Annotated in this window: 49 protein-coding genes, 1 tRNA gene and 2 pseudogenes (1 of these 52 running past the window's edge); 41 read left to right on the top strand and 11 right to left on the bottom strand. The window is 37.8% G+C overall.

Translation table 11 applies throughout. From position 1 onward, the window contains the following. Both pbpC and LBD46_08690 read right to left on the bottom strand, forming a co-directional pair. Positions 1 to 1,831: the 5' portion of a penicillin-binding protein 1C gene (pbpC, locus tag LBD46_08695; GenBank protein ID MDR2427235.1), read on the bottom strand. 509 nt of this gene lie to the left of the window's left edge; the window shows 1,831 of its 2,340 coding nt (coding positions 1-1,831); it begins with the start codon at positions 1,829 to 1,831; its stop codon lies beyond the left edge, outside the window. Beyond that, the gene (locus tag LBD46_08690; protein MDR2427234.1) at positions 1,824 to 7,586 is read right to left on the bottom strand and encodes an alpha-2-macroglobulin; all 5,763 of its coding nucleotides are present in this window, start codon (positions 7,584 to 7,586) and stop codon (positions 1,824 to 1,826) included. Before LBD46_08690 ends, pbpC begins: the two co-directional genes overlap by 8 nt. Positions 7,587 to 7,731: 145 nt before the next feature. On the opposite strand from LBD46_08690, the gene LBD46_08685 reads away from it, so the two are divergent. From LBD46_08685 to LBD46_08660, 6 genes and pseudogenes are all read left to right on the top strand, one after another. After that, entirely contained in the window at positions 7,732 to 8,079 is a 348-nt protein-coding gene (locus LBD46_08685) for a histidine triad nucleotide-binding protein (protein MDR2427233.1), read from the top strand. Positions 8,080 to 8,120: 41 nt separating this feature from the next. After that, positions 8,121 to 8,330, top strand: a complete 210-nt coding sequence (rpsU, locus tag LBD46_08680) for a 30S ribosomal protein S21 (protein MDR2427232.1) — start codon at positions 8,121 to 8,123, stop codon at positions 8,328 to 8,330. Positions 8,331 to 8,432: 102 nt separating this feature from the next. Continuing rightward, positions 8,433 to 9,389 (top strand): hypothetical protein, encoded by a 957-nt coding sequence (locus LBD46_08675; protein ID MDR2427231.1) that lies wholly within the window; start codon positions 8,433 to 8,435, stop codon positions 9,387 to 9,389. A gap of 2 nt (positions 9,390 to 9,391) precedes the next feature. After that, positions 9,392 to 11,149: a DNA primase gene (dnaG, locus tag LBD46_08670; GenBank protein MDR2427230.1), complete on the top strand. Its 1,758-nt coding sequence runs from the start codon at positions 9,392 to 9,394 to the stop codon at positions 11,147 to 11,149. A gap of 2 nt (positions 11,150 to 11,151) precedes the next feature. Next, positions 11,152 to 11,502 (top strand): annotated as a pseudogene (locus LBD46_08665) (hypothetical protein). A 657-nt stretch (positions 11,503 to 12,159) separates the two neighbouring features. Continuing rightward, a pseudogene (locus tag LBD46_08660) lies at positions 12,160 to 12,876 on the top strand (sigma-70 family RNA polymerase sigma factor). Positions 12,877 to 12,956: 80 nt separating this feature from the next. On the opposite strand, the gene rsmG reads toward LBD46_08660, so the two are convergent. From rsmG to LBD46_08640, 4 genes are all read right to left on the bottom strand, one after another. After that, the gene (rsmG, locus tag LBD46_08655; protein MDR2427229.1) at positions 12,957 to 13,706 is read right to left on the bottom strand and encodes a 16S rRNA (guanine(527)-N(7))-methyltransferase RsmG; all 750 of its coding nucleotides are present in this window, start codon (positions 13,704 to 13,706) and stop codon (positions 12,957 to 12,959) included. 219 nt (positions 13,707 to 13,925) lie between these two features. After that, positions 13,926 to 14,438: a DJ-1/PfpI family protein gene (locus LBD46_08650; GenBank protein ID MDR2427228.1), complete on the bottom strand. Its 513-nt coding sequence runs from the start codon at positions 14,436 to 14,438 to the stop codon at positions 13,926 to 13,928. Positions 14,439 to 14,449: 11 nt separating this feature from the next. Continuing rightward, positions 14,450 to 14,953 carry a peptidylprolyl isomerase gene (locus LBD46_08645; GenBank protein ID MDR2427227.1) on the bottom strand — a complete coding sequence of 168 codons (504 nt, stop codon included), beginning with the start codon at positions 14,951 to 14,953 and terminating at the stop codon, positions 14,450 to 14,452. Between the two features lie 624 nt (positions 14,954 to 15,577). Beyond that, the gene (locus LBD46_08640; GenBank protein MDR2427226.1) at positions 15,578 to 17,035 is read right to left on the bottom strand and encodes a monomeric [FeFe] hydrogenase; all 1,458 of its coding nucleotides are present in this window, start codon (positions 17,033 to 17,035) and stop codon (positions 15,578 to 15,580) included. Positions 17,036 to 17,709: 674 nt separating this feature from the next. Between LBD46_08640 and LBD46_08635 the strand changes: the two genes are divergently transcribed. The 5 genes from LBD46_08635 (at position 17,710) to LBD46_08615 (ending at position 22,016) form a co-directional block, all read left to right on the top strand. After that, positions 17,710 to 20,361 carry a valine--tRNA ligase gene (locus LBD46_08635; GenBank protein ID MDR2427225.1) on the top strand — a complete coding sequence of 884 codons (2,652 nt, stop codon included), beginning with the start codon at positions 17,710 to 17,712 and terminating at the stop codon, positions 20,359 to 20,361. A gap of 44 nt (positions 20,362 to 20,405) precedes the next feature. Beyond that, positions 20,406 to 20,552: a hypothetical protein gene (locus LBD46_08630; GenBank protein MDR2427224.1), complete on the top strand. Its 147-nt coding sequence runs from the start codon at positions 20,406 to 20,408 to the stop codon at positions 20,550 to 20,552. Positions 20,553 to 20,603: 51 nt separating this feature from the next. Continuing rightward, the gene (rph, locus tag LBD46_08625) at positions 20,604 to 21,329 is read left to right on the top strand and encodes a ribonuclease PH (protein MDR2427223.1); all 726 of its coding nucleotides are present in this window, start codon (positions 20,604 to 20,606) and stop codon (positions 21,327 to 21,329) included. After that, positions 21,326 to 21,931, top strand: a complete 606-nt coding sequence (locus LBD46_08620) for an XTP/dITP diphosphatase (GenBank protein MDR2427222.1) — start codon at positions 21,326 to 21,328, stop codon at positions 21,929 to 21,931. The genes rph and LBD46_08620 overlap by 4 nt, the downstream gene beginning before the upstream one ends. A gap of 8 nt (positions 21,932 to 21,939) precedes the next feature. Beyond that, positions 21,940 to 22,016: transfer RNA gene (locus tag LBD46_08615), tRNA-Pro, on the top strand. Positions 22,017 to 22,144: 128 nt separating this feature from the next. Here the strand turns inward: LBD46_08615 and LBD46_08610 are convergent. From LBD46_08610 to LBD46_08600, 3 genes are all read right to left on the bottom strand, one after another. Continuing rightward, a complete protein-coding gene (locus LBD46_08610) occupies positions 22,145 to 23,158 on the bottom strand; it encodes a tyrosine-type recombinase/integrase (GenBank protein ID MDR2427221.1) in 1,014 nt (337 codons plus the stop codon). Between the two features lie 313 nt (positions 23,159 to 23,471). Then, complete coding sequence (locus LBD46_08605; GenBank protein MDR2427220.1) at positions 23,472 to 24,191, bottom strand: hypothetical protein; 720 nt, start codon at positions 24,189 to 24,191, stop codon at positions 23,472 to 23,474. 15 nt (positions 24,192 to 24,206) lie between these two features. Beyond that, positions 24,207 to 24,617 (bottom strand): helix-turn-helix domain-containing protein, encoded by a 411-nt coding sequence (locus LBD46_08600; GenBank protein ID MDR2427219.1) that lies wholly within the window; start codon positions 24,615 to 24,617, stop codon positions 24,207 to 24,209. A gap of 304 nt (positions 24,618 to 24,921) precedes the next feature. Between LBD46_08600 and LBD46_08595 the strand changes: the two genes are divergently transcribed. The 10 genes from LBD46_08595 to LBD46_08550 all read left to right on the top strand — a co-directional run bounded on the left by LBD46_08595 (position 24,922) and on the right by LBD46_08550 (position 31,228). Further along, complete coding sequence (locus tag LBD46_08595) at positions 24,922 to 25,128, top strand: helix-turn-helix domain-containing protein (protein MDR2427218.1); 207 nt, start codon at positions 24,922 to 24,924, stop codon at positions 25,126 to 25,128. After that, positions 25,125 to 25,283, top strand: coding sequence for a hypothetical protein (locus LBD46_08590; protein MDR2427217.1), 159 nt, complete (start codon positions 25,125 to 25,127; stop codon positions 25,281 to 25,283). Before LBD46_08595 ends, LBD46_08590 begins: the two co-directional genes overlap by 4 nt. A gap of 172 nt (positions 25,284 to 25,455) precedes the next feature. Continuing rightward, positions 25,456 to 25,695, top strand: a complete 240-nt coding sequence (locus tag LBD46_08585) for a hypothetical protein (GenBank protein ID MDR2427216.1) — start codon at positions 25,456 to 25,458, stop codon at positions 25,693 to 25,695. 11 nt (positions 25,696 to 25,706) lie between these two features. Beyond that, positions 25,707 to 26,351: a hypothetical protein gene (locus LBD46_08580; protein MDR2427215.1), complete on the top strand. Its 645-nt coding sequence runs from the start codon at positions 25,707 to 25,709 to the stop codon at positions 26,349 to 26,351. Positions 26,352 to 26,367: 16 nt separating this feature from the next. Next, a complete protein-coding gene (locus LBD46_08575; GenBank protein ID MDR2427214.1) occupies positions 26,368 to 26,970 on the top strand; it encodes a hypothetical protein in 603 nt (200 codons plus the stop codon). Further along, a complete protein-coding gene (locus LBD46_08570; GenBank protein ID MDR2427213.1) occupies positions 26,957 to 27,427 on the top strand; it encodes a hypothetical protein in 471 nt (156 codons plus the stop codon). Before LBD46_08575 ends, LBD46_08570 begins: the two co-directional genes overlap by 14 nt. A 193-nt stretch (positions 27,428 to 27,620) precedes the next feature. Beyond that, the gene (locus LBD46_08565) at positions 27,621 to 27,773 is read left to right on the top strand and encodes a hypothetical protein (GenBank protein MDR2427212.1); all 153 of its coding nucleotides are present in this window, start codon (positions 27,621 to 27,623) and stop codon (positions 27,771 to 27,773) included. Between the two features lie 278 nt (positions 27,774 to 28,051). Further along, a complete protein-coding gene (gene dnaG, locus LBD46_08560; GenBank protein ID MDR2427211.1) occupies positions 28,052 to 29,374 on the top strand; it encodes a DNA primase in 1,323 nt (440 codons plus the stop codon). Beyond that, entirely contained in the window at positions 29,358 to 29,696 is a 339-nt protein-coding gene (locus tag LBD46_08555; protein MDR2427210.1) for a hypothetical protein, read from the top strand. The genes dnaG (LBD46_08560) and LBD46_08555 overlap by 17 nt, the downstream gene beginning before the upstream one ends. A gap of 2 nt (positions 29,697 to 29,698) precedes the next feature. Next, positions 29,699 to 31,228, top strand: a complete 1,530-nt coding sequence (locus LBD46_08550) for a hypothetical protein (protein MDR2427209.1) — start codon at positions 29,699 to 29,701, stop codon at positions 31,226 to 31,228. A gap of 436 nt (positions 31,229 to 31,664) precedes the next feature. Here LBD46_08550 and LBD46_08545 read toward each other — a convergent pair whose 3' ends face one another. Together LBD46_08545 and LBD46_08540 are read right to left on the bottom strand one after the other, a co-directional pair. Continuing rightward, positions 31,665 to 31,817, bottom strand: coding sequence for a hypothetical protein (locus LBD46_08545; protein ID MDR2427208.1), 153 nt, complete (start codon positions 31,815 to 31,817; stop codon positions 31,665 to 31,667). Positions 31,818 to 31,933: 116 nt separating this feature from the next. Further along, positions 31,934 to 32,155: a hypothetical protein gene (locus LBD46_08540; protein MDR2427207.1), complete on the bottom strand. Its 222-nt coding sequence runs from the start codon at positions 32,153 to 32,155 to the stop codon at positions 31,934 to 31,936. An 848-nt stretch (positions 32,156 to 33,003) separates the two neighbouring features. On the opposite strand from LBD46_08540, the gene LBD46_08535 reads away from it, so the two are divergent. The 20 genes from LBD46_08535 to LBD46_08440 form a co-directional block, all read left to right on the top strand. Beyond that, on the top strand, positions 33,004 to 33,543 hold the full coding sequence (locus tag LBD46_08535; protein ID MDR2427206.1) for a hypothetical protein: 540 nt from the start codon (positions 33,004 to 33,006) through the stop codon (positions 33,541 to 33,543). A gap of 3 nt (positions 33,544 to 33,546) precedes the next feature. Continuing rightward, the gene (locus LBD46_08530; GenBank protein MDR2427205.1) at positions 33,547 to 34,863 is read left to right on the top strand and encodes a phage terminase large subunit; all 1,317 of its coding nucleotides are present in this window, start codon (positions 33,547 to 33,549) and stop codon (positions 34,861 to 34,863) included. An 11-nt stretch (positions 34,864 to 34,874) separates the two neighbouring features. Then, a complete protein-coding gene (locus LBD46_08525) occupies positions 34,875 to 35,336 on the top strand; it encodes a hypothetical protein (protein MDR2427204.1) in 462 nt (153 codons plus the stop codon). After that, entirely contained in the window at positions 35,337 to 37,007 is a 1,671-nt protein-coding gene (locus LBD46_08520) for a hypothetical protein (GenBank protein MDR2427203.1), read from the top strand. Beyond that, positions 37,004 to 37,339, top strand: coding sequence for a hypothetical protein (locus tag LBD46_08515; protein MDR2427202.1), 336 nt, complete (start codon positions 37,004 to 37,006; stop codon positions 37,337 to 37,339). Before LBD46_08520 ends, LBD46_08515 begins: the two co-directional genes overlap by 4 nt. A 57-nt stretch (positions 37,340 to 37,396) precedes the next feature. Next, positions 37,397 to 38,176, top strand: a complete 780-nt coding sequence (locus LBD46_08510) for a hypothetical protein (protein ID MDR2427201.1) — start codon at positions 37,397 to 37,399, stop codon at positions 38,174 to 38,176. A gap of 72 nt (positions 38,177 to 38,248) precedes the next feature. After that, complete coding sequence (locus tag LBD46_08505) at positions 38,249 to 39,211, top strand: hypothetical protein (protein ID MDR2427200.1); 963 nt, start codon at positions 38,249 to 38,251, stop codon at positions 39,209 to 39,211. Positions 39,212 to 39,312: 101 nt separating this feature from the next. After that, positions 39,313 to 39,699, top strand: coding sequence for a hypothetical protein (locus LBD46_08500; GenBank protein MDR2427199.1), 387 nt, complete (start codon positions 39,313 to 39,315; stop codon positions 39,697 to 39,699). Positions 39,700 to 39,762: 63 nt separating this feature from the next. Then, positions 39,763 to 39,948: a hypothetical protein gene (locus tag LBD46_08495; GenBank protein ID MDR2427198.1), complete on the top strand. Its 186-nt coding sequence runs from the start codon at positions 39,763 to 39,765 to the stop codon at positions 39,946 to 39,948. Between the two features lie 59 nt (positions 39,949 to 40,007). Beyond that, entirely contained in the window at positions 40,008 to 40,616 is a 609-nt protein-coding gene (locus LBD46_08490; protein ID MDR2427197.1) for a hypothetical protein, read from the top strand. Between the two features lie 16 nt (positions 40,617 to 40,632). Beyond that, a complete protein-coding gene (locus LBD46_08485; GenBank protein ID MDR2427196.1) occupies positions 40,633 to 42,933 on the top strand; it encodes a hypothetical protein in 2,301 nt (766 codons plus the stop codon). A 33-nt stretch (positions 42,934 to 42,966) separates the two neighbouring features. Continuing rightward, on the top strand, positions 42,967 to 43,434 hold the full coding sequence (locus LBD46_08480) for a hypothetical protein (protein ID MDR2427195.1): 468 nt from the start codon (positions 42,967 to 42,969) through the stop codon (positions 43,432 to 43,434). A gap of 1 nt (position 43,435) precedes the next feature. Beyond that, a complete protein-coding gene (locus LBD46_08475) occupies positions 43,436 to 43,954 on the top strand; it encodes a hypothetical protein (GenBank protein MDR2427194.1) in 519 nt (172 codons plus the stop codon). 51 nt (positions 43,955 to 44,005) lie between these two features. After that, positions 44,006 to 45,964 (top strand): hypothetical protein, encoded by a 1,959-nt coding sequence (locus LBD46_08470; protein MDR2427193.1) that lies wholly within the window; start codon positions 44,006 to 44,008, stop codon positions 45,962 to 45,964. Continuing rightward, positions 45,957 to 54,320 (top strand): hypothetical protein, encoded by an 8,364-nt coding sequence (locus tag LBD46_08465; GenBank protein MDR2427192.1) that lies wholly within the window; start codon positions 45,957 to 45,959, stop codon positions 54,318 to 54,320. The genes LBD46_08470 and LBD46_08465 overlap by 8 nt, the downstream gene beginning before the upstream one ends. A gap of 10 nt (positions 54,321 to 54,330) precedes the next feature. Then, a complete protein-coding gene (locus tag LBD46_08460) occupies positions 54,331 to 55,959 on the top strand; it encodes a hypothetical protein (protein ID MDR2427191.1) in 1,629 nt (542 codons plus the stop codon). Between the two features lie 33 nt (positions 55,960 to 55,992). Beyond that, positions 55,993 to 56,280: a hypothetical protein gene (locus LBD46_08455; protein ID MDR2427190.1), complete on the top strand. Its 288-nt coding sequence runs from the start codon at positions 55,993 to 55,995 to the stop codon at positions 56,278 to 56,280. Positions 56,281 to 56,290: 10 nt separating this feature from the next. After that, on the top strand, positions 56,291 to 57,205 hold the full coding sequence (locus LBD46_08450) for a hypothetical protein (protein ID MDR2427189.1): 915 nt from the start codon (positions 56,291 to 56,293) through the stop codon (positions 57,203 to 57,205). A gap of 17 nt (positions 57,206 to 57,222) precedes the next feature. Continuing rightward, positions 57,223 to 57,432, top strand: a complete 210-nt coding sequence (locus tag LBD46_08445) for a DUF1515 domain-containing protein (protein ID MDR2427188.1) — start codon at positions 57,223 to 57,225, stop codon at positions 57,430 to 57,432. Positions 57,433 to 57,448: 16 nt separating this feature from the next. Continuing rightward, positions 57,449 to 57,671 (top strand): hypothetical protein (locus LBD46_08440; GenBank protein MDR2427187.1); only part of this gene is annotated, 223 nt, incomplete at its 3' end.

The following is a 57,671-nucleotide window of genomic DNA, read 5'->3' as shown; positions in this document are numbered from 1 at the left end:
CGTTCGTGTTCCTGCAGTACTGTGAAGGAATATCTCCTGAAACTGAACAAACTTCGACTTTTGCAATATTGAGATTGTAATCGGATATTTTTGAATTTCCAACTTCTCTTTTTTCTCCGGAAATGGATTTGATTATTTCAAAAAACAAAGGCGCAGCAGAAGTTCTTGCCGTAAATGTTTGGTGTCCTTCATTGTCAAACTTTCCTATCCATACTACCAGCACATAATCTCCAAATACGCCCGCAGCCCATGCGTCCCTGAAAGCATATGATGTTCCCGTTTTCCAGTAAACCTCAAAATCGCGAAATTTTTCAGCAGCTCTAATTTCATTTTCAGGCCTCTTGTTATCCTTAAGCATAGCCAAAGTCAAAAAAGCAGCTTCGGCAGATAAAACGTTTTCCTCTTTAATTTTTTCATATTTATCAAATCTCAAATTTTTTAAAACTCCTCCGTTTGCAAGCATAGCGTACAATTGTGCAATTTTTTCCATGGAAATTTCAAAACCGCCGATTGCAAACGAAGAGCCATAATATTCTGAATTTTTCATATTTTTTACTTCGGCTTTTTGAAGCAATGATAAAAAGTTGTTCGGATCTATCTTCAACAAAAGATCTATGGCCGGAATATTTCTGCTTTGGGTAAGAGCTTCTTTGGCAAAAATCGGCCCGAGAAAATCTTTGTCAGAATTTTCTGGAGCATAAATACCGTAATGTTTTGGAGTATCTTTTAGCAAAGTTAACGGATGAATTATCCCTCTATCTATAGCAATAGCGTATATAAATGGTTTTAATACTGAGCCTGGAGAGCGGTATGCTGCACAGCCGTTAACCTGTCCATGTATATTGTCATCAAAGAAGTCAGCTGAACCCACATAAGCGCATATATCCATTTCTTTATAATTTACAAGCATAGCCGCGGCATTATTTATGCCTTTATTTTTATTGCGTTCTATATAACTTTTTATTCTTTCTTCAATTAAATGTTGCAGATTCAAATCTAAAGTCGAGGATATTGTGGACTCATTGTTAAACATGATAATTTTATTTGCAAAATGTGGAGCTTCAAAAGGCAGATTTGCATGCTTTTTAATCTGTAAAGGCATATCGAAATAATTTTTTTTATCAGCGTCCTGCGGATATTTTTTTCCCCATATTTCAAAAACTCTTTTTCTGGCATTTTCCATTTTTGCCGTATTTGGAAGTCTTCTGAAATTTGGATTCTGCGGAATGATGCATAGAGTAAAAGATTCAAGAATTGTGAGATTTTCAATTTTTTCGGAAAAATAAATCAAAGCCGCCGCAGCTGCTCCTTCTATATTGTAACCATAAGGAGCGATATTTAAATAAGCTTCAAGAATATCGTCTTTACTATAACATATCTCTAGCCGTAAAGCTGCAAAAATTTGTTTTATCTTCCCAGAAATTGACGAACTGTCAATACCATAAATCATTCTTGCAAGCTGCATGGTTATAGTTGATGCACCTACGGGTCGATGTTTTTTTATCATGCTTACCCAAAATCCTTTCAGCAGTGCGACCGGATTTACTCCCGGATGAAAATAAAAATATTTGTCTTCATAAAGAAGAGTTCCCTTTTTGAGAGATAGAGGCATTTTTGAAAGCGGAATAAAAAGGCGATACTTTTCATCGGCAGACAATGTGAGCCTGAGCAGTTTATCATTTCTGTCAAAAAGCGCTTGCGAAAAAGAATATTGCGACAAAATACTTTGTTTTGGAAAGAATCTGATTATAAGCAATAAAGATAAAACACACAACAGAACAAATGCTGTGTGTTTTAATGGTGAAATTGCTTGTTTATTTTTTTTAGTCATTAGGCTGTGTTATCTCTATCTTAGATTGTTTTGCCAAAGCTGAAACTTCAGGATCGTATAATCCTGCGGTAAAAACTCCAGGCACAGTAAAACTTCCTTTTGTGACAACTTTTATTCCGTATTGCAATTCCGTAACATTTTTATATGCGGTTATGTAGAAAATCATCCTATCTTCTCTAGCGTCAGAACTTGAATAAGAACCTCTCTGAGAACCGCTTATAATTTCAAAGCATGCTGGAAGCAAATCAACTACAGCCAGTGATACATAATCTTTCGATTTTGATCTTACTCTTATCCGCGCAGTCAATTCATCACCGATATTTGCTGTATCCACAACCGAACCTTTGGAATCAAGATATTCTCTTGTAATTTCCACACCTTCGGCATAATCTTTTTCAGTTCTGTCAAAACCCTGCTGAACTATTCCGTAATATATTTTACCTAAATCTTTGTCTGAAAGTATAGTAAAAGCGTTTACCGATGAATCGAATTTTGAGTACGGGAACGGATCGGGTTCAAGCAGCAAATCTCTTTCTTTACCGTCTTTGTTTTTAACGCTTACTTTTATGTTTACATCTTTTCCTAGTTCGCTCTTCGAATAAGAAAGAAGCGCAAGCAGCGTAGAAGCCGATGAAATAGTATTAAACTTTCCTTCAGATAAAACGGTAATCAACCCGTCCGCAATGCTTTGTGCGTCGGCATTGAGATTATCGGAAAAATGTTTATTGCAAAGATACAAATATGCAGCATTACGCTGTGAATTCGAATCGTAATCTGAATAGAAAATGAATTTCTCTTTTGCATCCGGCTTATAAGATTTTATAAGACTATCGGCTTTTTTGAAATCTTTAAGCATGGAATAACACGAAGCCATATAAGCCGAAACAATGTCTTCTTTCCATTTTTTATATTCGGCATTCAAATAATCTTCGATTCTTAAAAGATTATTTGTAGTGATGACATTGTTTCTGGTAAGTATGTAATTTGCGTAAGTTTTAAGTCTGGCGTTCTCAAGACTGTTCGGAACTTCTGAAGCAAAATATTCAAGCCAGTTCATTCCTCTTGAAAGAATTTCATGCGGCACGGGATATCCAAGTTCTTTAGCATCGGTAAAAAAGTGTAAAGCATAGATCGTGGCATATGCATGAGCCTGCGAAGATTCAGGCCATAATGAGAAACCGCCATTACTGAGCTGCCTGAGCCGTATTTTCGAAAGAGTGTTTGCAAAAAGTTCCTGCTGTTCTTTCGGTGTTATAAAACCTTTTCTGTCGGAAACAGTGCTGAAAAGGAACGGGAAAGCGCAGCTTATTATCTGCTCCGTGCATCCGTAAGGATATTTTTCGAAGTATTGCTTAAGCGTTTTAAAAACTATCTGCGGGCTGTGAGATACGGATATTTCTCTTGTGGCATATTCGTCATATAAATTTCTTTCAAAATTATCTATTTTGCTTTTATTGTTTTTGGATGTTCCTGATTTGATTGATGTCCTGTAGGCATATGCCGGCCTTACGCTGATACTTACTTTGGCTTTATATGTATCATTTTTATATTTTGCTTTAAAAATTAAATCTCCGGAGCCTAGCTTATCATTTGTCACGAGATTGAATTTGACGATCTTTTCACTTCCTTCTTTTATTTCAAGTGTCTGTTTATTGGTTCCGTTTATTTCAAATTTGTCATTGCTTTCAAGCCATACTTCAAGAGAAGCCGAACCTGAACCGTCAATATTGTTTGACACAGCAGCGCTGACTTCAAAGGAATCGCCGGATATGGCGGCAAGAGGAGCTATCGGGGAAATTATAACAGGAGATTTGACGATAACTTCTTTGTCAGCAGAACCGAGTTGTTCGGGGTTTGCGGCAACAGCCATGATTCTGAGTTGTCCATTAAAATAATCCGGAACTTTAAATTTCACAGTTTGATACTGCGTAGTTGCGTCAAGCATTTTAGACCAAAATACTACAGGTTTATGCTGCTTTCTTGCAAAAGGGTTTAGATTTTTTTCAAGTAATTCCTCATATCCTTCGCCTCCACCTATTGCAGATATTTCTCTTATGACTTTGTAATCGGGAAGAATTAAATCCACGGTTTGAAAAGTTTCTATTTCAAGAGCGCTTTTAGTAAAGAAATAATTTAGAGGTTTTGGCGTTTTATACTGAGCTACCTGAAGAATTCCCTCGTCAACAGCGTAAATCATAATTTTTGAATTTTGTGAAGTTTTATAAGAAATTTCTAGTTCTTCTGCAGGTTTTACCAACTGAGGGGACTCCAAGTCTATTTTTATTGTTCTTTTTGAAAGGTTGACTTTAAACGGAACAACCGCATAGCTATGCGGGCTTGAAAAAATTTCTTTAGAATCTATAGAACGTATGAAAGATACATTTACGTATCCATTTCCTTCAATATCCTCTGGGAGCATTATTGTCTGCACCGTGCTGTTTGAATCTGTCTTAAACCATTTATAAGCATAGATTTTATCTTTTTCTATTGTTATCAGACCTGCGCCGGCATAAGGTGCGATAATATTTAAAGTTATCTGACTTCCGGGTTCAACGTCGTCGTTTTTTAAATTTACTATAAGATTTGCATCTTTCTCAATACTATAACTTCTATTTGAAGCTCCCGCGACAAAAAATGGAACTGAAAGAATTTTGTTCCCATTTTCATCGACAACTTCCATAATAAAATTTCCCGGGTTTTTAGTATTAAGAGCTATTTTCGAACCGGATGAGGACAAAGTGAAATCTTTTTCTTCCTCAAGAGTTTCTTTTGTTACAGTCTGATATTTATAAACTCCGTTATTTTGTTTTACAAGCGACGAAACATATTGTATTTGCAACATTCTTGCTTTCAAGTTTTGAAGTTCGACTATTTTAAGGTTGTTGTCCACCGCTATAATGTCAAGCGCTGCGTAGGAGCCTTTATTTAAATAACCAAGTTTTGAATCCGATTTAAATCCGAGCAAATATTTGTAAGGGGAAATTTTTATACTGTCATACGCATATACACCTTTTCCGCTGCTGCCTTCAAAACCTTCTGCCGAAAATATTAGATTATATGTTCCTGCTGAATATTTTGATAAATCGAAATTATATAAAGCTTCTCCATTTTCATCGCTTTTAGTATCCGGAAATCTTTCGTTTACGCTTTGTATGGCATTTCTGTAATTTATTTTGTACGGGTCGGGAAATCTATAATCTTTAAATTTTGAAAATCTGAACTCTGTAGGATTTACTGAATATTCGGACTTAACCATTCTGTCTTGTGCCGGGGTGCCGAAAAAATTGTTAAGCGTGACCATAGCTTTCAGACGTTCGGGAAAAGCCCAGCCCTCTCCAGAAGAACCGATGATTTTAGTGTTTATTTTTAAAGCGTCTGTTCTAAACTCTTCTATTCTTACGGATTCGCTGCCTAGAAGAAATTCTCTGCTGTTGTCTTTAATCAAATAAGCGTATATTGTGTAGGTTCCGGTAGGGAAAACATTTTGCGTTTTTATATCGTCAACGGCAATAAAGCCTGAGCTGTTAAGGGTTACTGTTTTTTCAAAAACGGTTTTATTGTAAGGGTCTCTCATTAAGATTTTTATCGGAATGCCAAAAATATAGCTCCAATCAAAATTTCTGACAATAACTCCAAGATTTATATCATCTCCGGGTCTGTAAATTCCTCTGTCTGAAAAAATAAAAGCTTTCATTCCTTTTTCTCTGGCTGGAGAATACTCTCCGCTTATATTAAATTTCGAATAATCTACTGCTCTATCATATTTTGCGAAAGGCATAAAAGATACGTCACTGCCATTTGTGACGACATAAGCTACGGGTTGTTGCTCGTTTACGTATCCTTCTATTTTGTTAAATACCGCACAGCCGCGCTCGTTTGTATACTGCGTTAACAACGGAATTCCATTTTTTCCCAAAATTTCGACTTTTGCGTTTGGCACGGGAGTACCGCTTTTGATAGATATCACAAAAACATTGTGTTTATTGCTTCTATCTTTTTTGACCAAAATTCCAATATCAGTGGCAAGTATAAACCTTTTATCCGAAGGTCCGTCATTCGAATTTGTAGAAGGATCGTATCCTCTGATATTCACGAAAAATAAGCCTGACGAATAATTGCTTTTAAGAAATTCACTCATGTCAATGCTTGAATAATTCGCTTTTGTTACGGAAATTCTCAACGGTATGATTTTTGAAAATTTTTGCGAAATATTGTTTTCATTAAAATCGTATCTGTTGATAAAGTCCGGATTGGCAAATGAACCATATGTCTGCGATATAAGATGATTTATCTGATCAGGAATGACTTTAGATATATCGACTTTTATCCCGTTGACGCCACGCGTTGTGAAAGTAAGTCTTTTGGATCCATCAAGAGGCAGCACCGCTCCGTTTTGGAGAAATTTTACATCTTTCGGGAACGCGGCCGATGTCATTATGTTTGAATAAGATTTTTTTATTGTAAAATCTATTTTGGATTTTATTCCTTCTTTTATATTGACGTAAACGTATCTTCTCGCCAAATCCGGCGCAAAATATTTGTATAGAAAAACGCTGTCAGACATTTTTGAATTTTCCATAAGCTGCAAATCCAGTTTTTTAGATTTTGAAAGTATTTCTGGCGTCACTTCTGCAAACTTCCAATTATAACTTGACAGTCGTCTTGTACTTTGAGGTTCGATATAGTTTCCGTCATCGTCATAATAGCCTTCTTCTTCTTCTTCTTCATATTCGTAAGAACTGTTTTTATTATTCTCAGGATGTCTCAGCGGAAGAAGATATAACTCCACTTTTCCTTCCATTTCCGAAACATCGACATCTGTCGTAAAATCTATTTCGAGAAACTGTTCAGGTTCTTCTTTGTCATTTCTGAGAATGATCGTTTTGGTATCGGTTATTCTGAAAAATTTTTCTTCAGATGGAATATTGATTACTTCTCTGAGCTTGTTTTCCATAGCTTTTCCGCCCGTAGCTGCTTTTACGGAACTCAATTCTATTATTGCAGTTTGATCTTTTTTAAGAATTTTTATAGGCTCACTTACAACATAAGCCGTTCTTTTTAACGAATCATAAGTTATTGAAGTTTTTACTTCGATTCTATCTATGGTTAAACGGAGATTATTTTCAAAAAGTTTAGCCCCAACCGAATGTGAAAAGTTAAAAACGGCTTGTATCTGATGTATTTTCGGATTCTGTGGATTCTGATATATGCGGAAATCGTTTAAGTTTACATTGAATTTAGGAGTGGTTACTTCATAAGTGAAATTTGTAATGTTAAGCTTGTCATTAAAAATTTCTTTAGGGAGTTTAATTTTATATGTCTCATTTGCCGGCCAGTCGTTTTTTGGAGTAAATACCAGAGAGTATTCATTGGTCCATTTCCACGTTCCTTCGAATTTCGGAGAAATAGATATGGAATCCAATTCTTTGCCTATTAGTTCTATGTTTGCGGAAGAAGAATTAAAACGGAAAGTTATCGGATCGGGTTTTGCAAGGGTCGCTTCACCTGAAGAATTTGTATAAACTCTTGTAATTCCAGGAGGATAAATGTATATATTGCCGTCTCTATAGACGTCTCTTTCTTCATCATACAATTTCCTATTTCCTATTCCTAAATACCTTAAAATTTTTGCGGGTTTAGCAAATATTTTTGAAATGCCAGGCATGTAAACATAATCTTTTTTTACGGCAAAAATACTTACTGCAAATAAAACAAACAATATGACAAACACAATCTGTAAAATTCTTTTTTTCATAAACCCCTCTTTCTCAAATTATATTTATAAATGGAAAAAGATTATAGCAAATATGAAGAATAAAAAAAATTCTGATAAAAAAGGTTTGTTTTTTTTTTAATAATCTTGTATAATTTTCAATACAATTTGTGTAAAAGGACAGTAGATGACTGATAATTGTCTTTTTTGTAAAATAATTAAAGGCGAAATACCCTCTAAAAAAATTTATGAAGATGAAAAAGTTTTTGCTTTTGATGACATAAATCCTCAGGCGCCTGTGCATATTATTATAATACCGAAAAAACATATACAGGATTTAAATTCTTTGGCCGAAGGTGATGAGTCAATTTTAGGGCATATTCAATCTGTGGCGGCAAAAATAGCTTTGCAATTTCCGGATCTTAAAAATGGATACAGAGTAGTAAATAATTGCGGCATAGACGCAGGGCAGACCGTGTTTCACATTCATTATCATTTACTCGGCGGAAGAAGTTTCAAGTGGCCTCCGGGATAGTATAAATTTATCTTTTAAAAGAAAGGTGGTGTTTACTGAGTATGGTCAACGTTAAAGTTCGCGAAGGGGAATCTATCGAAGAAGCGATAAGACGCTTCAAAAGAGAATGTGAAAGAAATGGCATTATGCAGGAGATAAAAAAAAGAGAATTTTATAAAGCTCCCAGCGTAGTAAGAAAAGAAAAACTTGCAGAAGCTAAAAGAAAAATTCGCCGCAAAATGCTTAAAGATAACAGATGGTCGTCGCGCTAATAAAAGATTAATGTGAACGGTTTAAAATAGAAAGAGAGCTGTGTTTTATGTCAGATTACCCCGCTTTTAAAAACAGCTCTCTTCTATATTATTTGAGGTTTTATGAAACTAAAACAAATTTATGAGTTGTTTATTAAAGAAGGGATCGAAACCGATCCTAGAGGAACAGACATTGTCGGGCTTGATTTGCAAAAACGCAAACGGGATTACGAAGCCCTTTCAGAAGAAAAAAAGGAATTTTATGATGTTGAAAGCCTTACTAATCCTTATTATGATTCGAGAATTTTAAACGGTGATCCTGAAACAGAAATTAAAACTGTTATGGTCGGTATTGATATGGAAACGCAGGAAATAGTGCTTGCAAAACAACTGATAAATTTTGGAACAAAAATAGATTTGGTCATTACTCATCATCCAGAGGGATACGCTTATTCGACATTTCATAACGTTATAGCTATGCAGTCGGATATTCTGCATAAGTATGGTGTTCACATAAATATTGCAGAAAAAATTCTTGCTCCGCGCATTACCGAAGTACAAAGAAGTATAATGCCTCTTAACAATGAAAGAACGGTTGACGCGGCAAGGCTTTTAAACATTAATTTTATGTCTGCTCATACTGTTGCGGACAATCACGTTGCTTCTTATCTTCAAAAAGAAATAGAAGCACTCAACCCCATATATTTAAAAGATATAATAAAGTATTTAAAAAAACTTCCTGAATATCGACACTCTTCATCAATAGGACTTGCGCCTACTATTTTGCTCGGAAACGAAGATTCAAGATGCGGTAAGGTATTTGTGGACATGACAGGTGGAACAGAAGGACCTATTGAGGCTTTTGAAAAACTCAGCGCTGCAGGCATCGGAACGGTTATCAGCATGCATCTGGGAAGCAAAGCCGTTAAAAAAGCCGAAAAGCATCATATAAGTGTGATTCTTGCCGGACATATTTCGTCCGATAATTTAGGGTTAAATCTTCTTTTTGACAAACTTGAGAAAAAATACGGCAATCTTGATTTCATAGAAGCTTCTGGCTTCAGAAGATTTAGAAGATAAAAATGGCAATAGTTGATGACATAATTGAAAGGATAAGGCTTTCCAGCGATATCATTTCTATTATAAGGGAATATTTGCCCGATTTGAAAAGAGCCGGAAAAAACTGGAAAGCCTGTTGCCCTTTTCACAATGAAAAGACTCCTTCTTTCGTAGTAAGCCCTGAAAAAGGTATTTTCAGGTGTTTCGGATGTAATGTGTCGGGAGACATTTTTAAATTTGTTATGCTTATGGATAATATATCGTGGATTGAATCCGTAAGAAAGCTTGCGAAAAAAGCAGGGATAGAGATAAAAGAAACTCAGGCAGATATCGTAAAAGTGTCCGAGAAAACAAAGTTATTTGAAATTCTTGAAAATTCAGCTAAATTTTACCATAGATGCTTTTTGGAAAGTCAGCAGGCGGCAAAAGCAAGGCAGTACCTTGAAAAACGCGGAATCAATGCCGATACCATTAAAAGATTTATGATAGGTTATGCTCCTAAAGGACAGTTGATTGAGCAGGCTGCGAAAAAAGGCTATATGCCAGAAGTTCTTTTAAAAGCTGGAATTATAACAAAAACGGAAAGGGGAAATTTTTTTGAGTATATGTCCGAAAGAGTGGTTTTTCCGATTTTTGACATTCAGGGAAGAGTCATTGCTTTCGGAGGAAGAACCCTTAATGATGAACAGCAGCCGAAATATTTGAATACTCCGGAAACGGCCGTTTATTTGAAGTCTTCAAATCTTTACGGATTATTTCAAACGTTGCCTGAACTGAGAAAAGAGAGAAACATTATCGTCCTTGAGGGTTATATGGACGTGATTATTCCATATCAATTCGGAGTTTCCGGAGCCGTAGCTTCTTTAGGAACGGCTTTTACTCAAAGTCACGCAAAACTCATTTCAAGATACGCTGACAGTGTCACATTGCTTTTTGATGCCGATGACGCAGGAAGAAACGCGGCACAAAGGGCATTGGAAATTTTAATCGAAAACGACGGCATAGGCATACAGTGTTCGATTTCCTCTCTTCCTGAAGGTATTGACGCTGACGAATATTTGAATGAGAATGGAAAAGATAAATTTCTAGAACTTATCGAGAAAAGTTCTAAGACGGCAATAGAGTTTATGATAGACAGAGTTTCTTTAGAAATAAACAAAAATATTCCAGAAACTAAAGCAAAAGCTGTTTCGGTTCTTTTGAATTTTGTTTTAAAAAGTGGTAATTCAATAGTGCAGAGAGAATGGGTAAAAATTCTTTCGCAGAGAATAGGCGTAAATGAGGAATCCGTTTGGCGTGAATTTAAAAAAAAGCAGCGTGCGAAACTTATAAAATATACTCATGAAAACGACGCGGCTACAAGCATCGTTGTCAAAAATAAAAAAATAGATCTATCACTCGAAGAAAATCTTATTAACATTCTTTTGACGAACAGAAATTTTGTCGAAGATGTTTCACAAGACGATTTTATTGATGCAAGATGTGCTAGAGTGTTTGGTATGATTGCTTCGGGAAGCAGCGAGACCGAAATTTTAAACTTGTTGTCGGAAAGCGATGCGGAATGGTTCACGGAACTTACTATGTCGCCGATAGAATATAATGACGTCGAAGAAGCTTTCAGAACAGTTCTGAAAGATATAAATATCGGTAAGCTTAAAAAAAGGCGTCACAAACTTGAAAAAGAAATTCTTTTGATGACCGAAGGAAAACTTAAAACTGATGATAAGGTAATAAAAGAATATAAAGAATTAACGATCATTTTAAAGGGGTCGGGGAAATGAAAATGGCAAAGAAAGATTTATTTCAGGGGCTAATTGACATTGGTAAAGAACACGGATATCTTACTTATGAAGAAATAAACAAAAGTATTCCGCAAAAATCTATGATTGCAGAAAAAATTGATAGTTTTTTTGTTACTCTAGATGATTTGGGTATTAAAGTTATAGACAATAAAGAATATTTACCCGATAAAGTCCAAAAAAACCAAGGCGAAGCTGTGGAACAGACGGTAAAGGCCGCAAATGAAGATGAAGACATAAATCCCGTGAGAATGTATTTGAGTGAAATGGCAAAAGTCCCTCTTTTGGAAAGAGCTGTCGAAGTCGAGCTTGCCAAAAACATAAGGGAAAATGAGAAAAAGCTTAAATTTATAGTTCTCGAGTCACCTCTTATTATAAAAGAAATACGCAACTGGGAAACTTTGATAAGCCAGCAAGAAATGACGCCGAAAGAACTGATGCCGAGAGGAAGAAAATCGCAGGCACAGCTCAGGGGAATGGGCGTAAAAATAAAGAAAGCCGTGCAAAATATTAATAAGATTGAAAAAAACATTCAATCTTATGAGACAAAATTTAAACTGAAATCTCTGCCGCAAAAAGAGAAAGAGAAAATAGAAGCAAAAATCAAACAGCTGCATACAGAAATAATAAGTCTTATTATTGGGCTTAATCTCAATCAGGATAAAATCAAAAGGCTTATCAACAAAATTAAAACTACGGCGCAGAAACTTAATGAAATTAAAGATGAACTGAGAAGATTTGAAAGGAAGTATAAAAATTCTCCGGCTAAAGTGCAGAATTTGTTTAAACAATATAAAGCCGGAAAAATAAATGCCGCGGAATTTAAAAAACAAACGGGTTCTCCCATTTCGCCGGTTGAAGAGGCTTTGGAAAACATACAGGCTTCTTTAGCCAAACAGGCAAATCTCAAAGATGGTTTTGTGATTTCTCCCGAAGCCATGATTGATACCGACAAAAAAATAAGAGATTTGGAAGAAATTATACACAGAGATAAGATGAAACTTATAGAAGCAAATTTCAGACTTGTCGTTTCCATAGCAAAAAAGCATGTGGGTATAAGTAATTTGGAACTTTCGGATTTGATTCAAGAAGGAAATTTAGGACTTTCAAAGGCTGTAGAAAAATTTGAATGGAAACGGGGTTTTAAATTTTCAACTTACGCAACATGGTGGATAAGACAGTCCATTAATCGTGCGATTGCAGATCAGGCAAGGACGATAAGAATTCCTGTACATATGAAAGAATTGATTTCAAAACTCACAAAGGTGAAAAAGAAATATCAGCAGGATATAGGCAGAGAACCAACGATTGAAGAATATTCAAAAGCTTTGAGACTTTCTACCGATAGAATAAGAAGGATATTAAAAATGATGCAGGAGCCGGTTTCTCTGGCCACCCCCGTCGGGGAGGAAGAGGATTCGCGGCTTGAGGATTTTATAGAAGATCAGCATAGCCCAAGCCCAGTTGCAAAAACCCAGCAATACAGATTGCAGCTTGAACTTCAAAAAGTGCTTAATTCTTTAACCCCTAGAGAAGCGGAAATTATAAGTTTAAGATATGGCATAGGCGTTGGGTATCCGAGCACGTTGGAAGAGGTTGGTAAGAAATTTGGTGTAACAAGAGAAAGAGTAAGACAAATTGAATCCAAAGCCATAAGAAAACTGAGGCACCCAACCAGAAGCAAAACACTACGTGAATATCTAGATTAATTTAATATATTTTTTTAAAAGTCGCTAGGTTTTATAATTCAGGCGGCTTTTGTGCTTCGATATATTCAGCTTGAAAATTTTTACAAAGGTTTTTTTTCTGGAATTCCGGGCTTTCTCGGAAACTGCATAGGTGTATCTTTATATTTTTTAAATATTAAAATGCAATAATCCAAATTTTGTTCCGGTAGATTATACGGCATTACGTGTTCAAGTTTGGCTCCGAGATGCCGTAATGCGTTTTCGATTGAAGGTATCCCTTCTTCCTTGCTTTGTGCTGAATTCTTTGTTTTATAGACTATAAAATATCCGCCTATCTTCAGTAAAGGTATTGAAATTTCGAGATTAGGAGAAAATTTACTTACTGCACGCGATAAAACAATATCGTATTTTTGCCGGTGATCTGCATTTTGACCTACTTCTTCAGCCCTTTCATTAAGAATTTCAATGCTAAATCCTAATTTTTTGTTTACATTTTCAAGAAATTTGCATTTTTTTGTTATGGACTCTATTAAAGTAAGTTTAATTTCTGGAATGGCAATTTTTACAGGTATGCCTGGCAGACCTGAACCCGTGCCTAGATCGGCAACTTCCAATTTGTTTGTTGAAGAAACTTCCTCCTTTATGGCTTTTGCACCGTAAAGCGAATCGCAAAAATGTCTGTAAATTAAATCGTTTTCGCTTTTAAATGAAATCAAGTTAAACATTTTATTCCATTCGATTAATTCTTCATAATAGATTTCAAATTGTTCGCATTGTTTGCGTGTGAAATCAGTGATGATATTAGAAACGGCATAGTTATAAAATAATTCAAAAAGTTTGAGTTTATTCATTGGAAAAATATATCAAATATTGATGTGAAGATAAATATATTTTTGGAAGTATCTATTTTACATAACCATAAAATGTCCCGATTGCAAGCTCCGTAAAAATTGTTTGTCAACTCTGTGTGTGGTCACTGCTGTGTCTATTCTTCGGCTTTATCGTTAGTTAAATTTCTTTGGCCGGCAAGCTTGCCGTTGTGCCATTGTTTGCTTCCAAGTTTCTGACACTCAGCTTTTTTGTAAAGCGTTGAGTATGGCTTTTGCAAATATTTCAGCGGCTTCGATTCCATCTGCTGTTATTATGTTTTTGTCAATTTCAAGAGGTTTTCCTGTATAATTTGCTCCGCCTTTTTCCAAATCTTCTCGTCCGTCGGCAAAAACTGTTGCGGTTTTACCTTTTAAAATTCCCGCATTGGCAAGAATGGTGGGCGCTATGCATATTGCTGTTGTAGGTTTTCCCGAATTGAAGAAATCTCTTGCCAATTTTAAAGCCGTCACATTTTTGAAGAAAATGTTTGCCCCTGCCCCTCCGACATAAATGATAGCGTCAAAATTTTCGGGATTTATTTCGTTTATAGTAATATCGCTTATGGCTTTCATTCCAAGCTTTCCGATAATTTCGCCTTTTTTTGTACTTGCAGTAACAACTTTTACTTTGGCATCTTCAAGAACTTTTTTCGGAATGGCATACTCTTCATCTCTAAAAATTTCTGGAGCAGTTATAAAAACGACTTGCTTCATAATGCCTCCTGTTATCTTTCAATAGTTATAGTTTTTATAACTACGGGATCTATAGGCTTATCAGAAAAATCGGCTTCGATTCTTGCTATCTTTTTTACTATGTCCAAACCTGAAATAACCTGACCGAATATGGTATGGTTTCCGTTTAGCCACGGTGTGGAAGTTTCGGTTATAAAAAACTGCGAACCATTTGTGTCAGGTCCTGAGTTTGCCATAGCCAATCTGCCAGGCTTGTCAAATTTCAAGCTTGGTTCTATTTCATCTTTAAATTTATATCCAGGACCTCCGCTACCTGTGCCTAATGGACACCCCCCCTGAATCATAAACTGTGGTATTACCCTGTGGAAAATCAATCCGTCGTAAAATTTCTTTTTTGTCTTTTTTCCGGTCTTTAGATCTGTAAACTCTTTCATTCCTTCGGCAAGGCCGATAAAATTTTCTACGGTATCAGGTGCGCTGTCGGGAAAGAGTTCAATCGTAATCGTTCCCTGTGAAGTTTCAATAACTGCATTCATTCTTTTTGTCTCCTTGGATATTGTTTGCAAAGTTTGGACTGATTGTATTTCTTTCTGTGGTTCGTTTTTCCGCAGCGCGCATGTAATAATTAAAAACAGTGGAATTAAAAAGATTACTTTTTTCATTATTTGATTATACAATTCTTCCGTAATTTTTTCAATTTATGTTGTCGATTAAAAATTTGAAAATTAATACTCAAAAAATATTAGAACGAGAAAAGTCTTGGGTTTAAACACCCTGTAGGTTTTTAATTCTACTGTTGCTTTAGCAGCTTGATTTCGACCCATTTTGCTTGACATGTTATTTCCAAATCAAAGGATACGTTAAAAGGCAGGATTTTGTAACAAAGTTTTTTTAAAGCTAAAAATGAATAAATATCTTTGAACAGAATGTTTTTGACAAACTGAACGTCTAAAAGATAGTCTTTTTCCAAAAGCGAAGCTGACTAGTATCTTTGTTTAATTTGTAAAGCCTTATTTTAGTATCGCGTTGTACGGATTAAGTCCGTTGACTTTTAAATTCGCTGTGTTTTTACAAAATTTAAAGTTATTATAAGATAGACAAAAGTATCTTAATTTTCTCTCAAAAAACAACTCTTTTAATTTATAAACTTTATATAAATATTATTTGCCATTTTCATCAGCGTATTTATTAATCTGTTTCGTTGCGGTATAGACGTCGCACAAAACATTACAACCTCCAACACAACCTCCATCACAGCACATAACTTCAATCAGATTACCTACATTATGGCCTTTTGTGTAAGATTTTAATTTCAATATGTTTTTTTTATTTAATCCTGAAATCATTTCACCTTTAATTAAATCGGCATTATTTCCAGAATATCGTTTAATCGCGTTAATAACTCCTCCACGTATGCCGAATTTTAACGCTTCTTTTGTTGTCAAAGTTGAGGTTTTTTCTTCTTTACAAGAGACAAGATTTATGCCTTTTGCATTAATCATTGCTTTAAGTTCTTCGAAACTTAAAACAAAATCCACCAGTACATTCTTTTGAGCTTCTTTTCTTTTAGAAAGACACGGAGAAATAAAAACCACAGTTATATACGGATTATCTTTATGTGCAAGTTCAGCCGTATAATGCAGAGGCGTTTTAGTATTAGATACAAAAGATTTGAGTTCAGTAATATGTTTATCTACAAGGCGTACATAAGAATGACAGCATGAAGTTGTCATAAACGCTTCGCCTTTTGTTAAAACTCTGTCAAAAAATTCGCAGGATTCCATTTTTGCTGTAATATCCGCACCTGATGCAACTTCGTAAATATTTTTAAAGCCAAGTTGTTTTATAGCATTTTTTAATCTGCCAATGTTAACACCGAATTGCCCGACAATTGAAGGCGCAATCAACGCTGCAAGATTAACATTTGAATTTGTCAATTTTAAAATATCTAAAAATTGTGTTCTTTCTATCACTGCACCGAAAGGGCAAGCCTTTATGCATTTCCCGCAGCTTATACATAAACTGTGATCTATAACGGCACTATCCTTATCGTCGTCTTTATCACCTTTTTTTATTGCACCTACGGGACAGGATTCTTCACAAGGAACGGTTATTCTAAAAATCGCTCCGTAAGGACAAGTCTCTTTACATCTGCCACAGTTTTTACATAAATCCTTATCTATTGCGGCTTTGCGATTTTTAACATCTATAGCATTAAAATGGCAGCTTCGCACGCATGCACGTGATAAACAGCCTTGACAAATTTCAGAAACCATATATCTGCTTTTAACACAGTGTTTGCAGGCTGAACGCAAAATGGTAAGCAACTTATCACTGCTGTGGTCAAAGTCAGGATTATCATGATAGGCATAGTCGTTTAAGGAAATTGACTCGTCTATTTCGTTAACAGAATATCCGAAAGCGGCTAGCACCCTGAGTTTTAAAATCGCCCGTTCTTTATATTCACAGCATCTAAATTCTGCTTCTTGTCCTTTTGGAATTATATTAAAAGGTATTCGATTAGCTTCTTTTTTGAGAATTCCATTGTAAAACATTTTTGCTATTTCTTCTAAAACTTCCTGCTTAAAATGTTCAGAATAATTTTTCTTTATGTTCATAGGTTTTATATTCTACATAATAATTTCACACAAAACAATTATTCGTAACACAAAGCAAGTTCAACATGCTAATGTAATGACTGTTGTTGTTTGAGAAAGCAACCCTCAAATAAAACCTATTGCTTGCCGCCGCCGTTAAGTCTTTAAAAAGGAAAAAAGATGAGTAATGTCGTCTTTTTTGGTTTTTTCTATTTGTGGATAAGATGTGGTTGTTGCGGAAAAATAGGAGAAATCGGCGCATAGAGAAAAATGAGATAACAAGAATATGCAAAGTCAAAAATAAAACAAGTTGGCAGCCAATCAATGCTTTGTTTGACAGGAAAGAAGAGTAAAGTCAATAACTTATGATAACACAAGCGAAAACACGGGACATATTGAGATAAACTGAACAGTTGGAAGAAAGTCTTATTTTTGTCAGCCGTATCACTCTTGGAAAAAAGGAAGTATAGAAAATCCTAATGTACTTATCCGTCATTTTTTCCCAGTTGGATAATATAGAGTACCAAAAGAGGATTGGATTCAGAGCAAGAAAATGTTTAAATTATTTTACACCATAGGATGTCAATTCTACTGTTATATTAGCACTCAAATATGTCGTCTAATTTTTTAATTTTAAAATACTTTAAATTTTGATATAATTTCTCAAATTATATATTGATCAAAGGTGCATTGAAATGGAAAAAGTTTACAATTCTAAAGACATTGAACAAAAGTGGTGTAAATACTGGATAGAAAATAAAACGTTTTCTGCAAAACCTGACAAAAATAAAAAACCGTTTACCATAGTAATACCGCCACCAAACGTAACAGGTTCTCTTCATATGGGACATGCCTTAAATAATACTTTACAGGATATAATTATAAGATTCAAAAGACTTCAAGGATATAATGCTCTTTGGGTTCCTGGCACTGATCACGGCGGAATAGCCACTCAAAATGTAGTTGAAAAACTGCTTAAAAAAGAGGGAAAAACAAAATATGATTTAGGCCGTAAAAAGTTTTTGGAAACTATGTGGCAGTGGAGAAATGAAACCGGAGATATAATTCTTGAACAGCTAAAAAAGCTGGGCTGTGGTCTTGATTGGGACAGAACATCGTTTACAATGGACGAAAGTCGTTCAAATGCCGTAAAAAAAGCGTTTATAGAATTATTTAACAGAGGTTTTATTTACAGAGGCAAAAGACTTGTAAACTGGTGCTCGAGATGCGGTACGGCTTTATCGGACATAGAAGTCGAGTATGAAAATGAAAAAAGCAATTTATGGCATATAAAATATCCTTTAAAAGATTCCGACGGATTTGTCATAGTCGCAACAACTCGGCCAGAAACAATGCTTGGCGATACTGCCGTAGCGGTAAATCCCGACGATGACAGATATACGAATTTTGTCGGTAAGACTATAGTTCTTCCTATCGTAAATAGGGAAATAAAAATTGTTTCAGATTATATAGTCGATAAGTCTTTCGGCACGGGTGCGGTGAAAGTTACTCCTGCTCACGATGCGACGGACAATGAAATTTCCAAAAGAAACGGACTCGAAGTAATAGAAATAATCGATACCAGCGGCAAGATGATAAATGTCCCGAAAAAATATCTTGGCATGAGCATTAGTGAAGCAAGAAAAATCGTTGTCGAAGATTTGAATGCTCAAGGTTTTCTTGTCAAAATTGAAGATTATTCGCATTCGGTAGGCAGATGTTACAGATGTTCCACGACCATAGAACCTTTGATGTCGGAACAATGGTTTTTAACTGTGAGAGAAATGTCAAAAAAGGCGGTTGACGCCGCAAATGATGCAAGAACTTCATTTTATCCCGCTTCATGGAAGAAACCTTATGTTTTATGGCTTGAAAATTTAAGAGACTGGTGTATAAGTCGCCAGATTTGGTGGGGACATAGAATTCCCGTTTATTATTGTATAGATGAAAATGGAAATAAAACCGGCTGCAAACCTACGGCGTCGTTTGACGTTCCCAAAAAATGTCCGCATTGCAAGGGAAACAAATTCGTGCAGGATGAAGACGTTTTAGACACGTGGTTTTCCTCTGCGTTGTGGCCTTTCAGCGTGTTTAACTGGGGCGAAGCCGAAAATAATGAAGATTTGAAATATTTTTATCCTACTTCTGTTTTGGTTACAGGGCATGAAATTCTTTATTTGTGGGTAGCTAGAATGGTTCAGTTCGGCTTGGAGTTTATGAAAAATATTCCATACAATCATGTGTTCATACATGGCATTGTGAGGGACAGACATGGTAAAAAGATGTCTAAATCACTTGGCAATGTGGTCGATCCATTAGGAGTTATGGAAAAGTACGGTACTGACGCATTAAGATTTGCTCTTGCTCAAGCCGCTGCTCCCGGACGAGATATGCAAATTTCGGATGAATCCTTTTTGGCGGCAAGAAATTTTGCAAATAAAATATGGAACGCTTCAAGGTTTATAATTATGAATCTTGAAGGAAATGTCAGAATTGATGTGGAAATTAAGCCGGTTGAACTTGCGGATGAGTGGATTATTGCCGAGTTTTCCGCAACGGCTAAAAAAGTAACCGAATCTTATGAAAAATACGATATAGATTCTGCGGCAAGAGAACTCTATGATTTCTTTTGGACAAAATATTGCGATTGGTATATAGAACTTTCAAAAATACGTATTATGTCCGAAGATGTCGAAATAAAAAGCCGAGTTTTATCGCTGCTGATATATATATTAAAATTGACTTTACAGCTCCTATCACCTATTATGCCGTTTATAGCTGAAGAAATATGGCAGATACTGCATAAAGATGACGAAAATAAAAATATAATCGCAGACAGCCATCTGTCGGAATTCAAACAGGCAGATACTTCTTCAATAGATAAGATGAAAATTCTTCAAGACATAATTATCAAAATAAGAACTCTCAGAAGCGAAATGAACATATCTCCCGCCATACGGATAGAAGCTTTTTTCAATATACTTGACAGCGGTAAAGAAAAAATCGTTAAAGACAATGAAAGTTACATAAAGCAGCTTGCAAAAATTAAAGAAATTAAATTTGGCAGAGAGCTTCAAAGGCCTAAAAATTCTGCTTTAACAGTTTCGGGCGGTTTTGAAATCTTTTTTCCATTAGAAGGACTTATTGATATCGATAAAGAAAAAGCAAGACTTGCAAAAGAGATTTCTCTTGCCGAATTTGAAGTTAAGAGAACTTCTGAAAAACTTAAAAGCGATGATTTTATAAAAAGAGCTCCAGAAACCGAAATAGAAAAAATCAAGGCGCGTCTCAATGAAGCAAATCTCAAGATAAAAAAAATCAATGAAAGCCTGAAATTTTTGAATTAATCACAAAAGCCTGAAAAATATAAACGGCTTATGAATAAAGCCTTGTGGTTTTGAATGAGGGTTACATCGTTTATTTCGGATATGATTTAAAAATGACGGATATAGAGTCCTATAATACTTTAGACAAAAATATGAATGCGCCGAAATTTTTGACAGAAGAGGTGGAAGTGGAGGTTTTTGAGGACAGATAAGTTTGAAATTGCAGTTACAAAAAATTTTTAAAATAATATGAAACTGCGGTAATAAGATACTGCGGAAAAAAGGTAAACATTATGAGAAAAATCAAAATAATTAAAAACTACCTAAAGCATGCCGAAGGTTCGTGCATGTTTTCTATGGGCGAAACAAAAGTTTTATGCGTTGCGACTGTAGAAGAGAAGGTACCTCTTTTTATCGAACAAAAAGGCAAAACTTATGGATGGGTAACTGCCGAATACGCCATGCTTCCGAGATCATGCAATCAGAGATCCTCAAGGAAAAGACTGTCAGAAGGAGGAAGAGCGCAGGAAATTTCGCGTTTGGTCGGCAGGGCATTAAGGGCTTCGATAGATTTGTCTAAACTTGGTAAAAGAACAATTACGATAGATTGCGATGTGATAAGAGCTGATGGAGGAACAAGAACCGCTTCAATTAACGGCGGTTTTATAGCTTTGGTTCTGGCTCTGAAAAATTTAAAAAAGAAAAAACTTTTAAAAGATATTCCCGTCAGGGATTTTGTCGGCGCTGTAAGTGTGGGCATTTATGACGTCGGGAAAAAAGTGTTGGATTTATCGGCAAAAGAAGATAATAATGCCGATTTGGACATGAACGTAGTTATGACCTCAGGAGGTAAATTTATTGAAATTCAGGGGACGGCGGAAGGCAAGCCGTTCTCAAGAAAAGTAATGGACGAACTTCTCGATATGGCGCATAAAGGCATTAAACGTATAACTGCTGCGCAAAAAAAATTGCTGGGAGAAATGAAATGATAGATGAAATAATTATTGCTACGAGAAACATGCATAAAGTAGCGGAAATAAAAGATATTTTGAGCGATTTAAACATTAAAGTTGTTGCTATAATGGATTTTCCGAATTATCCCAGAACTGTTGAAGACGGTAAGACTTTGGAAGAAAATGCCGTAAAAAAAGCAAAAGAAGCTGCTGCTTTTTTTAAGAAATGGGTGATAGCGGATGATACAGGCTTGGAAGTTGAGTATTTAAATGGAGAACCTGGTGTTTTTTCCGCCCGTTATGCAGGAGAAAGTTGTACTTATGAAGATAACAATAAAAAACTTTTATCCGCTTTAAAAGGCGTGCCGGCAGATAAAAGAGGTGCACACTTCAGATGTGTTATCGCGATTTCAAACCCTGAGGGAGAAACAGCTTTTGCAGAAGGTGAGATATTTGGTATAATATCGGAAAATTCGGCGGGAGAAAAAGGTTTCGGCTACGATCCGATTTTTTTTCTTCCTGAGCAAAATAAAACTTTTGCACAACTGGATGAAAAAGTTAAAAATTCCATAAGTCATAGGTCGCGTGCTTTGCAAAAAGCTAAAGAAATAATAAAGAAATTGTCGGAAAAAAATTGATTGTACAACGGGGAGTAGCGTAATTGGCTATCGCGCCTGCTTTGGGAGCAGGAGACTGCAGGTTCAAGTCCTGTCTCCCCGACCATTATATATGACTGATAAATTTCTATATTTATCAGTCATTTTTCATTTATAGTCGATAACATGAGTATTAAAAAGAAATAAAGAGTATTAAAAAGTAAGTAAAAAGAACATCGCAAGACTAAAATAAGACTAGATTTTTAAACTGAAATTAAGGCTGTCTACGCTGTTTTTTAAGTGGTCTTTTGAAAGGTGGGCGTATATCATGGTTGTTTCTATTTTGCTGTGTCCTAAGAGCTGGCTGACAGTATAAAGGCTTATTCCATTTATTACTAGATGGCTGGCGAAAGTATGCCGCAGTGTGTGAAAGCTGGCATTCTTAATGCCGGCTTTCTTAAATATTTTTGGTATAGCGGTAAATATTGTATTGATAGGTTTTCGAGAAGGCATTATATAATCGTTGTTTTTGGCGCTTGCCGGCTTGATTTTCAAGAGATAGCCTTTAAGGTTGGCGTTTATGGGTATCGAGCGGAATTCGTAGTCTTTTGGCGTAAAATCATGTTTGGGATTAACGGATATAAGGTTTTTATCAAAGTCGACATCTTGCCACTGCAAATAATATACTTCACTAATTCTGAACCCGGTGTACAATGCTATAATAATCATATCTTTATAGAAACCAGTTGCAGTTTTTAAAAGATTCTTAACTTCCTCTTCATTTAAAAATCTTGGCGGACGTATAGGCTGCTTGATATATTTTACACTTTTTGTCGGACTTTCCTGTAAATACTTCCATTCTACTGCTTTATTAAATATAGCCTTCACACTCTGTAATTCCCTGTTTACCGAAATAGGTTTAATTTTTTTTGACCTGTGTGTTTTGTATTCTTCAATATGCTTAGGTGTGATGTCTTTTAAAAGATTTATTTTTGTGAGATTTAAAATGTTGTCAATTGTATATTTATCCTTACGGTATGAATTAGGACGTTTGTTTGTTTCGGAGTAATTTAGATATTCTTTTAAGTAGGCCTGCAATGTAATATTGAAGAGTTTCTTTGCGCCGGTAGTGTTTTTATGTAGAAACTCTAACTGTAAATCTTTCGCTTGTTGATGTGAGAAAGCCTCTACGGTTTTTCTTTTTTGCTTACCGTTTTCATAATAACGAAACGTCCATTTATTGCCTTGTTTTTCTAATTTTGAGGACATAAGACACCTTTAGTTATGAGAGTTTTCTTGATTTGGTGACCACATATTTCCTCGGCGCCAGCTCCAATCACTGAATCCTGAATAATAGGCTATTAAGCCTATTGTTATGCAAAAAAGAAGTACGCTAATCACAATAATGACAGGTGGTATAAATGGTTTGCTTGTTTGTTTGATTGACTCAGCCTTTTTCTTATGTATTCTTTGCGCTTTTTACTCTGTAAAGCACAACCGCAATTTAAGCAAGTTTTTGCTGAATCTGGATTTCTTTACTACAATCTGGACAATTTATTAATGGCATAGAACCTCGATATTTCTAATCTTTAGGGAGTGCCTCATCTGCACGACGATACAGATTGAAGCGGAAACCGATATTGAGTGTTATTGTTCTAAATATTTGTTTTTGCTCTCCTGAGATAGCATAGTAATATGGATAATTGTTAATATAACCTATGCCGTCTATTTTAGCTTGATGTTGGGAGTATAATAGTTCAATAAGCCAGAATTTGCCCTGTAAGCCTGTTCCTATTGCACAATAGAGGCCGTTTGTTGTGCGTAAAGGTATATCGTTTAGTTTGAAGTCATGATCGATAAGAGCTTGTCCTAAATGAAAAACTCCGTAGAAGTATTTTTGATTTGTTTTATCGTAGACATAATTTTTATTAAAAGCGGAAATTAATTTGTTTAATGAATATTTGTATTTTAAAGCTGCATAAAGGCTTGAAAAAGAAAATTTTGACGAGCTATCCAACATCTCTCTCTCCGTAAAATAATTTCCGCCGATGCCTAAACCGAAATGCTCTCCAAAAAATATAAAACCTTCTGCCGATAAAGAGAAACCGTTGCTCGTATTCTCATCATCATCCTCTTCATGTTTTCCACCTGAAAAATATGCCGAATTAAAAGTCGTTTCGTAATACATATTAGTATAAGGCTGTATTCCGCCTTTTAAGTTTATTTCTACTTCGTTGATTTTTGCAAATGATATTGTAGCGCATATAACAAGTAAGGCAATCGCATAAAAAAATCTTTTCATAATGACACCTCTTTTTTATTTTTCGGCAAGAATATATGCTTTTCTTTTTTTATCTGCTTCTTTATATGCTTCCAATTGCTCTCTTAAAAATTTATTCTCGCGCCTCAATAAGCTGTTTTCTTTTTTTAAAAATTTACTTTCTTCACTATTATTTGTACCCACGCTTGCGTTTCTTCCTGTTGCTGAATTACTGCCGGTATTTATTGCCACGTCCTTGATACTGTTGTCAAAAAACCAATTTAAATTTTTTTTACTTCCATCTGCAACCTTTCTAATAGATGCCATAGAAGGTTTTCCTGCACCTCTTCTCCAATCGCTTATTAAGTTTTCAGCAATCCCAGATTTCCGCGCGAACTCTCTTTGAGAGTAACCGGACTCTTCTATTGCTTGCAAAATTCTTTTCACAATATCGTCGGACTTAACCATATACTAATCCCCCTTGTACAAAAAAGACTTGACAGCTGATACGGAAATCTGTATCATATCCATATCGCAAAATCTGGGAGCAAAAAAGTGCAAAATAAAAAAAACCGTCTGCAAAATCATTGTCAAAAAAATTTTGCTGCAAAGTTTGGAGGGTGGTACCCTTCATGCACACTTTGTGGCTTTGAAATAGAAAAACAGCCGTTGAGCATAATAAAGCATATCCTGGCAGGGATTGAATAAAAGTGTTTGACGGCTTTTTCTATTTGGAGATTATTATACAAAAAATGCAAAGACGGAGCAAATGATGGTTAAACCAAAAGACATATTTGATAATGAAATGCTCACAATTGAAGAGATTGCCGCGAAACTTGGCGTATGCAAAAAGTGGGTACAGATGCGTTGCATGAGAAAGTATACAAATGAACCTATTCCATATAGACGCATAGGACGGCGCTTTTGGTTTATTTATGATGAAGTAAAAGACTGGAATACCAAAAGGAAGGGATTATGAAAAATGAGATGACAGTATATTCGGAGCGGATTGCCGCCATGGCCACGATAGTATGTCTTATGCTTGCCGCTTCATTGTGTATGCAAAAATTTATCGAGAAGGCTGAAGCGTCAAGTATGCGGCATGGTTACTGTTTTGCGATTTATTTTAAATAAAAAAAATAAGGGAGAGGTGCAATGAAAGGACGGACAAGCGAACCAAATTGTTGTTATGCAATGATTTCTGGGTGCACATTAGAAAACGAGCACTGTAATGAAGAATGCTTCAGTGGTCGGAATGGAGAAAGTTATAATGATAGTAAAACAGTTAAATTAAAGAAGAATAAAAATGTTTCATTGCGGGAAATTTGCGAAAAACAATATGCAAATAATAAATAAGGGGGAGGAAGAAATGAAAGGTATATATAGGTTTGTGATATACATGTTGGCGGTGGTATTGATGGTAGTAAACATAGTGATAATCGTAAGAATTGAGAAGAAGTGTGATGCACTGCTTGTGGATAAAGAGATAGAGGCTGGTACGAGTTACAGAGCGGTTTACGGCAACAGTAATCGAGTGGTGAGGTAAAGGAGGGGCATATGTTGCGGATACATATGTGCGAACAGCGCAGTGAGACATGGGAAAAGGTAAGGCTTGGAAAAATTACGGCTTCTGAAATTCACATTCTTTTGGGTAGCGGCTGTACAAATGATAATAGTTTAAGACGCTTGTTTGTGGTGCGTCAATCCGCAACGCTCCCGGAAAATAAAAGGAGAAATAAGATGACTTCTGCAGAGTTTTTAAAAATTGTAGATGAAAGAATCGAAAAAGTAAAAAAGATGTTATTTGCTAAGGCAAAAGAGTACGCTAAGCGCCAAAACCGTATGCATAATTTTTACAGAGCTGCTGGACTTCTTGGCGGACAACCTGTAGCAGCTTTACGCGGAATGTGGATTAAACACGTTGTAAGCATAAACGACATAATCGATGACATCAATGACGGCATTCCTGTTAAGAAGAGCATGCTTGAAGAAAAGATAACCGATAATATCGCTTATCTTTTTTTAATGGACGGGTTGATGTCGAATAATTCACTTGTGATACATGATGAGCCGGCAAAAGATATTAATTTTCATTCCGCCGGACATGTTATTGATGATACTCCGACACCGTACGATAAAGCGCGATATAAAAGAGGACCTGGCGGCAGGTTTAACGGATCCTTTAAGAAAAAGAAGAAATAAAGTAAAGGAAGAAAAAATGGAATTACATAAATATACATTTGAAGAATTTGACGCATTGCTTATAAATGAAAACGGCATTAGACAATGCCCGACAGGCGATTATAGCTTAATCGATAAATTTGAAAGGTGCACGTTTGGCTGGGGGTGTTCGTTTGGTGAAAGGTGCTTGTTTGGTGAAAGGTGCTTGTTTGGTAAAAGGTGCTTGTTTAACGAGTGGTGTTCGTTTGGCGAGGGGTGCTCGTTTATCGATGGGTGCACGTTTGGCTGGGAGTGTTCGTTTGTTGAAAGGTGCACGTTTGGCGAGTGGTGTACGTTTGACGGGGGGTGTTCGTTTGGCAAGGGGTGTTCGTTTGAAGCGGGAAGAATAAAAAACTGTAAGCTATACACGGTAGGAGAGATAGGGTCTCGTAATGACACAACATATTTTTTTATAGACGATAAAAAAGAAATATGGGTACGCTGTGGCTGCTTCTTTGGGGATATAAACGCCTTTGAAGCTGCCGTTGATGAAATGTACAGTGATGTTCGTAATTTGGAATATAAAATCCAGTACGCAGGAGCAATAGAATTTATTAAGAAGCTTGCGGAAAGTAAAGGAATAGAAAATGGAATTACATAAATATACATTTGAAGAATTCGACGCTTTAATTATAAATGAGAACGGCATTAGACAATGCCCGACGGGCGATTATAGCTTAATCGATAAATTTGAAAGGTGTTCGTTTGACGATGGGTGCTCGTTTGGCAGGGGGTGCTCGTTTGGCTGGAGGTGCACGTTTGTTGATGTGTGCACGTTTGGCGATGTGTGCACGTTTGGCTTGGGGTGTACGTTTGAGGCGGAAAGAATAAAAAACTGTAAGCTATACACGGTAGGAGGGATAGGGTCTCGTAATGACACAACATATTTTTTTATAGACGATAAAAAAGAAATATGGGTACGCTGCGGCTGCTTCTTTGGGGATATAAACGCCTTTGAAGCTGCCGTTGATGAAATGCACAGTGATGTTCGTAATTTGGAGTTTAAGATGCAATACGAAGGCGCTATGGAGTTTATAAAAAAGATGGCGAGCATTTAAATGAAAAATCAGTTTTAGGAGTAACCTATCATGCAATGTCCGTACGATTGTAATATGTGTTTGGCTAGTCCGAATACGCCACAATGCGAGGTGCGGCGTAAGTTGGCGGAGCGAAATTACAAGGAGTGCGACGCGGAGTATGCTGATTGCGGGAATTGTACTAAAGTTTGTGCGGTGAAAAAACAAACAGTCGATGATACAAAATATTAAAATAATCATTAACAATAAAACATTTGACGTTGACGGCTACAGCTCAAGGTTAAACAAGGAAGATTGTGTTGATATGTTGGAAGAAATAATAGATGACGGCGTGTCTGTTAAAGAGTTATCCGAAAAAATAAGCTAAAGAATACGTAGGGCTGCAGCCCTGCAACAAGTGCCAGTACAACACAGACAATCAGCAGTTACTGTTTGACAACGGTAAGGAAAGTGCACAAATAAAAAATGCTTCGATAAGAAAATGGGGCAACACAGAACGGATGCTTTGGAAAAAACTGTACAAGCACCTGCATATAAAGGAATGAAAAACGTAGGTATTGATACAGGGTGCCGCGAATAGGTGTTTCTTGGCGATGGTTTGGTATTTTTTAAACCTTAAATATTTATTAAAAAAAGGGATACTTGATGACAATACCGTCAGACGTGATTGAACGTATTAAAATTTCAAACGATATAGTTTCCGTTGTGAGCGGATATGTTCCGGATTTGAAGAGAGCTGGTCGGAACTGGAAGGCGTGCTGCCCGTTTCATAATGATAAGACGCCTTCTTTTGTTGTGAGTCCAGAAAAAGAGATATTTAGTTGCTTCAGTTGCCATGTTTCCGGAGATGTTTTTAAGTTCGTAATGTTGTCTGAAAATATATCTTGGATTGAAGCGGTAAAAAAGCTTGCCCGGAATGCAAATATTGAAATTCAGAAAGATAACCACAATGCCATAAAACCGTCTGAAAAACAAAAGATATACAGCTTGCTAGAAAGAGCCGCGGCATTTTATCATAAGAATCTATTGTGCAATCCTGACGCGGCGCATGCGCGGCAGTACCTTTCTAAGCGCGGAGTTAATGATTTGAGTATAGAAAAGTTCTTTTTGGGGTACGCGCCAAAAGGATCCCTTTTAAGCGTTGCTGCGAAACAAGGCTTTAGCGCTGAAGATTTAATAAAAGCCGGCTTGATAGCGCCGGCAACTGGCGGAAGTTTGTTTGAGTATATGTCAGAACGCATTGTGTTCCCTATATTTGATGTAAGAGGACAGGTTATAGCGTTTGGCGGTCGGGTCCTTACGGATGAGCGGAAACCTAAGTATCTGAACACTCCGGAAACAGCAGTGTATTCAAAATCTTATCATCTTTACGGGCTGTTTCAGACGCTTCCTGAGCTTAGAAAAGAAAGAAAGGCAATATTGCTCGAAGGTTACATGGACGTTGTTATACCGCAGCAATGCGGCGTTGTAGGGGCTGTGGCTTCACTTGGGACATCTTTAACCAATGAACAGGCAAAGTTGATAGCAAGGCATGCTGACAGCGTTAAGTTGCTTTATGATGCAGATGATGCCGGCAGGAAAGCTACAAGACGGGCTTTAGAAATTTTAGCTGAAGAAGCTATTGAAAGTAATGTGCCGGCTTTGCCTGCCGGTGTTGATGCTGATGAGTTTTTATGTTCTTACGGAAAAGAAGCTTTTAGCACTTTGCTTGCCGAGTCTAAAAGTTCAATAAACTGGATAATAGAAAGTATTGATGAAGAATCAGTTAATTTATCCCCGGAGAAAAAGGCTAAATTGATTGCAGAATATTTTAGCTTCGTAATGAAGTCCCCAAATGAAATTATCCAAAATGAATACATAAAAAAAATATCAACTAGGTTTATAGTAAACAGTGATGTTGTCTGGCGAGAATTTAAAAGACAAAAATATTTGCAGCACAGGAAGAAATATTATGAAAAAAAGAAATAAAATTGTTTGCAGTCTAAATGTTGGGGACAGATTTTCATTTGCTGATGAAGATGGAAAATATAAAGTTGTCTGGTTTAATGAGCACGGCATTTTTCTTATAAAAAAGAAAAAATTTGAATACTTTTACTGCTTTATTGACCGTAAGAGACAGCTTAAATATAGAAATGTGAGTTATCTGGCGCCGATCGGCCGCGAAACTTACGGAATTGTTGCAGATACGATTTTAACCGGAAAATTTGAGTTTTGTTTTTATAAAAAAGTTATGTCGTATATTGTCGAAGAGTATAACGGCGAGCTGGTTACTCCAAAATTCAGGATATAGCAATGTTAACTTCCGAACAATTAAAAAATATTAATACTATTACATGGGAAAAATTGTACCCCGGCATATTTGCGCGCTGGCAGGCCGACAACGGCATTGAAATGTGTCAGCGCCGGTATGATTATGTCGAGGCGCTTATACAGAATGAGGATTTTATAAAAAATTTCGGGAGTTGTGAGAGTAAAAAGCTGCGGGCGTTTTATACAAAAGAAGCGTACACGCTTTATTGCGAGGCATACGACCGCGCGAAGGAAGATCTGAAAGAAGAGAACGACAAGCTTATTCAAGCTAAATTCAAAGAATATAATTTTAATACTACACAAAACGTAATAAAGTATGTAAAAGCTGTTAAAACGATTTTATACCATGCCGAAGAGCAAACTTATGAAGATAGCGTTATTAAACTTACGTCTTGGTTGCAATGGCTCCGGCACGGGTTAAGCGCGGATAGAAAGCTTAAAATCGATTCGAGCGCACTGTTTTTCTATTCCGCGATCGGCGGGACCGGCAAGAGCGAAATTCTGCATGCGTTTGCCGCGGCTTGCGAAGAGTTGGGCGTAAGCCGAGATTATATTTCAACTGACGATATTTCCAGCCAATTTTCGCCGTTGGTGATCAAAGAAATTAACGTGGCCATAATTGAAGACGCTAATTTTTTTGGTTACGGAAACGATTTCAATACTTCAAAGTTCAATACACTGATTGACAGAAGCAAAATGAGTTTCAGGCAGATGTTTCAGGATATGTACACTATCAAAACAAATCTCTCCATTCTCGGAGCAAGCAATCAGAGGCTTCTAAACCGCCGTATAAGCATTATTCCTATTAAAGAAGAGGAAATCGATATCAAAACCGGAAATGTACCTACTCCTGAAAAGATAAAGCAAGCATGGATAAACGCGATAAACTATTGCCCAGATCCACATGTTAAGTTTATAGATATAAAAGTTTTGAACCAAAGGACGCCTAATTATATAAGCGATAACATGATGAAAATATACGATTTTGTAGTGGGCAATGCCGATGACCAAATAAGTGAGACAAAGGGTGTGCGTCAGATTATAAAGCATGTCTGCGGCAAAAAAGACGAAAATTCCAGATTGAGAAAATTTATTTTGAATGATTTGGAATTTTTTATATCAAATGGTATCGCTGAAAAAATTGAACCGCGCACAAATACGGCTTTGGGGTTGTCCAGGGTAAAGTTTGATTTGGAAAAATTCCGGGCATTCATGAGCGGTGATGAGACAGCTACTAAACAAGACAATAAAAGTATAGAGCAAATGATCATTGAAAAGTATCTGCAGGATGTTTCTTTAGATTTTGCTGAAGAGGCCAAGAAAATTGAAGCGCAGATGAAAATTATACATGATAAAATTAAGGCCGCGGAAGCTTCTTCGAAGTTTAAAAGCGAGTCAGCCCGGGAAAAGCATATTGTTAAACTGAATCTTGAAAAGGTCGATCTTGCCTGCAAACTAGAAAATTTAAAATCATTCTCAGATGTCGTAAAAAAATGTAAGCCGCCAGGCTAGCCGCGCGACTGAAGGTTTAAATCTTATTAAAGGTAGGATGAGATATGTCATATATTAAAGACAAAGATCTGCAAAGGATATTTAAATCCGGTTTTTATGCCCGGCAGTATAAATGTTTTGAGAAAAAAGCGCGGTCTTCAGGAGAAACTGTATTCCGAGAAGAAATGGTTGTATTTTTTTGTATCAGAACTTTCAACTGGGGTCGCCGGCGCATAGCGAAAGAAACAAGCTTAACCGAACATAAGATCAGAAAGATCATTCAAAAGCTAAAAACTCCTGACGGAACCCCGCTCCCATATTCAAAGTACCCGGAAAACGTCTAAATCTTCTCATTTGTCCAACTCTACACCGTCATCAAAAGCTTGTGATAAACTTTCGTATTTTTCGCAACGAGCATTGCTGAAGTGAAATATACACTATTATATATAGGTGTATCTTACTTAAGTTTTGCCGGAATAATGATCGATAAACCAAGCTTGTAACGGACAAAGGCAGACACAGTATCAAGCTTCATTTTTTTTGATTCGCGCACAATTATTTCAAATTCTTTTTCAGTAACCCTAACCTGCATTGTTTTTGATTTGCTCATATTAGCCCCCTTATTTATTTGACAAATTAACTGAAAAGTATTAATATACTTATGTCGCCGCCTTTTAGAGTGCTTCATTGCTTCGGCAAATAGCACCAATTGACGGCGACCCTTTTTTATAAGTAGTATTTTTCACTTCTGTCTAGTTCTATTCCGTCATCGGCCGCTTCTGATAAACTTTCGTAATTTTCGCAGCGTTCATCATTGCTAAACGCTACATACTTAATATTACTATGAGCCTGCAGCAATTCAACTGCATGCTCGGCGGACACAATAATGCCGTCCGCAAAGCCGTATTCATAATCTTTTGAAACTTCCTTAATCTCTTGAATTTTCATTTTTTTCTCCTTTTTTTTTCATTTGTTTTTACACTTTTGCTTCTTTCGTTTGACGGCGTAAAAAGTCAATACTACCTTTTGCAGTTTAAGGCTTATTTTTATCCTCCTCCCTCACTGCCTGTATGCTCCGCTTACTTCAATTTTCAAAAAAACTTTGTTCCTTTGTAGTAATATTATAATACATTTGCAGTGCAATATCAATGCCTATTTTTAAATTTCACAAATATTTCACAAGTTGACTTTTTCTACGAAAAATAAAAAAATTCTATAAAAATTCTATAAAAATTCTATTCTGTTTATTGCTCCTTTATCCCTCTCCCCTTTATATTTAAATCGGAAAAATAAAATAAAAGTTGGGAATCTGCGCTGTAATGCGGTTTTACGGGGCATAGATGCGTTTTTAAAGCGTGTTATCTGCCGTGTTAGCAACAACGTATTTTTCCGATTTTAATAACAAACGGGAGCGGGAACGGGCGGTTTTTAACCTTCATTTCCGCAACTAACACATTTTTAACACTCATCCTTAACAAAGCTCTAACACTTTTTATAATCAAAATTACCTTTATTTATAAGTACTTTTTTAATAGGTCATAATATTTTGTTAGTTTTGTTAATAAAAAGGAAATAATAAGCGAATTGAAAAAAAGTATAAAATATGCAAAGTACTAACACAGTTTGCCAAACGCTTGATTTTAGGGAGTGCCGTATCTCTTTTTCGCTGCTTTTTCGTTTCATCCCGCCTTTCGTCCCGATTTCATCCCGATTTCATACGTAAAAACGACAAAAAACCAGATTCTCCCATGCTTAATAGTGTAAGAAGGATAAATTTACAGCGAAAGGGGGGCATTGTGGCAAATTTAAACACATTAAAACCGAATAAATGCCTGTGTCCGCCTTATGTCCAACTTGAATATCCTCAATCATTTTGGGATGAACTTCCGCAAAAACTTACCGAAAAAGAAGAACTTTACTGCCAAAATCGTGTTATGGGTAAAAATAAAAGTGATTCTTATAGAGCTGCTTACGATACATCTTCAATCAGCGATAAATCAGTATGGGAAAAATCTTGTAGATTGGATAAAAAACGCAATGTTAGGGCAAGGATGCGACAATTACATGCAGAAGTAATACGCGGCGTTGTTGCATCTGCGCTGGATGTGGTCAAAACGTTGACGGATATTATGACAGACCACAATACCAAAGCGGCTGACAGGATACGCTGCGCTGAGCTTATAGGACGATATTATAAGCTTTGGACGGCGGCCGAAGATGACAAGCCTAAAGACAATTTTGTCGCTAAATTAAAGATACAAGTTGTTAATAGCAAAGAAGATGCCGACGATGCATTAAAAGAAGCTGAAAAACGGCAAAAAGAGGGCAAGGTTTAAGGAATGTCGGAAGCGTTAATTAATATTGTTGATAAATTTTTAATTTTATTGAAACAAACTTCCTACCGCATTTTTGTTTTTTGGGGCGGCCGCGGTGGTGCCAAGACGCATAATATGGCAAGGGCGCTCCTTGTAAGATGTTATAAAAAGAAAATAAGAGTTGTGATTTTAAGAGAGGTAATGTCTTCAATTGAAGAATCGCTGAAAGAGGTTATAGAGCAGGTTATCAAAGACAGCGGGCTATCGTCTAACTTTAGGATATATTCAAAAAAGATTATCGGTATTAACGGAAGTGAAATATTGTTTATGGGTATGCGTTCAGACGAAAAAAAGAAATCTGCGCAGAAAATGAAAGGGCTTGAAGGCGTTGATATTGTGTGGTTTGACGAAGCGCAGACGGCTACGTTGGACAGCTTGAACGTTTTAATTCCGACTGTAAGAAAGCGCGACTCTGAAATTTGGTTTTCACTAAATAGAATTACCGACCATGATGCAGTATGGGATATGTTTTGTGTTAGCCCGGCGGAAGATGTGTATGTGTCGAAAGTTAATTGGAATGATAATTATTTTTGGAATGAAACCATGGAAGCCGATAGAAAAAGAATTGAAAAAACACAGCCTGAAGCTTATCCACACATCTACGAGGGAGAACCAATGGATGCGGAAGGAGTACTTTCACTTTTAACAAGAACTGAGATTTTAACTGCTCAAGGTAGAGAATATACAAATGAAATGCTTGCCGGTTCATCCAAAATTATAAGTTTAGATGTTGCAAGGTTTGGAGACGATGAAAGCACTTTGACAAAAAGACAGGGCATATGGATGTTTCAAAAGGCATTCAAAGGTTTAGATGGTACGGCGTTGGCTAATATCGTAAAGACTGAAAACGATGAATGGGAAGCGGACGGAATAATTATTGAAGTTACCGGAGTAGGCGCAAGCGTTTGTGATAATTTGACAAGGTTGGGCGTTGAGCATTTTGAAATTAATCCGGCAGAGAAGCCTGCAGATTCGACATTCCACAACAAACGCGCTGAGTATTGGTGGAAGCTAAGAGAGTGGATTAAAAATCATGGAATTTTAACTAATAATGAAAAATTAAGCGCAGACTTAAGAGCTATGCGGTACGGTTATCAAAAGCAGACTGAAAAGATTATTATGGAATCTAAAAACGAAATAAAAAAACGTTTGGGAAGAAGTCCTGATTACGGAGACGGCTTAGCTTTAAGTTTTGCCGTGCCGATACCGAAAAAATCTTTGAATATGATAAGTTCAAATAATATCGCAAACGGGAGTAATTATAATCCGTTTGATGATTAGAGAGGTTTAATATGGGCGGAACAACTATAGGAAAGAATAGTTTTTTTAATCAGATTACCGGGTTAGTAACTGCTTCAGAATACGCTAAAAGTGCATATGGAAATATTGAGAAAAAGAATTATGGCGGGGCAATTTCTGATTTAGGTGCTTTGAGCCTTTACGGAAGCCCTGATACAGGGCTTGCTTCAATTTACGGCGGAAAAGGAATAACGGATATTTTAAATGCTCCTACAAGTATGGCAAGTGGTTTAGTTAACAACTTATCAGGATACGACGCAAAACAGTTGCAAGAGCAATTGGATGAAGCTGCCGCTGCGCAGGAGAGAATTGCGAGTGCGCAAGGACCGGGCCAGATTGTTGACACAATGGATATAAGGCGGCGTTTGTTGGCGGCCGCACGGAAGAAGCAGGGGATAAGTTCTACGATTTACGCAGGTACGCTGCTTGGAAACGAGCCTGTGTTAGGAGCTTAAATGGATAGAGATAAAATCGTTAAACGCTATAACGCTTTAATGGCAGTTCGGGATAAGAAAATTCCTAAGTGGAAAAAACTTACGGAATTTATTTTGCCGGAATACGGGTTTTATCCCGGACAGGATTGGGATGCTGAGCCGGATTATTCAAAGATTATCGATAATGCCGCGACTGAAGCGGCGGCAATTGTTGCCGACGGGTTGTATTCCGGTATTACGCCGCCTGACAGGGCTTGGTTTAAGTTAACGCATAAAAGCCGGCCTGATTTGGATACTAACCATTATGTGCAGTTGTGGCTTAATGATTGTGTGCAGAGAATTTTAAAAGTTTTAACATCGTCTAATGCTTATGACGGGCTTTATCATATCTATAATGAATGCCCTACATTTGGAAATTCGGCTGTTGCCGTGCTTGAAGATATTAATGATGTTGTAAATCTTCAGGCTTATATGGTCGGGGAATATTCTTTGGCGATTGACAGCAAAGGAAATATCAATTCTTTAGCAAGATGTTTTGAATTTACAGTTGAGCAAATTGTGAGTGAATTCGGATTAAATAATGTGTCTCAAGAAATTCAATGGCAATATACAAATAACGATTTGGATAAACGTCATACAATTTATAATATCATACAGCCTAACTATGAGAAGATTGAAGGCGTGTACGATAGACGAGGAAAGCCATATCTCTCATACTATTGGTTAAGCGGTAAAAATATTGATAACGAGGGATTTTTGGCAATAAGAGGGTTTAGAGAATTTCCCGTTATGACGCCGAGATGGAAGAAGTTAACTACAAGGCATATATATGCTGTCGGAAACGGGCATAAGACGCTCAATTATGTTAAGTCGTTGCAAAGACTTCAAAAAGATTCGCATATCGGCGTTGAAAAGGGCGTAAATCCGCCTGTGCAAATTAACAGTTCAAGCAGATTGTCGGGAATTAATGTAATGCCGGGCGGTCAATCTTATGTACCTTTTGCCGGATCTGCAGGCGGTATTAAAACAGTATACGATGTAAATTTAAATGTTGAAAGCGTTGAATATAAAATTGCAAGCACGAGAGATTTGATTCATAAAAGTTACAGGTCAAATCTTTTCCTTATGATTGCCGGAGCCGGAAAAGATATGACGGCGCGTGAAGTTGCAGCATTGAAAGGCGAACAATTATTACAGTTGGGACCGTTGCTTCAAAATTTAACAAGAGAATGCCCGCGCTTTTTGATTAACAGAGTGTTTAACTTAATGCTTGAAGGCGGTTTGTTTGCGCCGGTACCGCGGGAGCTTGAAGGGGTTGAACTTGATATTGAGTATCTCGGACTGCTCGCCCAAGCCCAAAAGATAGCAGAATTAAATATTTTGGGGCAGGCGACATCATTTGCCGGCGGCGTGATAGGAATTAATCCTGAAATATCAAATATTGTTAATTGGGAAGAAACGGTAAGAAAATATTATGACATGGCTGGAGCAATGCCGGAGCTTTTAAACAGCAGAGAAGAAGTTGCGGCTATGAATAAAGCTAAGGCACGGGCAGCACAGCAGCAACAAGAGATAGCGTTGCTTGGCGGAGCGATAGATAAAGCAAAGACTTTATCGGATACCGATACATCTAAACCTAACGCGTTAACTGACATTGTGGGCGTATCTCCAAATAGGGCGGCAGCACAATGAAAAAAAATAAAAAAGAAAGTTTAAGAAAAAGTGATTGGCTGTATATTTTGGCTTCGCCGCAAGGAAGAAGAGTTTTAGGGGAAGTTGTGGAGAGAAGCGGAACACTTAAAGTTAATCATAATGAAAATGAAATTTTGCTTGCCAAATGCGAAGGTTCGCGCAGCGTGGGGTTGGATATACTTAATACTATTTTGGAATATAAACCGTCGGCGTTTACACAGATGCTTGCAGAATTGGCTTCATTATCAAATAGTCAGCAGAAAGATTTGGAAGAACAAATAAAGAAAAACGATGATTTGGGATTGCACAACGAACAGCAGAATGAAGAGTGAAGATACGGCAGCGGCAAATAAATAAAAAAACGGGCGAATGTCCGCAGGGGAGCAGTTATGAAAAATAGTTTGATTAAAAGAATGTTTGGTATTGATTTAAAGCTGATTCATTATTTTGCGGAGCAAGACGAAGGTGGAAGCGCCTCAGGCTCTGGAAGCGAAGCTTCCGAGACTACAACTGTTTTAGGCGGAGCAGGCGGAGATAAGCCTGCTGCGGATAACGGCGGAAAACAGGACGAGCCGGCAAAACAGGCAGAGACTAAAACAGATGAGCCGCCGGCAGCGGATAAGTCCGGGACCGAGTCTCCTGAAAAAAAAGACAGCGAACCTAAAAAAACAGATGAGCCGCCAAAAGCCACAGAATACACAGACTTTAAATTTCCGGAAGGGATGACGCCGGATGAGAAGCTTATACAAGGTTTTAAAGGACTTGCAAAAGAAATGGGTTTGACGCAAGAGCAGGCGCAGAAGTATGTAGATTTGCAGGCTAACAGCGCATTGGCTTATGCAAAAGCGGAGCAAGATGCATATGTTACGCGGACAAATAAATGGAAGGCAGAAACCGACCAATATTTAGGCGCGGACAAAGAAAAGAAGCTTGCTTTAGCGGCAAAGGCAATGAAAGCCTCAGGAGTTGAAAAAGAACTGCGCGAAATGTTTGACAAGACGGGGCTTGGAAATCATCCTCTTTTTGTTAAGCTGCTTGTGTTTGCAGGAGGGCAGATAGCAGATGATACGATGCCGGGCGGAAGTCCGGGAAAAGAAGCAAAGTTAGACAGCGTTGCGGTTGAGACAGCCCATGCGGCTGAACAGCTAAAAAAAGCAAACAGTAAGTAAAAAAACTAAAAGAAGCTTAGCTTCTAAAGGAAAATTAATATGGGTATGAGGTTGAGAACATTAAGGGATCAGATGGCTTATGCAAGTGATATTGACAGAACAACAGCTGAGGTTATGACAGAAGAAAATCCTATACTTGAAGACATACATTTTCAGGAAGAGAACTCTGATAACGGAAACAAATTCAGAGAAAGGGCAAAAATGCCTGAAGTGGTAGCAAGAAAATATAATCAGGGGATAACAGCGTCTAAAGGCGGCGTTTTGGTAAAAGTTGACCCAAGAACAGAACTTATTTCAAAACTCGAAATAGATGAATCTTATCTTAGCGATTTCGGAGCGGCGGCCGCCAGAGAGCTTGCGGACGAACAGTTTGCGCACAGAACTGCTAACGGAGAAAAGCTTGGCAGGACGCTTTTTTACGGTTCTAAAGGCGCCGAGAGTTTATACGGAATTATTCCCAGATATAATACGCTCAATCCTAAATACTCAGTATCGGAGTATGTGATAGATGCAAGTACAGGCGTAAGCAACCCAAGCAATTTAGGCTCAATAGTGCTTGTATCTTGGGGGCCTAAGTCAACCTATGCTTTCTATCCGAAAAATTCAAAAGGCGGACTTGAAGAGGGAGCGTTGACAAAAGGCGAAATTGACGGCGTTAACGGTGGAAAGCTTCCTGGCTATTACCAATATTTCAAGTGGAAAATCGGCTTGACGGTTAAGGATTACAGAAGCGTAGTAAGAATCTGTAATATAGATACCGTCAAAGGAAAAGTGCAAAACATAACTGCAGGCGTGCCTGACCTTGAAATGTTTATTATGGAAGCTTTGAGAATTCTTAAATCAAACGGCGGAAATGTTGTAGCTTACGCCGGAAGAGACGTAATGAAATGCTTAGACCAGCAGGCTTTGGGAAGATACAAAAGAAGCTATCCTACCAGCGGATTTGCTGGTAAGTTGATTACAAACGTCAACGGCATTCCTTTCCGTCAGCAGGATTGCTTGCTTGCAGCAGAAGAACTTGTAACGTACACATAAAAAAAAGAGGAAATAGGAAAATCAGGTTAGCTGTAAAAGCAGCTAACCTGTATAAAGGGATATAGTCGTAAGCTACAAAATAAAATTAAGGAGTAATAAACATGAAAGACCAAGAATTAACTTTAGCGGAAAATGTATCAATTCCGGCAAAAGCCGGCGATATTGGAACGCCTTTGGATTTTGGCGCAGTAATAGGTTCTGAGCCTGATGTTGTTGCAAAATTTATAATCAAGCAGGATTTGAGCGGAGGAACGTCTTTTGTGGGCAAAATACTGACAAGCGATGACGGTACGACCTACACGGAAATAGCCAGCACAAACGTTATTCCTGTCGCTGAAGCTGTTGCCGGGGCCGAGTTTGCCACGCAGCATTTGCCTAAAGGAAGAGTAAGCAGATACATTAAGGCAACTGTTGAACCCGTAGGAACATTTTCCGCAACCGGAAAAATTAGCGTTGAAATGGAGCATTGGAGCAGCGACAGAAAATAAAAAAGAGTAGATGCTGCAGCTGACAAGTAGCGTGATATCCGCAAGGATAAAGGAGATAAGGCAATGGTATATAGATTAAAAAAAGATATGTTTGTCGGCGGCACATATAGAAAAGCCGGCGACATTGTGACAAAGATACCTAAAGGATTGGACAGTAAATTGTTCGACGAAGTTAAAGAAGAAAAAAAAGAAGACACAAGTCAGCAACCGGCGGGCGTATCGCCGGACGGAGAAGATAAAGAGGACTGAAAATAAATAATCTCCGGCGGATATGTGAATTATCTGCCGGAGATTACGAGGATATAAAAATGGGCTTGGGGCCGTCTGTAAATATTTGCAATAAAGCTTTATCCATGTTTGGACAAAAGACTATTTCTAACCTTGACGAGCAAAGCGAGGAGACGAGGAAATGCAAGCTTTTTTATAACGATGTGCGTAAAGCTGTGTTGCGCGGAGCGAACTGGAATTTTGCGCGCAAGAGAGCAAGGCTTAATAAAGTTGAACTTAATGAGAATGACTTATCAAAATTTCATTTTAATTATGCTTTGCCGCCGAAGTGTCTTTATGTGCGTTCCATTTATGTTAACGGCGTGTGGGTTGAATTTGAAAAATTTATACGTAAAGAATTGTTTTCAGACAGCCAAGGCAGAAAACTTTTAAGCGTAAATATTGACGAAGCATTGATTGAATACACAGCCGATATTGAAGATTCAGATTTATATGATTCGGAATTTGAGTGGGCATTTGTTTTAACGCTTTCAGATGTGCTTTGTTATCCTTTATCAGGAAAGATGGACAAAGGCGCAGAACTTTTTCAAAGAGCGCAAATGGCGATTGATAAGGCGGCCGCTTCAACATTAAATGAAGAGAATAATTATGTCCGTCAGGAAAGCAGTTATTTAAAAGATTACGAATAAAGAGAGGTTAAAAATCTTGCAAGCTCCGGTTGCGGTACCACAGGTTGCTTTTTCGAGAGGGGAAGTTGATCCGTTAATTGCTGCAAGAACGGATTTGGCTACCGCTAATACTTCTTTACGCCGGGCGTATAACTTTATTGTGCATCCGCAGGGAGCGGTAAGCAATAGAGGCGGCAGTATTCATGTTGCTGCCGTTAAAAACGCAGCTGCGCCTGTAATTGTAAAAGAGTTTGCTTACAATGACGATATACAGTATTGTATGGAAATTGGAGTTAAGTACATTCGTTTTTTCCGCTTGGATGCGACGGCTGTACTTAACTCCAATAACACACCCTACGAAGTTTCCACGATTTTTACCGCCAACGACATATACCAATTAAAATTTAATCAGAGTGCGGATGTACTTTATATTTACCATCAGGATTATCCTATTTATGAATTGAGGCGAGTTGCCGTTGACGCATTTACCTTTGTTTCTATGAATGTGCTTAATGGTCCGTTTTTGTCTGTTAATAAAGATGAAACCATGAGAATGACTATCGGTTCGCTCTCTATGATATCTTCAAGTAAACCATATTTTACTGCCGGCATGGTAGGGTCATTGATGCGTATTGCGCATACTGAACAATCTCAGGAAATTTCACATCAGGTGCCAGAATCGCAAGCCACGGTAAGCGGAGTTTTGTGGACTTCAGCAGCAGTTCTTTGCGGAGCAAATGCGCGCTGGCAGATTTTGACTTCAGGGAGTTGGGAAGCCAATATCGTTATGCAGAGAAGTTTTGATAAAACGAATTGGGAAGATATAAGAATTCTTAATTCAGTTGTAAGCGCAAACTATAATATCGTCGGAGCTTTTGATTCCGATTATTGGTTAAGATTTGCAATTCAAGATTGGACGCAAGTATCAAGCGACTCAAAGCGTATTTTAAATTTTACATTCTCTATTGATTCATACACGTTTGATTTAATTCTTAAAATTACAGGCAGAATTTCGCAGTATAGCGCTAATTTTACAGTACAAAATAATCTTTTAGACCAAAACATTATATTAAATACTTCGACTGACGATTGGAGCGAGGGAGCGTGGAGCGATAAAAACGGGTATCCGCGCTGCGGATGTTTTTATCAGGATAGGCATATTTTGGGCGGCAGTAAGTTTAACCAGCAAGGCGTGTGGATGAGCCAAACCGGATATTATAATGATTTCGGCGTGTCGTCGCCTTTGGTTGACAGCGACGCCATCAGCACAAATATACCTTCGAGAAAAATAAATACAGTGCATAACTTAATGCCGATGGCTGATATTTTGGCGCTGACAAGCGACTCTGAGACAGTAATTATAGCCGAAGGCGCAGTTATGACGCCGACAACGACAAGACCAAAACCACAGACCTATAGAGGCTCCAAAGAAGCAGTTCCTATGATAATCGGGAACCGCGTTATATATGTGCAGCGCGGCGGATATTTAAGGGATATTGCTTACAATTTTGGAGACGATGGATATGACGGCGACAATTTAAGGCTGTTTGCAACTCACTTATTTGAGGGGCATGAGATTATCGATATTGTGTATCAACAGGAGCCGCATAGTATTATTTGGGCAGTACGCGATGACGGCAAACTGTGTCTGCTGACTTATTTAAGAGAACAGCAGATTTTGGCGTGGACGCTTTGTGAAACGCAAGGTAAAGTTAAGGCCGTATGTGCGCTTAAACAAAAAAACTTTGACGAAATTTGGGCTGTCGTGGAAAGAGCAAGCGGGACATTCATTGAAAGGTTTGCCGAGAGAAATTTTATTCAAGGTGTAAAAGACGGCGTGTTTTTAGATTGCGCAAGCGTATTTGAAAATCATACAGGAGAAACTTTAAGCGGACTTGATAGATTTAACGGGCAGACTATTACCGTTTTGAATGACGGAAATGTTGAAACAGGGACAGTTGCAAACGGAATATATAAGCTGAAAAACTCCGGCAATGTCCCTAAAAAGATTATTGCGGGACTTCCTTATGTGTCGGAGCTTGAAACTCTTAACATTGCAGCTGCTGAATTTGGCAGCCGCAAAGGAAAAATATTTAGAATTGATGTTGATTTCTATAATTCAAGAGGCGGCCGCATTGGTACTGACTGGAGTAAGCTGGACGAGATTTGGCAGAGAACGACCGAAGCTTTGGGCGAACCTACAAAGCTTTATTCGGACAAATATATAATGACGCCTGAAAGTACAAATGAGATTTATAAGAGCGTTAAAATTCGTCAGGATATGCCTTTGCCCATGACTATTACGGCAATTACTCCGCATTTAGACGCGGCATCTTAGCTTCCGGCAAATTATAAAGGCAAGAGGACTTACATGCTGGCATTTTCGACAGCTTTTAAAAGCGATTGCGATAAACTTGCGCAAAATATGAGGCAGGCGGAAATTGACGAGGTTATGACAAGCGGAGCTGAAAGTCCGTATGAAGCGGTAAAGGCAAGTTTTGATGTGAGCGTGATTTCCGATGTGATACTTAATGACGGTAAGTTGGTTGGCATGTTTGGGATTGTGCCTAAAAATTATTTAGCAAGTCGCTGTCTTGTTTGGATGTTGACGACAAACGAAATCGAAAATGTAAATGTAAAAGCGTTTATCAAGGCAAGCAGATATTGGATTAATAAGACGCTTGGAATTTATCCGCTTCTTTATAATTGGGTTGATAGCAGGCATATAAAAAGTATTAAGTGGCTGAAACTTTGCGGAGCTTATATAGATTTTGAAAATCCTATAAAATGCGGTAAGGATGAAGTTGCTTTTTATTATTTTGAATTAAAGAGAGGTTAATATGGGCTGGATAGGAGTAGCGGTATCAGCTTTAGGACAATTACAGCAGGCGCAATCTCAAAAGCAGTATTTTAATTATTTGAGTAGGCTTGCCGATATACAGGGCGATCAGATAAGCAAGTCAGCAGAACTTGAAAATCAAGATATTTATGAGCAAGAAATTTTTGAACTTGGGCAGATAGATAAAGAAGGTAAGAGGCTTATAGGAGCGCAGAGAGCTGCGGCAGGGGCTGCCGGTGTAGGAGTTGACAGCGTAACCTTTGAAAATATTTTAAAAGATACTTTAACAAGTATATCCGAAGACGAGAGTATGGTCCGGAGAAATGCTGAACTTGCCGTACATAGAAACCGACAGAGGGCAGCGCTTGAAAAAATTAATTTAAAAAATCAGGCTTCGCTTTATGGTATTTCCGGGCAGAATGCCATGACTGCAGGAATGATTGGCGCTGGAAGTACGGTTTTAGGCGGAGCTTCGCAGTTTGCGGCAAATAGATACAATAGGCGCTCGCTTACAGCGTAACGGCAATTAACGATTAAAAGGAACGGCTAAAATGCCGTCCGCAAGGACAAAATGAAAATACCAACAAGAGAAAATAGAGTTGCTCCAAATGCGCCGAGTGTGACTACGCCAAATCTTTCCGCGCCGCCTGAAGCGGTATTCGGCGGACAGATAGGACAAGCTGTTGACAACTTAGGAAAGAATGTCAGCCGTTTTGAGCAGATTTTAAATAACATTAAACTTCAAGAAGACGAAAACAAAATAAAAAAGTTTGAAAATAATTTGTCTGCGTATAATGCTGATTTAAGAAATAAACTTAAAACAGGACAGATACAGCCGGCAACGCTTGAAGATTTATATAAACAATACAATGACGAGGTTGCTAAGAACGGAGAATCTGCGCTTGGTAAAGATTTATTTTCCGCTTGGAGCGCAGGGCGCGGCGCTGACTTTAATAAAGGACATCAATATAATCTTGCCTTTGATTATTCCGTACAGAAATACGATAAAAACATTATTGACATAAAAGATTTGGGGCGTATTGCTGCGGTAAACGCCGCCGCGGAAGCTGATTCCGTAAAAGCGGCCGCAATTATGCAGGATTACCATAATTCTGTTAATAACGGACAGTTTGTGCCTAAAGATAAAGAAATTATTATCAAAGCCGCAAATCACGAATGGAGCTTGGCGGAAGTCAGCAGAGATATTAATGCTAACCCCGCGGGTGCTTTGTTAAAATTGCAGACACCGTCGAAAAGCAGCAAATCAAATCCGCCACATTATCAATATTTAGACGCCACCGAAAGAGAAAGATTTATCAACGCTGCGCAGCAAGGAATTAAAAGCAGAGAGGGAACAACTCAGGACGCAAGGCTTGAACCGTTTAGGAATTACTTTCACATGCTTTTTCAAACCAATTCTGATATGGCAAGCAGATATTACAGGGATTTAATAAATGAGCCGGCAAGTATGTCTATGCATATAAATGACGGCTTGTTGACTGCAGATGAGAAAAAAGCCTTACAGTCAGGTCTCAGGGATTTGACCGCGAAAGAAAAAGAAACTTATTTTTCGTGGATGGAAAAGATTTTAACGGATAAAGACAGGAATTACGCTACAAGGAATGCCGACTTTTATGAAAATCTTCAAATGCAGGTTAAATTGTTTGATATTGATAACCAGGGCAGAATAAAAAATAAAGATTTGAACAATGTTGAAAGCCTTGTGAATATTATAGGAACGGTAGAAGGCGGCCGCAGAGACGGAAGCCTTTCAAATTATGATCAGCAAAGCGCAAAAATGCTTGCTCAGTTAAGGGGCGCTCTTGGAACGCTTGTTGAAGAAGAAGGGTTTAAATTGCGCGATGAAAACAGATTTTCGCATAGCGTAAGCGAAGCCGCAAAAAAAGCTATTTTAAATGATTTAAGGTTGCTTGACAAAAACTTAGGCGCCGGCAGAGGAATATTTACAAAGCAGCAGGTAGGCGCATTAACTGAAGCTGTGTGGAAAGAATATATAAAGGCAGGGATTGATACAAAAAGTTCCGAATCTCAAGATGTTGCAAATGCTTTAAATATAGAAAGAGATATTTTAAGAACTCAAATAAAAAATTGGCTTAATATTGGCGATAAGCAGTTTGACGCTGTGCTGTACGGCGGGGCGTTATTGCCCTATTATAGTCAGAGCAATTTTAGCAATGTAAGAGACATGATTACAGGCAACAGGAGTATTGCCGGCAGTATTTATGAGAATCTGTTGCCGATAGGAACTGATACCGCAAGGACGGCTTCGCAAGGATTGCAAGATGAAGGACGGACACAGAGAGCAGCGGTTGGCTCCGGAAGGGTTGCAAACAGAGCATTGGAAGATATAGGCGGATATGTTGAAGACCACACATACACTACAAGAACATGGGACGATACAGTAAGACGGTATAGAGAAGTGACAAGATTTAGAAGCAGAGCAAATTCAGATATAGTGTTAAGACAATCTCCAAGACGCCGCAGTATTAAGGAAAATAATAATGAATAAACAAGATATATTACAGCCTGCCGCTTCCGATATATTGCCGGGCATAGACGAGCTTGAAAGACGCGCAGCGTTACGAAATGACGCTGAGCCGATAGATTTTCCTAATGTTGAAAACCAAGCGCATAATGCGCTTCTTGAACAAGAGGAAACTGTACGCAATGTAAAGCCTATGTTTGAAGAACCCGCAAAGCATTCTGTCTATGTTGAAAAACATAATATGGGAGTTTATACGGACTTGCAAAGCCCTGAAGAGATTGATTACGCGGTTGACATTCAACTTGCAAAGAAGTTTAGGGACAATTATTTTTCGCTTACGGATATGGGCGTGAGGCGTTCAAGCGTTGTCGGCGATGCTATTAATAGCTTTAGTAAAGGCATTGGCAGTATGCTTGTATCTACTGCGCAGCTGCTTGAAAGGCAGCTTACGGGTATTGCCGACAGCGTTGCGCATTTGCCTACGAATTTTGAAAAATGGCAGATGGATTTAAACGAAGAAAATATAAGCATTAATCCGCAAACGAGAAAAGAAGTTTTAGATAATTATGAAAAATCTCAAGAATTCAGAAGACAAAAACTGCAAATGATGATTGACAAGCACAGGCAAGCATTGCTTGACGCAGGGCTTGGGCGAGACGCTTCAGACGGTATTATGTTTGACATAGGCAGTGGATTAACCAGTATGCTTGGAGCATTAGGCCTTACAATAGTTACCAAATCTCCCTCAAGCGCTTCTATTCTGTTTGGATGGATTGCAGGGCGCAGTACTTATGAAGAGCTTGTTGAAGATGGAATGTCACCAAGCCGTGCCGCTTCATTTGGGACGTTAAGCGGTATAGCGGAAGGTGCTTTAGAATATATCGGACTTGATTATTTTATAAGAGCCATGAAAATAAAAGGTGTCGCTGCACGTGTTATAGGTGCGCTGGAAGAACCTTTACAGGAAGGCGCACAGGCTACAGCTGAAGAAATTATTATGCAGACATTCGGTAGCCGCCAGAAAGAAGCAGATGAAACTATTAATGATATTTTCTATCAGGCTTTGATTGGAGCTATTATAGGCGCGCCTGTAAGCTTTATAGCAAGAGCCGGACAAGTTTCTCTTGAAAAAAAAGGAGTTGAACCTGAAAAGGCAAAAGAAGTGTCTGCGGCTATTACTCAAAGTGCGACATCGCAGCAGGCTATGGAGTTTGTTGAAAAGATTATCAATGACGAAGACAGCCCTTTAACATTTCCAAACAACGATGTAAAAAAAGGTATGCAAAATTTTATTAATACTGCCCGCGAACAAATTAAATCTATGACGCCGGAAAGAAGAAGGGCGATAAATGATATTAAAATGCAAGTAAGGCAGGACGCGCTTAACGCAGGGCTTACGCTGGAAGAAAGCGAATTTGCGGCACAGACAATGGCAAGCTTGGCAACATTGTGGAACAATGCCGCTGGTATAAGCCCTCAAGAATGGTATAACAGTCATAAACTTGAAATTATTAATCAGAGCAGAAGTGTTGCCGCTATGCAGCCTGAGCAGATTGTTGATAATATCCGGCGTGAACAAGTGCAATATAACCAAGAGCAGTTAGAGCTTGGAATTGAGCCTCAAGCCATAGAATATACAGACGCCGAAATAGAAAGCATAGCGCTTGAGTATTTGTGGCATTATAAGGACGTGCATAATGCAGCTTTGCAGACAGCCATACAGACAGGAGCCGATGCCAAACGTGTATATGACATTGTAAAAAATATTGATGACAGTAATATAATGGAATTTGTGCAGGATAACGGCGATTTTGACAGTGATGAATTTAAGGCTTTTGACGAAAGGACGCAAAGATTGGCTAGGCGCTATATAGAAATTTTGGATAACGATTTGGCGCTTGAAGATTTGGATTACAGAATTGATATGGCGCAGCAGGAAGTTGACAGTTTAAATGCCGATTTGGAAATCGTGAGCGCAAGAAATAAGAGAGATGTTGAGCATAACAGACGTGTGCGTGAAGCTAAAAAATATGAGTTAGGCTCAAATGCTCAGCAAGAGGAAAGATATATAGAAGATACAGCGCCAATTAAGAGAAAATTAGAAAATGCTAAAGGCAGGCTTAACAGTTTGCAAAAGAAAAGAGTAGGCATGGAGTATTCTAAACCAAAATATAACGTTTACGAATCCTCAACATGGACAAACAGCAGTAATGAAGAGCAAATAAAAAGCGCTGCTTTTAAGCAGTGGTTTGGCGACTGGGAGCTTGCACAGAAGTTTAATGATTTTATTAACAGGCAGACTGAATCTGTAACGCCTCATGAATCTTTATCAAAAAAAGCCGCTGAAAATGTTTTCAGAGAAAACCGGAATATTGAACATAGTGAGCTTGGAAACACTATTTTGCCTATAGAGACGGTAAATAAATTATTACAGCATAAAGGATTCAAATTTGCTGAGATTTTTAATTACCTGCCGCAGCTTTACAAAAATTCCATATTATTGACAAGCGATACTGAAAAAACATATCAAACCACACATAAGCCGCATCCAAATATAGCTTTTTGGCATAACACGTTTAATAAATTTAATATCGGCAGTGACGAGTATATTGTAAGGTTTACGATTACGGAAAGTAAAGCAGGAAAGAAACAGAAAAAAGGAGCAAAAGGTCAGCAGACATTGCATTCGGCATTTGTTTCAGAAATTGTTGTAGACAAAATAAAAGACAGCGACACAATAAAGTCCGGCAATTACCCGGCAAGAGTGTCGCTGTCTGACAATATACTAACACAACTTATCGATAAAGTCAATAATGTTTCAAAGGTCGTCAATGAGAACGGGAAGCCGCTTGTAGTGTATCACGGCCGTAAAAATATCGATAATGTTAATGTATTTGATATGACTTCGCGCCAAGGTTATGGCAGAGAGCAGAACGGAGCATATTTCAGTGCCATTGAAGAATATGCAGCTTCCTATCCGACAGGTGGAGGAAACCCAACAATAAAGGCATACCTGTCTATTAAAAATCCATATTACGCAAAAGATTATGCAGAAATAACAGGAGTAAACAGCGTTAGAAAATCTGAGTTAGAAACTTTAGGATATGATGGAGTTGTTTATAACGATGATGTCGATGGAAAGAATTTTGAAGTTTTGGCATTTTATCCAAACCAAATAAAATCCGTAAATAATCAAGGGACGTTTGACGGGGATAATCCTAATATTTATTATCAAACGGGGTATCACGGCGGTATGCGCGGTATAAATGAGTTTTCTAACGACTTTATAGGAAGCGGCGAAGGAAATCAGACTTTTGGATGGGGACATTATTTTACTTCTTTGAAGGAAATTGCAGAGCAATATTATAACCAACTAAATTATTCTAAAAATTTTACTAAATATAATGCAATACCTTATGAAACGCTTCAAAAATCTTATCTTACAAAAGGAGCGTCTAAAGGGCAAGTTTTAAGTTTAATTGTTCATTATGGCGGCAAAGACAAGCTTATTAAAAGTTTAGAAAATAACATTGAAATAGAAAAAGAAAGAGACAACAATGAAAATGAAATAAAAAGATTAAAGGCTATGATAGAGTATGCCTCTACGGTTGACGAAACGAAAATTGAAAAAAGATCGCAAGTATATAAAGTTGACCTGCCTGAAAGCGAGGATTTTTTGCAGTTGGATAAGCCATTGTCTAAGCAGAGCCAAAAAGTGCAAGAGGCGGTTATAGCCGCAATTAAAGAATTTAACGAAGCCGCCCGGCATATGGGGAAAGATTATTTGATTGACGAAGACGAAGAAGAGCTTGCCTATATGAGCGGCGGAGAAATATATTCGCTTATAACGGAAAAATACGCCAAAATAAATTTAACGGATGAGCCGGCTCAAGAAACGTCCGGGATGCTTTTAAAATACGGGGTTTTGGGCAATGAGTATCCGTCGGACAGTTTGGGCGGACGTACGGCAAGTGCGGGGCGGAACTTTGTTTTGTTTGACCCGAAACTTGCAGAAATACAAGAGACGTATTATCAGAACGAAAAAGTGCAGATTCCGCGTGCGGCTATTACGTTTGAGGATGAGAGGTCGATTATAAGGCTTACTAAAAGCCATGATAAAAGTTCTATAGTTCACGAGTTGGGACATTTGTATTTGCGTTCAATAGACCGGCTTGCAAAGATTTCGCAGGACGAGAATTTTTTGGCTTTAAAAGCAAAGATAGACAAATATCTTAAAGTGGGGTTTGACGAAAACGGAAAGGCTTTATACGACAAAGAATACAGTTCGGGCAGCGGTGAAAAGTCGGCGACGCCGCATGAGAAGTTTGCCAATGCGTTTACAGCGTATGTTAAAACAGGCAATGCGCCTAACTCTGCGCTTAAACGCATTTTTATTATGTTCAGGCAGTGGCTTGCGCAAATAAGAGACGTTTTGGTTGACAGCGAAATTGAAAGTTTGCAGGCAAGCCCTGAAATGATTGAAGTGTTTAATGAACTGCTTGCGCCTATGGAGTTTGAAAGAGCAAATTATACGAGTGAAGAAAGGCAGGCAATAAAACAGCAGATTGAAGATATTAGAGCCGGCAGAGATATTGAGATGAGCGGACAGCGGCTTGATGAGATACGCAATTATGTTAATCAGGTGAATCAGCGCAGACCGAGAGCGCCGAGAGAGGATTTGCTTTATTACATTAGAAGATTTGGAGTAAAGGAAACGTTTCCGCTTATTGATAAAGCCAAAGATGCAGGTATAAAAATTATAAATCCGGAGAGTCCTAATTACAGGCAGGCTTTAGGTGAAGATAACTTACAATCTTTTCTTACCGGTTTGGAATTTTTGCAGACAGCAAGAGATAGCGAACTTGATATAGGTTCAGAAGATTTGCAAACTCAGAGCCTTAGTTTGATTGAAAAGGCTTTAGACGGCGAAAGGATAGACAGCGCTGACAACTTATCAAGAATTGAAGCAATAGAGGATTATGATAGAAATGTTGAAGCCATACAAGAAATGTTTGGCGGAAATCTTGCTGAGGCTGAACGTGTGCTTGATATGATTGACGAGCTTGCCGATAGAAATTTTGCAGTTGTTTCGTATGATACTTTGGCAAATTTGCAAGAATTGGCTGATAGAGTTGAAAAACAGAATGAGAAACTTGGCAAGGGCGCAAAAATGGAAGATATAGAACAATCTATTATTCGTGATAAAAATCTTATTAAACATAAAAATGAAGCCATCAGAAAGAAAGAAAAAGAATTAAAAAAGCGTGAATCCAATTTAGCAAAAAAAGAACAGGAAGTAGATACAAAAATCAACGTAAAACAAGAAAGAACAAAAATTGCCGACGCACAAAAAGAGATAGAACAAGACAGGCAATATATTGACGATTATACGCAGCGTCTTGAAAAGAAAGAAAAAGCCCTTGCCGAAGATAAAAGGCTTTACGGTGACATTAAAGAAGTTATTGAACAAATTGCGCAAAAAAACAAAGATTTGGGAAAAAAGATAAGAAAGGAAGACATTGAAGACGCTATAAAAACAAATGACCGCCAAAAACTGCTTGCGGCCGTTAATGACGCACTGGCGGAAGTTGAAAGCGAAATTATGAATATGCCTGATTATACCCAGACCAGCGCAAGGTATGAAAACCCAATAAATATCATAAGAGAACGCAAAAAGGCTTTACTTGAAACTGCAAGGCAGCGTATTGAAGACGGAAAGGACGCAACAGGATTTAGACAGGCTTTACGGTCTGCGCTTTCTGGAATACCACATTTTAGCAATGTTAAAAATAGCCGCTCTTTAGATAAAAAAAGACAGGTTATGACAGGTAAAGAGCAATTGCTTGACGAGTGGAGAAATCTTAAAAGTTGGCAGGAGCTTGTTGATAATCTCAATAAAGTTTTTAACAGTGTTGAATACATGGCAAGCGATATATATCAGCCGTTTATGGAAGATATAATTGCCAGAGAAGTTTCGCGGCCTATTTGGGTTAAGCAAGGCGACCAGAAAGTAGGCAGATACGATAAAGATACCAATGATTTTTTTAAAGAGCTGCAGGATATTTGGAATCAAGTAGATGATCCGAAAGAGCTTGAATTTCAGTTTGCTATGCAGAAGTACGCGCTGATGAGCGATAATGAAAATCACGATGTGGATTTTAGAACCAGAGTTAAAAACAGAATAATGAATTATGCCCTTGCCGACGGAATGAAAAAAATGAAGCTTGGAAATCAGATATTGGCAGATTTGTACGGCGATATTATGACGATACGCAATGAAGCCAACAGGGGACATGCTTTAGCGGAGCTTGAAAAGAAGATTAATTTGATTGAAGAGACTGACAGGCTTGTTGGAAAAGTTAAAAATCCGGACAGCAAAAAAGGAGTCGGTAAAGTTTTAAAAGCGTTTTTAGGGTTTAGCGGAAATTGGGAAACATATTTAAATTTCTTGTTTGGCAAGGATGCCGTTGACCAATATTCGCTTCTTGTGCCGCAAAAGGAAGCCGATACGGCAAACTATTATGATATTAAAAATGTTAATGAACGCGGGCGGGAGATTTATGGCGTAAAGTCGCAGCAGGAGTTTACGCAGATTTACCGCGATTTGTTAAATGAAAAGTTTGAGTATTCCGATTATAAAATTAATGATGACGCTAAGCCGGAAACCGTGCAGCTTTCAAAAGCTGATATTATCACTATTTATATATGGTATAAAAACACGGAACTGAGAAAACGTTTGTTAATGCAATATGAAGTGCCGATATTTGACGAGAAAGGCAAAAGGCTGACACCGCAGCCGCAAAATTTGACTGATATGTTTTCTAAACTTACCGAGCAGGATAAAGCGTTTGGGGATTATTTACAGGAAACAGCACAAAGTTATTATGACAGCGTGAATGAAGTGTACATGAGATTGTACGGGCTTGACCTTGATACCGTTGAAAATTATTTCCCAAGCATTGCAAGAACGCCGATAAGCGATATTGATGTGTCTATGGCGCAGGCGCAGCAGATGTCAAAGCCTTCGCAAATTAAGCAGCGTGCGCAAAGCCCTATGGTAAGGCAGATGCCGACAGATCCGCTGACAATTATTAACCGGCATATTATGAGTTCTAACAGGTATATATTCTTACAGGAAAAAATCGGCGCTTTGAGGAAAATTATCAGAAACTCTAAAATGGAGAACGCCGTAAAAAATAACGAAACATTCGGCGAAGACGTATATAAAGGATTGCTTAATGAGTTAGACGCTTCTTCTATTTCGCAGTATAAAAAAAGAATGCTTACACAGGAAAAACTTTTTGGAAAAATTGTAAATAACTTTTTGAAAACTGCAGTAGCGGTTAAACCTATAATTGCGATAAAGCAGGTTGCGGCGTTTATCAATTATAGCGAAGGAATGCCAAAGAGCGATTTTATAAAAGGCGTTGCTGAGTTTTGGAGTAATCCCAAAGAAGCTTATAAATTTATGATGAAGAACAGATATTTAAATGCAAGGTTTTTTTCGGGTTCGTCTAACGAAACTTTACAGCGGGCGATGGAAAATAAAACTTTTTCCAGATTTAACGAATGGAACAATATGTTAACCGTAAACGTGCGTGGCGGCGATATGTTCAGTTTGCTTATGGGCGGATACGCAAGAATTAAATATAAGATGTCGCAAGGGTTAAGTGAGGACGAAGCGTTTAAAGATTTTGAACTTACCACTATGCGTACCCAACAGGCTGCGCAAACATCATCTTTGTCCGGCTGGCAGAGGAGCGAAAACCCTATTATACGCGCAGCTGTGGCGTTTAGGAATACGCCTAACCAATATGCGCGTAAAATTGCCGACGCATATGTGCAGTTTAGACGAGGAGAGATTGATTTAGGACAGTTTGGGGAAATAGTGGCTTTGTATGGGGTTGTTAATCCTTTGTTGTATGCTGCGCTGACTTATGGGATTACGGGACTTTTTGACGATGACGATGAGGACGACGATATACGCAATATTTTAATTTCGCCGCTTACCGTCAATGCCGGGTTTATTCCGCTTATGGACGACACTGTTTTGACACTTACAAATGGGCTTATTGACGGAAAGATTAAGTATAGCGGCGGGAAAGGCGAAATTTTGGGAATATCGGATTTTTACGATTGGGTGTATAAAGGTATTAAGGCGTGGAACGATACCGATAAAATGGAGTTGAGCGACTGGCTTAAAGTTGTTGATTTTCCGGCCCGGGCTGCAGCGGGTGTGCCGCTTGAAACTATTGCAACCATGTTTTCCGGGACTGTGGACGCATTTAACGGAGAGTTTTTAAGAGGCGGGTTGAAAGGTTTAGGGTATAGCAGATATAGAGCAAATATGATTGCAGACGGAAGATATATAAAGGATTAAGGGGTAAATTATGATAAATACGCAACATGCAAGACGTGATTATTTAGCAGACGGTATTAACAGGGTATTCGGATTTGATTTTGATATATGGAAAGGCGCCGGAGTTGAACAGATAAAACTTTTTATAAAAGATACCGACGGAATAGTTGTTGAGGTAACTGCCGGATTTAATATATCTTTGCAGAATAGAACCATTACCTATCCTGTATCTCAGGCGACAGCGCCGGTAAAGGAAGGCAGTACTGTTATTGTTGCGAGATGGCTTCCTATAATTCAGGATTCGGATTTTACAACTAACGGAGCTTATACACCAAAGATGGTCGAAGACGCACTTGATTATGAAATAATGGTAATACAGCAAGTTGAAGATAATATCAGCAATCTTATTAATGGATTTGATACGAGTGACGATACTCTGGCGGAAGCGGCCAAATATACAAATTCTAAAGTTGAAATTGAAAAAAATGAACGCATTGAAGCTGACGAAACCTTAAATACAAAAATAGAAACTGAAAAAGAAAACCGCATTGCAGATGTTTCTTATCTTCAAGAGTTGTACAAGAAATTTAAAGACGGATATATAGTTATCGGAAGTTATGATTTTGGAACGCCTACTCCAACACAAGAAGAATTAACTGCAAAAGCTAATGAGTTTAAAGGCGGTGCCAGCATAAATACTGGTGATACCATAGAAAACTTAAACGATAAAAGACGGTGGTATTGGAACACCGAACTGGCTAAATGGATAGATTTTGGAGCAGTTACAGACATATCAACACAATATGCAGATGGTATGGAACTAAGAACAATAAGAAAAGAAGGTTTTTTTTATATCAATAATGCCTCAAGCTCTGACAGTGCATATCCTTTGCCGCCAGGTGTGTATGCATCAAATAGATGTTTTGGATTTTGTCACAAAGGTAAAGAGCAATACTACGGGTATGACATTTATTATATTAATGCAATGTTTTTTAATGTTGGTAGCAGTGTAGGTGCTATGGCGATGATAAATACTTCTGGTTATTGGATAGTAGTCTGTGATGATATTCTGTATCTAAACACTGGCTGGCAGGAAGTAGCACCGCAAATATATAAGGATTACTATAGAAAGAATCTTTTTACAAAAATATCAGGTTCACGTACGGGATTAGTGCCAAATCCCACTTATTCAGGAGTAAGTACAGATAATCGACCTGAAATAAAATTTAATTTTTCAGATACAGGCGCAGAGCTTTTAGGAAAAATGGGTTCTGGATATTTAAAAAGAACAAGTTTTAGTGACTATACACGTGTCATAGATATAAATTTCAGCGGAGATATGTATTTAATGTTGCCTAATGCCGCATATGTTTATAATCTTCCTTACAATGTTTACACTTCATATAAAGTTTTAAATGACATTTTTGCCGATGTATCGTCGTCAGAATTTGAACAATTTGAACTGGTGTATTCAACCGTTGAAGACAGATTTCGTATTACAAGTTGGCTGGCTTCCGGCTGGATAGATGTATGGGTAGGATATCTGGGTAAATTTAATATCAATATGGATGATTCTTCAGGAACAAATTATACGGTTGAAGTATTACGCCAAGGAAAAGCAGGCTTATCTTTGTGGCCTGTAGATTTGGAAGCAGTTTAATTTGATAATTAAAAATAAACGAAAGGAGATATTATGAAAAGAATTACAATTAACGGTCAGGACGAAGTCATCGCTCATAACGGTACGGCTAACAATCAGGTTTTTATCGAGGCTGTGAATCTTACATCAGGAAATATTACGATAAAAGCGACAGTGTCTGGAAAGCAACCGGAAACTATGAAGTTTGAAGAAGACGGAAGTGATATGGTATTTAACGCCGGCGGCGATACAATGCAGGCAACGCTGCCAAAAGGAAATTACACTATAACAGCTGACGGAAGCGATGATATTAATGATGACGTCGAACTTATTTTGCAATAAAGGAGCAAATATGCCTATTTTCGGAGCAAAAGGAATAAAAAAAATATCAGGATATGGCGGCGGAAGCGGCGGCGGGGTAACAAAAGAATATTTAGAAAAAAACTATTTGACCATGCAGGAAGTTTACAACTCGTTTGCGTCGACTTATTGGGAAGTTGTAGGTACTCCATCGGGAGAATCGAAAAATATTGTAGATTTAGCTGTTGGTGATGATTTGAATAATGCTGTTGTTGATGTTAGTAATTATGTTGTCGGCATTGAAGTACAGGCTTCTCAGCCTTCTGCTATCTTTAGCAGGACGCTTAAAGGAACTCCTAATTTGAATGGCGATTATCTTACACTTGAGTTTTACACAAGTGATACGGTTGGAGGAAAGCATATAACAATAAAACTTAATCATATTGACGCAAACGACAATATAATAAATACCGCTGTATTACTCGTAGCAAAAGCTTATAACTACTCTAACTACCACTGGCTTGTCGATACAATATTGCAAAAGAAATCCGCTCAAATTTTACAGCTTGATAATATAGATTTTGGAATTATCACAGAGATTATAAACGGACAACAAGGTAATACTTCATATTTTTTTAATCACGCAAAATGCTTTTTTTATGGCTCTACGCCGTTGAGTCTTGTCAATCTGCCATATTTGTACTCAAAAATCGGTTATGCGGCGAGTGCGGAAATAGAGCTTGGTGAGGCAGGTGATTATACAAGCGAGCCTTTGTGGCTGCGTGATGGCTTTGTTGTAAGAGAACTTAAGGCTGTAATAACAGACGGGACGGAAATTAAAGGAGTGGCATCTGACAAGATTTCTTTTAATCCTGCTGCAAAAACGATAACAATAAGTATTGATGAGGATTTGACAGGCTGGACGGCAAAAGCGCAGGTTGTTTATGACATTGAGGAACAAAGTTAATAGAGAGAGAAACAAGAATGATTATATCACCTGAAATTGCCGTTAATGTTGTAGTGTTATGCGTTGGAATAGGAGTATTTGTAGGCGAAATAAAAAGCTTAAAAAAAGATATCAAACGTCTTGAAGAAAAACAAGATAAACATAACCGTCTAATTGAACGTATGGTTGTTGTTGAGCAAAGCATAAAAGCGGCACATCACAGAATTGACGATATGCAGCAAAAGTAGTGAGGAGCAATGCAAAATGTTAAAAAAAATACTAGAAATGTTTGAGTGCGACGATTGTAATGATAAACGACTAAGTTTCGGGCGGGTGTGGACGGCGGTAATGCTGCTGGCGGCGTGTGTGCTTGCTTTTTACAGCGTTGAAAGGTTTGATAATAAAAATGCAAACTATCAAATATTTATAGCACTTGCCATAATTTCTTTTGTTGCTATTTTGCCCTATTTAATCACAAAATGGACTA

Source organism: Candidatus Endomicrobium procryptotermitis (assembly GCA_031279415.1).
Classification (GTDB): domain Bacteria; phylum Elusimicrobiota; class Endomicrobiia; order Endomicrobiales; family Endomicrobiaceae; genus Endomicrobium_B; species Endomicrobium_B procryptotermitis.
Note: the sequence above shows the minus strand (reverse complement) of the source record. Positions and strands in the feature narration are given on the sequence as shown.

Coding starts and splice junctions, on each gene's coding strand:
- LBD46_08690 (MDR2427234.1), bottom strand. CDS start 7,586: ATGAAAAAAAGAATTTTACAGATTGTGTTTGTCATATTGTTTGTTTTA.
- LBD46_08685 (MDR2427233.1), top strand. CDS start 7,732: ATGACTGATAATTGTCTTTTTTGTAAAATAATTAAAGGCGAAATACCC.
- rpsU (MDR2427232.1), top strand. CDS start 8,121: ATGGTCAACGTTAAAGTTCGCGAAGGGGAATCTATCGAAGAAGCGATA.
- LBD46_08675 (MDR2427231.1), top strand. CDS start 8,433: ATGAAACTAAAACAAATTTATGAGTTGTTTATTAAAGAAGGGATCGAA.
- dnaG (MDR2427230.1), top strand. CDS start 9,392: ATGGCAATAGTTGATGACATAATTGAAAGGATAAGGCTTTCCAGCGAT.
- rsmG (MDR2427229.1), bottom strand. CDS start 13,706: ATGAATAAACTCAAACTTTTTGAATTATTTTATAACTATGCCGTTTCT.
- LBD46_08650 (MDR2427228.1), bottom strand. CDS start 14,438: ATGAAGCAAGTCGTTTTTATAACTGCTCCAGAAATTTTTAGAGATGAA.
- LBD46_08645 (MDR2427227.1), bottom strand. CDS start 14,953: ATGAATGCAGTTATTGAAACTTCACAGGGAACGATTACGATTGAACTC.
- LBD46_08640 (MDR2427226.1), bottom strand. CDS start 17,035: ATGAACATAAAGAAAAATTATTCTGAACATTTTAAGCAGGAAGTTTTA.
- LBD46_08635 (MDR2427225.1), top strand. CDS start 17,710: ATGGAAAAAGTTTACAATTCTAAAGACATTGAACAAAAGTGGTGTAAA.
- LBD46_08620 (MDR2427222.1), top strand. CDS start 21,326: ATGATAGATGAAATAATTATTGCTACGAGAAACATGCATAAAGTAGCG.
- LBD46_08610 (MDR2427221.1), bottom strand. CDS start 23,158: ATGTCCTCAAAATTAGAAAAACAAGGCAATAAATGGACGTTTCGTTAT.
- LBD46_08605 (MDR2427220.1), bottom strand. CDS start 24,191: ATGAAAAGATTTTTTTATGCGATTGCCTTACTTGTTATATGCGCTACA.
- LBD46_08600 (MDR2427219.1), bottom strand. CDS start 24,617: ATGGTTAAGTCCGACGATATTGTGAAAAGAATTTTGCAAGCAATAGAA.
- LBD46_08595 (MDR2427218.1), top strand. CDS start 24,922: ATGGTTAAACCAAAAGACATATTTGATAATGAAATGCTCACAATTGAA.
- LBD46_08590 (MDR2427217.1), top strand. CDS start 25,125: ATGAAAAATGAGATGACAGTATATTCGGAGCGGATTGCCGCCATGGCC.
- LBD46_08585 (MDR2427216.1), top strand. CDS start 25,456: ATGTTTCATTGCGGGAAATTTGCGAAAAACAATATGCAAATAATAAAT.
- LBD46_08580 (MDR2427215.1), top strand. CDS start 25,707: ATGTTGCGGATACATATGTGCGAACAGCGCAGTGAGACATGGGAAAAG.
- LBD46_08575 (MDR2427214.1), top strand. CDS start 26,368: ATGGAATTACATAAATATACATTTGAAGAATTTGACGCATTGCTTATA.
- LBD46_08570 (MDR2427213.1), top strand. CDS start 26,957: ATGGAATTACATAAATATACATTTGAAGAATTCGACGCTTTAATTATA.
- LBD46_08565 (MDR2427212.1), top strand. CDS start 27,621: ATGATACAAAATATTAAAATAATCATTAACAATAAAACATTTGACGTT.
- dnaG (MDR2427211.1), top strand. CDS start 28,052: ATGACAATACCGTCAGACGTGATTGAACGTATTAAAATTTCAAACGAT.
- LBD46_08555 (MDR2427210.1), top strand. CDS start 29,358: ATGAAAAAAAGAAATAAAATTGTTTGCAGTCTAAATGTTGGGGACAGA.
- LBD46_08550 (MDR2427209.1), top strand. CDS start 29,699: ATGTTAACTTCCGAACAATTAAAAAATATTAATACTATTACATGGGAA.
- LBD46_08545 (MDR2427208.1), bottom strand. CDS start 31,817: ATGAGCAAATCAAAAACAATGCAGGTTAGGGTTACTGAAAAAGAATTT.
- LBD46_08540 (MDR2427207.1), bottom strand. CDS start 32,155: ATGAAAATTCAAGAGATTAAGGAAGTTTCAAAAGATTATGAATACGGC.
- LBD46_08530 (MDR2427205.1), top strand. CDS start 33,547: ATGTCGGAAGCGTTAATTAATATTGTTGATAAATTTTTAATTTTATTG.
- LBD46_08525 (MDR2427204.1), top strand. CDS start 34,875: ATGGGCGGAACAACTATAGGAAAGAATAGTTTTTTTAATCAGATTACC.
- LBD46_08520 (MDR2427203.1), top strand. CDS start 35,337: ATGGATAGAGATAAAATCGTTAAACGCTATAACGCTTTAATGGCAGTT.
- LBD46_08515 (MDR2427202.1), top strand. CDS start 37,004: ATGAAAAAAAATAAAAAAGAAAGTTTAAGAAAAAGTGATTGGCTGTAT.
- LBD46_08510 (MDR2427201.1), top strand. CDS start 37,397: ATGAAAAATAGTTTGATTAAAAGAATGTTTGGTATTGATTTAAAGCTG.
- LBD46_08505 (MDR2427200.1), top strand. CDS start 38,249: ATGGCTTATGCAAGTGATATTGACAGAACAACAGCTGAGGTTATGACA.
- LBD46_08500 (MDR2427199.1), top strand. CDS start 39,313: ATGAAAGACCAAGAATTAACTTTAGCGGAAAATGTATCAATTCCGGCA.
- LBD46_08495 (MDR2427198.1), top strand. CDS start 39,763: ATGGTATATAGATTAAAAAAAGATATGTTTGTCGGCGGCACATATAGA.
- LBD46_08490 (MDR2427197.1), top strand. CDS start 40,008: ATGGGCTTGGGGCCGTCTGTAAATATTTGCAATAAAGCTTTATCCATG.
- LBD46_08480 (MDR2427195.1), top strand. CDS start 42,967: ATGCTGGCATTTTCGACAGCTTTTAAAAGCGATTGCGATAAACTTGCG.
- LBD46_08475 (MDR2427194.1), top strand. CDS start 43,436: ATGGGCTGGATAGGAGTAGCGGTATCAGCTTTAGGACAATTACAGCAG.
- LBD46_08470 (MDR2427193.1), top strand. CDS start 44,006: ATGAAAATACCAACAAGAGAAAATAGAGTTGCTCCAAATGCGCCGAGT.
- LBD46_08465 (MDR2427192.1), top strand. CDS start 45,957: ATGAATAAACAAGATATATTACAGCCTGCCGCTTCCGATATATTGCCG.
- LBD46_08460 (MDR2427191.1), top strand. CDS start 54,331: ATGATAAATACGCAACATGCAAGACGTGATTATTTAGCAGACGGTATT.
- LBD46_08455 (MDR2427190.1), top strand. CDS start 55,993: ATGAAAAGAATTACAATTAACGGTCAGGACGAAGTCATCGCTCATAAC.
- LBD46_08450 (MDR2427189.1), top strand. CDS start 56,291: ATGCCTATTTTCGGAGCAAAAGGAATAAAAAAAATATCAGGATATGGC.
- LBD46_08445 (MDR2427188.1), top strand. CDS start 57,223: ATGATTATATCACCTGAAATTGCCGTTAATGTTGTAGTGTTATGCGTT.